At 33.4% G+C, this 57,671-nt stretch carries 58 protein-coding genes and 1 riboswitch (1 of these 59 running past the window's edge); of the genes, 43 read left to right on the forward strand and 15 right to left on the reverse strand.

Features of this window, described 5'->3' with window-relative positions:
• Positions 1–66: 66 nt before the first annotated feature.
• Positions 67–1,554, reverse strand: coding sequence for a phytoene desaturase family protein (locus tag RH915_RS08950; protein WP_310479447.1), 1,488 nt, complete (start codon positions 1,552–1,554; stop codon positions 67–69).
• Between the two features lie 110 nt (positions 1,555–1,664).
• The gene (locus RH915_RS08955; protein ID WP_310479450.1) at positions 1,665–1,862 is read right to left on the reverse strand and encodes a hypothetical protein; all 198 of its coding nucleotides are present in this window, start codon (positions 1,860–1,862) and stop codon (positions 1,665–1,667) included.
• Between the two features lie 260 nt (positions 1,863–2,122).
• Here RH915_RS08955 and RH915_RS08960 point away from each other — a divergent pair, with 260 nt between their 5' ends.
• The 8 genes from RH915_RS08960 (at position 2,123) to RH915_RS08995 (ending at position 8,833) form a co-directional block, all read left to right on the forward strand.
• Positions 2,123–2,737 (forward strand): ribonuclease H family protein, encoded by a 615-nt coding sequence (locus RH915_RS08960; RefSeq protein WP_310479453.1) that lies wholly within the window; start codon positions 2,123–2,125, stop codon positions 2,735–2,737.
• A 400-nt stretch (positions 2,738–3,137) separates the two neighbouring features.
• Positions 3,138–3,407 carry a hypothetical protein gene (locus RH915_RS08965; protein WP_310479455.1) on the forward strand — a complete coding sequence of 90 codons (270 nt, stop codon included), beginning with the start codon at positions 3,138–3,140 and terminating at the stop codon, positions 3,405–3,407.
• A gap of 81 nt (positions 3,408–3,488) precedes the next feature.
• A complete protein-coding gene (locus RH915_RS08970) occupies positions 3,489–4,214 on the forward strand; it encodes a hypothetical protein (protein WP_310479457.1) in 726 nt (241 codons plus the stop codon).
• Positions 4,215–4,452: 238 nt separating this feature from the next.
• The gene (gene cls / locus RH915_RS08975) at positions 4,453–6,042 is read left to right on the forward strand and encodes a cardiolipin synthase (protein WP_331618380.1); all 1,590 of its coding nucleotides are present in this window, start codon (positions 4,453–4,455) and stop codon (positions 6,040–6,042) included.
• Positions 6,043–6,072: 30 nt separating this feature from the next.
• A complete protein-coding gene (locus RH915_RS08980; protein ID WP_310479460.1) occupies positions 6,073–6,441 on the forward strand; it encodes a (deoxy)nucleoside triphosphate pyrophosphohydrolase in 369 nt (122 codons plus the stop codon).
• A 30-nt stretch (positions 6,442–6,471) separates the two neighbouring features.
• Positions 6,472–6,693 (forward strand): hypothetical protein, encoded by a 222-nt coding sequence (locus RH915_RS08985; RefSeq protein WP_310479461.1) that lies wholly within the window; start codon positions 6,472–6,474, stop codon positions 6,691–6,693.
• A gap of 501 nt (positions 6,694–7,194) precedes the next feature.
• A complete protein-coding gene (locus RH915_RS08990) occupies positions 7,195–7,818 on the forward strand; it encodes a metallophosphoesterase (protein ID WP_310479462.1) in 624 nt (207 codons plus the stop codon).
• Positions 7,819–7,831: 13 nt separating this feature from the next.
• Positions 7,832–8,833 (forward strand): hypothetical protein, encoded by a 1,002-nt coding sequence (locus RH915_RS08995; RefSeq protein ID WP_310479463.1) that lies wholly within the window; start codon positions 7,832–7,834, stop codon positions 8,831–8,833.
• A 39-nt stretch (positions 8,834–8,872) separates the two neighbouring features.
• Here RH915_RS08995 and RH915_RS09000 read toward each other — a convergent pair whose 3' ends face one another.
• From RH915_RS09000 to RH915_RS09010, 3 genes are all read right to left on the reverse strand, one after another.
• Complete coding sequence (locus RH915_RS09000; protein ID WP_310479465.1) at positions 8,873–10,138, reverse strand: ABC transporter permease; 1,266 nt, start codon at positions 10,136–10,138, stop codon at positions 8,873–8,875.
• Complete coding sequence (locus tag RH915_RS09005; RefSeq protein WP_310479467.1) at positions 10,135–11,052, reverse strand: ABC transporter ATP-binding protein; 918 nt, start codon at positions 11,050–11,052, stop codon at positions 10,135–10,137. Before RH915_RS09005 ends, RH915_RS09000 begins: the two co-directional genes overlap by 4 nt.
• Positions 11,053–11,181: 129 nt before the next feature.
• Positions 11,182–11,334, reverse strand: coding sequence for a helix-turn-helix transcriptional regulator (locus RH915_RS09010; RefSeq protein WP_310479468.1), 153 nt, complete (start codon positions 11,332–11,334; stop codon positions 11,182–11,184).
• Positions 11,335–11,600: 266 nt separating this feature from the next.
• Between RH915_RS09010 and RH915_RS09015 the strand changes: the two genes are divergently transcribed.
• From RH915_RS09015 to nhaC, 5 genes are all read left to right on the forward strand, one after another.
• Positions 11,601–11,813, forward strand: coding sequence for a CsbD family protein (locus tag RH915_RS09015; protein WP_310479472.1), 213 nt, complete (start codon positions 11,601–11,603; stop codon positions 11,811–11,813).
• Positions 11,814–11,878: 65 nt separating this feature from the next.
• The gene (locus RH915_RS09020) at positions 11,879–12,088 is read left to right on the forward strand and encodes a CsbD family protein (protein WP_310479474.1); all 210 of its coding nucleotides are present in this window, start codon (positions 11,879–11,881) and stop codon (positions 12,086–12,088) included.
• 315 nt (positions 12,089–12,403) lie between these two features.
• Positions 12,404–13,150 carry a ZIP family metal transporter gene (locus tag RH915_RS09025; protein ID WP_310479477.1) on the forward strand — a complete coding sequence of 249 codons (747 nt, stop codon included), beginning with the start codon at positions 12,404–12,406 and terminating at the stop codon, positions 13,148–13,150.
• Positions 13,151–13,356: 206 nt separating this feature from the next.
• The gene (locus RH915_RS09030; protein ID WP_310479480.1) at positions 13,357–14,463 is read left to right on the forward strand and encodes a GGDEF domain-containing protein; all 1,107 of its coding nucleotides are present in this window, start codon (positions 13,357–13,359) and stop codon (positions 14,461–14,463) included.
• A gap of 63 nt (positions 14,464–14,526) precedes the next feature.
• Positions 14,527–15,933 carry a Na+/H+ antiporter NhaC gene (nhaC, locus tag RH915_RS09035; RefSeq protein WP_310479483.1) on the forward strand — a complete coding sequence of 469 codons (1,407 nt, stop codon included), beginning with the start codon at positions 14,527–14,529 and terminating at the stop codon, positions 15,931–15,933.
• A 33-nt stretch (positions 15,934–15,966) separates the two neighbouring features.
• Here nhaC and RH915_RS09040 read toward each other — a convergent pair whose 3' ends face one another.
• Positions 15,967–16,383, reverse strand: coding sequence for a hypothetical protein (locus tag RH915_RS09040; RefSeq protein WP_310479485.1), 417 nt, complete (start codon positions 16,381–16,383; stop codon positions 15,967–15,969).
• 208 nt (positions 16,384–16,591) lie between these two features.
• On the opposite strand from RH915_RS09040, the gene RH915_RS09045 reads away from it, so the two are divergent.
• Entirely contained in the window at positions 16,592–17,512 is a 921-nt protein-coding gene (locus RH915_RS09045) for an AEC family transporter (protein ID WP_310479573.1), read from the forward strand.
• Positions 17,513–17,608: 96 nt separating this feature from the next.
• Here the strand turns inward: RH915_RS09045 and RH915_RS09050 are convergent, their stop codons facing one another.
• The gene (locus RH915_RS09050; RefSeq protein WP_310479487.1) at positions 17,609–18,445 is read right to left on the reverse strand and encodes a hypothetical protein; all 837 of its coding nucleotides are present in this window, start codon (positions 18,443–18,445) and stop codon (positions 17,609–17,611) included.
• A gap of 309 nt (positions 18,446–18,754) precedes the next feature.
• On the opposite strand from RH915_RS09050, the gene RH915_RS09055 reads away from it, so the two are divergent.
• The 4 genes from RH915_RS09055 to RH915_RS09070 are packed head-to-tail and all read left to right on the forward strand — an operon-like array spanning position 18,755 to position 21,036.
• On the forward strand, positions 18,755–19,321 hold the full coding sequence (locus tag RH915_RS09055; RefSeq protein ID WP_310479489.1) for an ion transporter: 567 nt from the start codon (positions 18,755–18,757) through the stop codon (positions 19,319–19,321).
• 9 nt (positions 19,322–19,330) lie between these two features.
• A complete protein-coding gene (locus tag RH915_RS09060; RefSeq protein WP_310479491.1) occupies positions 19,331–20,251 on the forward strand; it encodes a M23 family metallopeptidase in 921 nt (306 codons plus the stop codon).
• Positions 20,252–20,296: 45 nt separating this feature from the next.
• The gene (locus tag RH915_RS09065) at positions 20,297–20,704 is read left to right on the forward strand and encodes a bactofilin family protein (protein WP_310479493.1); all 408 of its coding nucleotides are present in this window, start codon (positions 20,297–20,299) and stop codon (positions 20,702–20,704) included.
• 23 nt (positions 20,705–20,727) lie between these two features.
• The gene (locus tag RH915_RS09070) at positions 20,728–21,036 is read left to right on the forward strand and encodes a hypothetical protein (protein ID WP_310479495.1); all 309 of its coding nucleotides are present in this window, start codon (positions 20,728–20,730) and stop codon (positions 21,034–21,036) included.
• 734 nt (positions 21,037–21,770) lie between these two features.
• Here the strand turns inward: RH915_RS09070 and RH915_RS09075 are convergent.
• Positions 21,771–22,619 (reverse strand): DMT family transporter, encoded by an 849-nt coding sequence (locus tag RH915_RS09075; RefSeq protein WP_310479496.1) that lies wholly within the window; start codon positions 22,617–22,619, stop codon positions 21,771–21,773.
• A gap of 196 nt (positions 22,620–22,815) precedes the next feature.
• Positions 22,816–22,917: riboswitch (purine riboswitch) on the forward strand.
• Positions 22,918–23,153: 236 nt separating this feature from the next.
• On the opposite strand from RH915_RS09075, the gene RH915_RS09080 reads away from it, so the two are divergent.
• Entirely contained in the window at positions 23,154–23,726 is a 573-nt protein-coding gene (locus RH915_RS09080) for a xanthine phosphoribosyltransferase (RefSeq protein ID WP_310479497.1), read from the forward strand.
• A gap of 36 nt (positions 23,727–23,762) precedes the next feature.
• On the forward strand, positions 23,763–25,265 hold the full coding sequence (locus tag RH915_RS09085; protein ID WP_310479499.1) for an NCS2 family permease: 1,503 nt from the start codon (positions 23,763–23,765) through the stop codon (positions 25,263–25,265).
• 231 nt (positions 25,266–25,496) lie between these two features.
• Here RH915_RS09085 and RH915_RS09090 read toward each other — a convergent pair whose 3' ends face one another.
• On the reverse strand, positions 25,497–25,880 hold the full coding sequence (locus RH915_RS09090; protein WP_310479500.1) for a helix-turn-helix domain-containing protein: 384 nt from the start codon (positions 25,878–25,880) through the stop codon (positions 25,497–25,499).
• 152 nt (positions 25,881–26,032) lie between these two features.
• On the opposite strand from RH915_RS09090, the gene RH915_RS09095 reads away from it, so the two are divergent.
• The 8 genes from RH915_RS09095 to RH915_RS09130 all read left to right on the forward strand — a co-directional run bounded on the left by RH915_RS09095 (position 26,033) and on the right by RH915_RS09130 (position 35,265).
• Complete coding sequence (locus RH915_RS09095; protein WP_310479501.1) at positions 26,033–26,191, forward strand: aspartyl-phosphate phosphatase Spo0E family protein; 159 nt, start codon at positions 26,033–26,035, stop codon at positions 26,189–26,191.
• Positions 26,192–26,227: 36 nt separating this feature from the next.
• A complete protein-coding gene (locus RH915_RS09100) occupies positions 26,228–26,650 on the forward strand; it encodes a GNAT family N-acetyltransferase (RefSeq protein ID WP_310479503.1) in 423 nt (140 codons plus the stop codon).
• 28 nt (positions 26,651–26,678) lie between these two features.
• Positions 26,679–27,200 carry a nitroreductase family protein gene (locus RH915_RS09105; protein WP_310479506.1) on the forward strand — a complete coding sequence of 174 codons (522 nt, stop codon included), beginning with the start codon at positions 26,679–26,681 and terminating at the stop codon, positions 27,198–27,200.
• A gap of 16 nt (positions 27,201–27,216) precedes the next feature.
• Positions 27,217–27,951, forward strand: coding sequence for an ABC transporter ATP-binding protein (locus RH915_RS09110; protein WP_310479507.1), 735 nt, complete (start codon positions 27,217–27,219; stop codon positions 27,949–27,951).
• Positions 27,948–29,201 (forward strand): ABC transporter permease, encoded by a 1,254-nt coding sequence (locus RH915_RS09115; protein ID WP_310479509.1) that lies wholly within the window; start codon positions 27,948–27,950, stop codon positions 29,199–29,201. The genes RH915_RS09110 and RH915_RS09115 overlap by 4 nt, the downstream gene beginning before the upstream one ends.
• A 339-nt stretch (positions 29,202–29,540) precedes the next feature.
• On the forward strand, positions 29,541–30,878 hold the full coding sequence (locus RH915_RS09120; protein ID WP_310479511.1) for a hypothetical protein: 1,338 nt from the start codon (positions 29,541–29,543) through the stop codon (positions 30,876–30,878).
• Positions 30,879–31,038: 160 nt separating this feature from the next.
• Complete coding sequence (locus tag RH915_RS09125; protein ID WP_310479513.1) at positions 31,039–33,069, forward strand: PAS domain S-box protein; 2,031 nt, start codon at positions 31,039–31,041, stop codon at positions 33,067–33,069.
• A gap of 144 nt (positions 33,070–33,213) precedes the next feature.
• Complete coding sequence (locus tag RH915_RS09130) at positions 33,214–35,265, forward strand: PAS domain-containing sensor histidine kinase (RefSeq protein ID WP_310479516.1); 2,052 nt, start codon at positions 33,214–33,216, stop codon at positions 35,263–35,265.
• 47 nt (positions 35,266–35,312) lie between these two features.
• Here the strand turns inward: RH915_RS09130 and RH915_RS09135 are convergent, their stop codons facing one another.
• The 5 genes from RH915_RS09135 to nirJ1 form a co-directional block, all read right to left on the reverse strand.
• The gene (locus tag RH915_RS09135; protein WP_310479520.1) at positions 35,313–35,543 is read right to left on the reverse strand and encodes a hypothetical protein; all 231 of its coding nucleotides are present in this window, start codon (positions 35,541–35,543) and stop codon (positions 35,313–35,315) included.
• 128 nt (positions 35,544–35,671) lie between these two features.
• Entirely contained in the window at positions 35,672–36,169 is a 498-nt protein-coding gene (ahbB, locus tag RH915_RS09140; protein WP_310479522.1) for a siroheme decarboxylase subunit beta, read from the reverse strand.
• Complete coding sequence (gene ahbA, locus RH915_RS09145) at positions 36,160–36,627, reverse strand: siroheme decarboxylase subunit alpha (protein ID WP_310479523.1); 468 nt, start codon at positions 36,625–36,627, stop codon at positions 36,160–36,162. Before ahbA ends, ahbB begins: the two co-directional genes overlap by 10 nt.
• Positions 36,620–37,627, reverse strand: coding sequence for a putative heme d1 biosynthesis radical SAM protein NirJ2 (gene nirJ2, locus RH915_RS09150; protein ID WP_310479525.1), 1,008 nt, complete (start codon positions 37,625–37,627; stop codon positions 36,620–36,622). The genes ahbA and nirJ2 overlap by 8 nt, the downstream gene beginning before the upstream one ends.
• Before the next feature lie 22 nt (positions 37,628–37,649).
• The gene (nirJ1, locus tag RH915_RS09155) at positions 37,650–38,846 is read right to left on the reverse strand and encodes a putative heme d1 biosynthesis radical SAM protein NirJ1 (RefSeq protein ID WP_310479528.1); all 1,197 of its coding nucleotides are present in this window, start codon (positions 38,844–38,846) and stop codon (positions 37,650–37,652) included.
• A gap of 420 nt (positions 38,847–39,266) precedes the next feature.
• Here nirJ1 and hemA point away from each other — a divergent pair, with 420 nt between their 5' ends.
• Genes hemA through hemL form a run of 6 tightly spaced genes read left to right on the forward strand, consistent with a single transcriptional unit; the run spans position 39,267 to position 45,928 of the window.
• A complete protein-coding gene (hemA, locus tag RH915_RS09160; RefSeq protein WP_310479530.1) occupies positions 39,267–40,535 on the forward strand; it encodes a glutamyl-tRNA reductase in 1,269 nt (422 codons plus the stop codon).
• A 12-nt stretch (positions 40,536–40,547) separates the two neighbouring features.
• The gene (locus RH915_RS09165; RefSeq protein ID WP_310479531.1) at positions 40,548–41,213 is read left to right on the forward strand and encodes a precorrin-2 dehydrogenase/sirohydrochlorin ferrochelatase family protein; all 666 of its coding nucleotides are present in this window, start codon (positions 40,548–40,550) and stop codon (positions 41,211–41,213) included.
• Positions 41,206–42,111, forward strand: a complete 906-nt coding sequence (gene hemC / locus RH915_RS09170) for a hydroxymethylbilane synthase (protein WP_310479532.1) — start codon at positions 41,206–41,208, stop codon at positions 42,109–42,111. Before RH915_RS09165 ends, hemC begins: the two co-directional genes overlap by 8 nt.
• Before the next feature lie 34 nt (positions 42,112–42,145).
• Positions 42,146–43,675: a uroporphyrinogen-III C-methyltransferase gene (gene cobA, locus RH915_RS09175; RefSeq protein WP_310479533.1), complete on the forward strand. Its 1,530-nt coding sequence runs from the start codon at positions 42,146–42,148 to the stop codon at positions 43,673–43,675.
• Positions 43,653–44,633 carry a porphobilinogen synthase gene (gene hemB, locus RH915_RS09180; RefSeq protein ID WP_310479534.1) on the forward strand — a complete coding sequence of 327 codons (981 nt, stop codon included), beginning with the start codon at positions 43,653–43,655 and terminating at the stop codon, positions 44,631–44,633. Before cobA ends, hemB begins: the two co-directional genes overlap by 23 nt.
• Positions 44,630–45,928, forward strand: a complete 1,299-nt coding sequence (gene hemL / locus RH915_RS09185) for a glutamate-1-semialdehyde 2,1-aminomutase (protein ID WP_310479536.1) — start codon at positions 44,630–44,632, stop codon at positions 45,926–45,928. Before hemB ends, hemL begins: the two co-directional genes overlap by 4 nt.
• A 67-nt stretch (positions 45,929–45,995) precedes the next feature.
• On the opposite strand, the gene RH915_RS09190 is transcribed toward hemL, so the two are convergent.
• Positions 45,996–46,937, reverse strand: a complete 942-nt coding sequence (locus RH915_RS09190; protein WP_310479538.1) for an N-acetylmuramoyl-L-alanine amidase — start codon at positions 46,935–46,937, stop codon at positions 45,996–45,998.
• 223 nt (positions 46,938–47,160) lie between these two features.
• Here RH915_RS09190 and RH915_RS09195 point away from each other — a divergent pair, with 223 nt between their 5' ends.
• From RH915_RS09195 to RH915_RS09235, 9 genes are all read left to right on the forward strand, one after another.
• Positions 47,161–47,760, forward strand: a complete 600-nt coding sequence (locus RH915_RS09195; RefSeq protein ID WP_310479540.1) for a nitroreductase family protein — start codon at positions 47,161–47,163, stop codon at positions 47,758–47,760.
• A gap of 126 nt (positions 47,761–47,886) precedes the next feature.
• Entirely contained in the window at positions 47,887–48,747 is an 861-nt protein-coding gene (locus tag RH915_RS09200) for an amidohydrolase family protein (RefSeq protein WP_310479542.1), read from the forward strand.
• Between the two features lie 17 nt (positions 48,748–48,764).
• Complete coding sequence (locus RH915_RS09205; RefSeq protein ID WP_310479545.1) at positions 48,765–50,057, forward strand: RelA/SpoT domain-containing protein; 1,293 nt, start codon at positions 48,765–48,767, stop codon at positions 50,055–50,057.
• A 113-nt stretch (positions 50,058–50,170) separates the two neighbouring features.
• Positions 50,171–50,803 carry a hypothetical protein gene (locus RH915_RS09210; RefSeq protein ID WP_310479547.1) on the forward strand — a complete coding sequence of 211 codons (633 nt, stop codon included), beginning with the start codon at positions 50,171–50,173 and terminating at the stop codon, positions 50,801–50,803.
• Positions 50,804–51,073: 270 nt separating this feature from the next.
• Complete coding sequence (locus RH915_RS09215; RefSeq protein ID WP_310479549.1) at positions 51,074–53,572, forward strand: sensor domain-containing protein; 2,499 nt, start codon at positions 51,074–51,076, stop codon at positions 53,570–53,572.
• A 161-nt stretch (positions 53,573–53,733) separates the two neighbouring features.
• A complete protein-coding gene (trhA, locus tag RH915_RS09220) occupies positions 53,734–54,390 on the forward strand; it encodes a PAQR family membrane homeostasis protein TrhA (RefSeq protein WP_310479575.1) in 657 nt (218 codons plus the stop codon).
• 106 nt (positions 54,391–54,496) lie between these two features.
• Positions 54,497–55,330: a DegV family protein gene (locus RH915_RS09225; RefSeq protein ID WP_310479550.1), complete on the forward strand. Its 834-nt coding sequence runs from the start codon at positions 54,497–54,499 to the stop codon at positions 55,328–55,330.
• A 232-nt stretch (positions 55,331–55,562) separates the two neighbouring features.
• Positions 55,563–56,219 carry a hypothetical protein gene (locus RH915_RS09230; protein ID WP_310479551.1) on the forward strand — a complete coding sequence of 219 codons (657 nt, stop codon included), beginning with the start codon at positions 55,563–55,565 and terminating at the stop codon, positions 56,217–56,219.
• A 267-nt stretch (positions 56,220–56,486) separates the two neighbouring features.
• Positions 56,487–57,671, forward strand: partial view of a carboxylate--amine ligase gene (locus RH915_RS09235; protein WP_310479552.1) — the 5' portion only. Its footprint extends 6 nt past the window's final position; only the first 1,185 of its 1,191 coding nucleotides appear in the window; the start codon lies at positions 56,487–56,489; the stop codon falls past the right edge of the window.

The raw sequence follows: 57,671 nt of genomic DNA on the forward strand, positions 1-57,671 counted from the left end.
GTATTTTCAATAAGTGCATTATTTTTTGAATAAAAAATGCTGGAGTGTTAACCACCCCAACATTTATTATAGAACCAAAATTTCTTGTGTAACAAGCTTACTTGAAAGAAGTACTATGGAAGCCCCTGGACCAGGATGGACGGAGTTTCCTACAAAATATAAATTTTTGATGGTGTCTGACTTTAAATGGGGTCTAAAGTAATTGGTTTGCGTTAATGTTGGGCTTAGACCAAAGGCGGCACCGGCATAAGCATTGAATCGATTCTTTAAATCCTTTGGTGTTAGATAATTTTCGTATTCTATATGTTGTTCAATATCTTCTAGACCTTTTATATGTTTAAGGGCAGAAAGCACACTATTTCTTAAAGGCTGAATCGTATCTTCATCCCACTTTATATGGTCAAACAATAGGTTTGGAACTCTGACGACGACACTCAGACAATCGCCATTTGTTTTAGTCATGCTGTCATCGATTTTCGTTGGACAATAAATATAAAAAGAAGGGGCTACGGGAAGTTGTCCTGTAAAAGCGTAATTTATATTCTCTTTAAAGTCATTATTAATATAGATATTATGTACTGAAAGTTGAGGGTATTTTTTATTTAATCCTAAATAAATGGTAAAAGTAGCGCAGGAGTACTTCATTTCTTTTAATTTACTTGGTGTATATTTTCCTCTTTCAGAATCACTTTTTATAAGATATTCCATAGTATATGGAAAGTCTGCATTACTAATAACGATGTCGGCGTGAACAACTTCTTGTTGTTTAGATTTAATTCCAACGGCCTTTCCGTTTGAAATGATAATTTCTTCAACGTCATAATCTGTGTGGATTTCACCACCTAAATTTTCTATAACTTTTTCAAGGGCTTTAACATATGCATACATGCCACCTTTTATATGCCACAGTCCATAAAGCTGAGATATGACAGGAACTAAGGGGTAAATACTAGGTCCTTCGTATGGAGAAATGCCTACGTATAAAGCTTGATAGGATAGAAAATTTTGAAGCTTTTCATTTTTAACATACTTTGATATTAATTGATGAGCCGTAGATAGGGACTGGGTCTTTAATGCATTAATTAAAGTGGATGGCTTGAAAAAATCAGCTAGATCCTCAAAAGTCCTTTGTAAAAAGTGCTCATCGGCAACAAGGTATCTTTCATAGACTTCTGATAAAAACTGCATATAGCCTACGGCATCTTCTGTGGAGATGGATTCTAAGTTTTTGACTAATGTGGGTAAATCTCTATCAAAATCGTAGGAGCTGCCATCGGCATAAAAACTACGGTAGGTAGGTTCAACTTTCATAAACCCTAAGTAGTCTTTGTAATTTAAATTTGCATCTGAAAAGACTTCCTCATAAATTTCACGATTCATTAAAATAGAAGCGGTTAAGTCAAAGGTAAAAGGTCCTTGTTTTAACTGATTTGTTTTCCCACCTATTGTGTTTTCTTTTTCATATATTTTAACATGGTATCCTTGACTAAGTAGTCTTACAGCTGTTGCTAACCCACCTAGGCCAGACCCAATAATTAAAGCTAATTTTTTCATCACTTCACCTCAAGTTTATATATTGGTTATTATTTGTTTGGATATTGAAAGTTATGCTAACTTAAGGTGTTAAGTGAAATAAAGTTATAAGTATTTTATCAATCTATAGACTAAAATAGCTTTGATTCGATTTGGTCATATAGTACTTGAAAGTCTTTTGGATCTTCTACCTTTACATTCTTTTCTTTTAAATATTTCAATAGTTCTATTGGTAGGTTTTCTTGGGTTGTATTCATTTGGTTTGTGGTGATAAATTCGTTTATTAGCATCTGTTTTTCTTCTGTATTTAAATCCTCAAATTTTTTCATAAGTCATCACTTCTCCTTAATATAAAAAGATTACAAAAATGTATATACCCATTTTTATTCGTTACTCTCTATGAAAAAGAAAAAATATTAATTGTTAGTAGCAAGATTATATTATTGGTAAAACAGGAATTTAAATAAAAGTGTAGAATCAAATAAGGTAAGTACATAAGGAAATTGCTTGATTATATTTATTATAATAAAACCTTTCTTAATGTAATTATCTAAATTCAACACATAAAGAAAAGATGAGGAGAAATAAAATGCCTAAGAAAAAATACTATAGTGTAAGAAAAGGAAATAAAGTAGGGATATTTGAAACATGGCCTGAATGTCAGGCGTCTGTTAAGGGATACTCTGGGGCTGAATATAAAAGCTTTACAACCCTTGAAGAGGCAAAGGCTTATATGGAAAATGTGACTCAAAAGGTAGCGGAAATTAACGTAGATCAAATAAATGAGGATGAAATGATTGCTTATGTAGATGGAAGCTATGAAAATAGTATTGGGTATTATAGTTATGGAGGGGTTACTTTCTTTAAAGGAGAAAAGACAACCTTTTCTGGAAGGGGAAATGATAAAGGGTTGTTAGATATGAGAAATGTAGCAGGAGAGCTTCTAGGTGCAAAGGCAGCCATGGATTATGCCTTGCAGGTTAATGCTAAGCGATTGTATCTTCATTATGACTATGAGGGCATTGAAAAATGGGCAACGAAATCATGGAAGGCGAATAAAGATGGCACTAAGGAATACCAAGCTTATTATGATGAAATATCAAAGGATTTAGAAGTGAAATTTATTAAAGTGAAGGCCCATTCAGGAGATAAATATAACGAAGAGGTAGATCAGTTAGCAAAAGATGCTTTGTTGGGCAAATAAGTTTAGTAAACCCGAGATCCTTGGCTTCATTTTGTCATTCCCCTCTGTGTAAGCGACTGACACGAAACTTCTCTTCGGTCATCTGCTTATGAGCGCTAGGGAAGAATCTCGGGTCTGAGAATATAATGAAAGTCAAAAACGAGATCCTTCGCCGGCTCAGGATGACACGAGAATTAGTTGGATAGGCGATAGGAGATAGGGGTTAGGAAAAGAAAATTCTTTTTGGTAATTTGCTTAAATTCGATATTCTTTCCTAGGCGCAGAATGATGCACAAATAAGTTTTAATTTGAATTAAGGAGAATATAGGTACCCAAACCTTTAGTATAAAAGCTAAAGGTTTTTCAATAGGAAAAGTTAATTAAGCTATTAGATCATCGTAACTTTTAAGGAGGGATTGTAGTGGGATATGAAATACTCATATTACCGGCATTATTAGGGCTTATACCTATAATCGGTTATTTAAGAAAAGAAAAAATTAGGGAGAAAATCGCATCCTTAGGAGGAGAAGTTATAAGTATTGAACGGAGAAATATTTTTACTGGAATAGGACCTTTTAAAATAGTTGGTAAAGGTAGGGTTGTGTACAGGATAGAGTATAGATTAAACGGCAGTACAGAAGAAGGCTGGGTGCGGTTTGGAGGGTTACTGGGACCAGATTGGCGACTTTAGGATGTTTAATTTAAAATATCTGTGGTATAACATCAGTAAGATGACTTTTATACCAAAATATTTTAAAAAGGAGTTGTTAATGTGTTTAAGAAGTATGGTGTAATCATTGGTTTGTGCCTGGCTTTAGTAATTTTTGCAACAGCATGCCAAGGTGATGAAGGAACAGATCAACCTTTGCCTGGTAATGGTCAAACAAATGGAGATACCGTAAATGGTGAAAATGGTGAAAATGGGGATGAAAGAGATAAAGAAGAGGAAATTGAACTTGAATATACTGAGGAAGGCATTATAAAGCCAGAGATTGCAGAAAAGATTATTGAAGAAAGAGCTACGGAAGTGATTGAGGCACTTAGAGATCAAGATGCCTATCTGCTATCCTATTTTGTTCACGAAGACAGAGGTGTACGATTTACCCCTTATACAAATGTTTCAGTAGAAGAGGACGTTGTCTTAAGTAAAGAAGAAATAGCTGAAATGTTTGAAAGTGAACAGGAATATATCTGGGGTCGTTATGATGGAAAGGGTAACGATATTGAGCTCACGCCATCAGAATACTATGAGGAGTTCATTTATACTGCTGACTTTGTCAACGCGGAGCAAATTGGTTATAACGAAATCTTAAGCAGTGGTAATATGTTAGAAAACCAATTCGAAGTTTATGATGATCCAATTATTGTAGAATATTACTTCCCAGGATTTGATGAAGACTATAAAGGAATGGATTGGTTAAGCTTAAGGTTAGTGTTCGAGCAAATGGATGATGAATGGTATTTAGTAGGAATCATTCACAATCAATGGACCATTTAAATAGATATTTATGAAAAACAAAATTAAAATTGAGTAAACTTTTGAGCTTCAGAGAAATCTGAAGCTCAATTTGTAATTGAAAAGTTTATAGTCATAGAATCAATTAGTAATAAAAATGGCTTTGGATTTCCTTTTATTATATAATAGTGGTATAGAACACATGAAAATATTAGTAAATTTTTAAAAATAATGAGAGTATCTTTATTAGAAAATAAAACCAGTTAAGGAGAAAAGACCGATGAGTGACTTGACCAATAAAACAGTAGGCTCTATACGTAAGTTTTTTAGTTTAAGAACCTTTTTTCTTTTAATTTCAATTTTAGCCCAGATGACTTTTATAATTGGGGTTATTTTGTGGTTCACAGAATACACTGCCTATTTTTATGGTTTTAGTTTGTTGTTAAGTTTAATTGCGTTTTTATGGGTAATGAATAGTAAAATTAATCCGGCTTACAAAATTGCATGGATCATACCCATTATGATGCTGCCTATTTTCGGTGGTCTTTTTTATCTATTTATAGGTAGAGGTAAAATTAAGCGTAAGACCGCAGCAAAAATGAAGGCCTACGAGTCCTTAACAGAAAAAGCATTGAGGGATGAGCGACTTAATACGGAAACCTATTTAGAAAATTTGGCATTATTAAATACGGATGCGTCTATACAGGCCCGTTACATTAATGACTATGCTGGTTATCCTATATATCCTGATCACGAAAGTGAGTATTTAGCCATTGGGGAGAAAAAATATGATCGTTTAATCGAAGCCTTGGAAAAGGCAGAAAAATATATCTTTATGGAATACTTTATTATAGAAGAAGGAATTATGTGGAATCGAATTCTAGAAATTTTACAGGAGAAAGCCCAAAACGGTGTAGATGTAAGGCTTATCTATGACGATGTGGGATGTCTTTTCACATTACCTAAAGGCTATGATAAAAAGCTTGAAGCTATGGGGATACAGTGCACTGTGTTTAATCCATTAAGAGGTATCATTTCTTTGCGATTAAATAATCGGGATCACAGAAAAATTACTGTAATTGATGGGCATACAGGCTTTACTGGAGGCATCAATCTAGCGGATGAATATATTAATGAGATCGTGAAGTTTGGACATTGGAAGGATACGGCAATCATGCTTAAAGGCCCTGCGGTTTGGAACTTAACCGTAATGTTTTTAACAATGTGGGATTATCTTCGAGGCGTAGAAGAGGATTTTAATCAATTTAAGCCAAACTTTGTTGATTTTACCAAAGATACTATAGCTAGTAAAGACTTAGGTAGAGGCTATGTTCAGCCTTTTGCTGACAGTCCTTTAGACAATGAATCTGTTGGAGAAACCGTATATCTAAATTTAATTTACAAAGCGAAAAAGTCGGTTTATATTACAACCCCTTATTTAATTATTGCAAATGAAATGGTAACAGCCCTTTGTGCTGCTGCAAAGGGAGGCGTAGACGTACGGATTATTACTCCACATAAATGGGATAAACGCTTAGTTCATACGGTTACAAGAACCTATTACAAAACCTTAGTGGAAAATGGCGTAAAAATATATGAATATACCCCTGGGTTTATGCACTCAAAAACCTTTGTTGTGGATGGGACTTATGGTGTTGTTGGTACAATAAATATGGACTATCGTAGTCTGTACTTACATTTTGAATGTGGGGTATGGATGGTGAATACACCAAGTGTACAGGAACTAAAATCTGACTTTTTGGAGACTTTAAAAGTATGTCAACAAATTACTAAAAAAGATTTTTCTAAAGAACGTTGGTATACAATAATTAAAGGATCGATACTTCGAGTGTTCTCACCGATTTTATAAGTGGTTGGTTCATATGAGAGGAGTTTTGTATTGAAAGAAGTAACTGCAGCGATTATACAGAAGGAAGATAAAACTTTAATAGCAAGAAGGGGAAAAGGTGAAAAATTAGCTGGTAAATGGGAGTTTCCCGGAGGTAAAATCGAAAAAGGGGAAACGCCACAGGCCTGTTTGAAACGGGAAATTAAAGAAGAGTTAAATGTGGAAATTAAAGTAGGAGATTATTTTGGTGAAAGTATTTATGAAGATATAAAGCTAATGGCATATTTGGCAAATGTGGAAAAAGGAGAAGTAAGTTTAACCGTACACGATGAGGTGAAGTGGGTAAGGAATAAAGAATTAACGAATTTTGATTTTGCACCGGCGGATATACCTTTTATAAAGAAGTTGATAGCCCAATGAATATATAGAAAAAACTAAGGGGGATAAACCATGGATCATGATGTAAAAAGATATTTACATTTCAACCTTAAAGTAGCAACATTTCTTTTAGCGAGCATGGTACTAATTGTGGTTTATAAGTCGGATATGGATTCGACATTTAGATTAATGCGGGAAGCAAACAGGGTATTGTTAAAAGCGTTCCCTGCTTTTATGCTATATGTGGTGCTTGTAACGATCTGTATTAAAATTAGAACAAGACGAGGGGATTAGAAGGCAGGGTTTAATACCTATGTCTTTTTTGTTTGTGTAATAAAAAGCGCAGGGTTATATTGTTTAAGAAACCTTCGAATGAATTCGAAGCTACGAAGAGAAAAAGATTGATGTAAGAAATCGTCGAATGAATTCGAAGCTACAGGGAGATAGAAAGAAAAGATAGTAACGAAAGTCAAAATCGAGATCCTTTGCAAGCCCAGGATGACAAAAGAATCAGTTGGAAAGTTAGACAGGTGACAGGGGTAGAGAAATCAAAAGAGTAATTACAAAGTTAAACCCGAGATCCTTCGTAAGCTCTGGATGACAGAAGAATCAGTTGGAAAGTTAGACAGGTGATAGGGGATAGAGAAATCAACAGAGTAATTACAAAGTCAAAATCGAGATCCTTCGCAAGTTCAGGATGATAATAAAAAATAAATTAATGAAGAAAAGGGTCACTTGTGGGGTATATAGAATATAAATATTAGCTTGATAAAGTATAGAATTGGGGTTTATGACATGAACATTATTGAAAAAGCGAAAGAGTGGCAGGGACTCATTTTAGAAAGACCCTACATATCACCGGAATTACAATCGCTAAAAGGACCAGTGCTCCTTCACATTAGCGACACGCCCAGAGAGATTCATCGTTATATTGTTCGGTTAGTAGAGATATTACAGCCGGATTATATTATACACACTGGGGATCTGGTAGATGACATAAAGTTAGAACAGTTGCCACATTACATAGATGAGTATAAAAAACTTGCAAGTATATTTATACAGCAGTTAGAGGCTGTAACAGATGCTAAAACTTATTATGCGATGGGAAACCATGATCGCTATCAAGTTATTAAATCTATTTCAAAAAAAGGCATACCAATAACAAATGGTCATATACAGATAGAGGGAATAAATTTTTATATCAATCACTATCACACGGATGAAAAGGAACATATTGATTACTATCTCTACGGCCACAGTTTTGAGCCTAAGAGTTATAGAAAAGAAGATCACACTGGGTTAAATGGATTAGATATGATACATGTTTTAGACTTATCTACAAGGGAAATTTACACTTTGCCTTATCCCTTTGATACAGATTACTATAGAAAAATGGCTCGTAGAAAAATAGGACTTTAAGGAGGGAGTAAAAATGCTTTTTTTAAGGATGGGACCTCGACTATTATTTATACGGACAGAAGCTTTGGAAGCAGTAAAGAAATTTTTTCTAGAAGAAATGCAAGGAAAAGAAACAGCGTTTATGAAAGGGATGGAAGATGCGACAGAAGAGAGTAGTCTGATTTTTTTAACGGATACTACCCCAGTTAAAACAGATATAGGGGATGCAAAGGCTATTATTATTGTAAATCAACCAGCATCAGTGTGTCTTGCAACTATTATTAACAGTCAAATTGCTGCTTTGGTAAAAAAGGTAGATATGGGACCATCATCAATCATAATGAGAACAGTAGGAAATAAAAGCAGTGTAGTAAAACAGATTGCTAACCGTTTTGATGGAAGAGATCTTTCTTTAGAAGCGGCGGTTAACCAAGGGGAGCAGGGAGATACGATTTTGTTTTTAACAACAAAGCAGTTATCCCGACGCTTATTAAGTAGTGATTTACTAGACACCCCCTTATTACTTCCTTATCCTGCTCAAAAAGTTTTTAGAAGTTTAGGCAGCGAAGGTATTTTATACATTACCCAAAGTCTTGAAGAACGAAAGTGGTATGAGTTAAGGATCAATATCTATGATACAAAAGAGAAGTACCAAGAGCATTATGATAGGTTAAATTATGTATTATCACAATTAGAGGTAGGAATGGTGCTTGAAGAAGGTTGGACTAGGGATCACGCCTTAGCAATGTTTTCTGTGCTAGCTTATCAAATTCGATTATTTACTTTTTATAAGCCGGAAGAGATAAAAAGAATATTACTTGGTTTAGAGTATGATCATGAAGGCAATAGGTTAGCAGATTTTGATTTATATTATAGAAATAAAAAGGTTTCTTGGGTAGATATAGATAAAAAAAGAGAGAAGCGCAATAAAGTGAAAGAAGGAATAAAGTATAGGAGAGAGCTTGTTGATAATTTATCTCCAGAGGATAGAGAAAAACTAATGGAACTAGAACAGGAACTTTATAGTGAATCATAAAAAGCAATCGGTTTTTTAGCCGATTGCTTTTTGTATAGATTATCTACTTAAAGATTTACCTTTTGAAAGTTTTAAAACGGTTCTAAGTTTTACAGGGTTTCCGTACATAAGGGTTCCCATACGATAGATTTTTGATGCAAGATAGCCAATTAAAGCTGTAGTGATCGCTAAAATGGATAACGAAGCAATAACCTCTAAAGTAGATACGGTTCCCATTGATACCCGTACAAACATGGCCATAAAAGAACTAAAAGGTACAAAGGATGCTATTTTTAGAACCATCCCTTCAGTATTTTGCATACCTGTCATAGAGACAATAAATACTGCGACAAAAATCAATGTAATAGGGGTGGAACTTGTATTAACGTCTTCAGTTCTAGAAACCAATGCACCAAGGGCACCAAAGATAAATAGATAGAATAAGTAACCAAGAATACCAAAGGCAGAGAACGACAATAGTGTACTACCAGGTATTTTAAATACAAAGTCTAAACTGTTATCCCAAGCCGCTGCATTTAGATTGTAAGCCGTGATTCCAGTTAAAATAACTAATCCAAACTGGCATATACCAGCAAGGGCACCAGCAATAACTTTACCGAAAATTAAATGGGTGCTGTCCGTACTTGTAATAAGGACTTCCATTGCACGATTACTTTTTTCACTAGCAACAGAGGTTGCAATAATTTGACCATATATAATAATTAAAAAGTATAATCCAAATACTAGAATGTAGGTGTACATATAATTACTTGCACTATCAGTACCTAATACAACTGTATCTTGTTGTTCAATATGAACAGATATAATACCTTCTACAGAGCTATATTCAATACCCATATCTTCAAATGCACTAATTCTATATGCTTCTGCTAGGGCAGATTCAAAGGCAAATGGATTCGTACCCATAAGTTCATTATTTTGAACAATGTGTTGATACTGAGTAGGTGATTCAATGATATAGCCCGCTTCGACTTCTCCAGAACGAATTTGTTCTTCTAGTTCTTCTTGGTTGTTAAATGCTACTAATTCTCCAGCAAAAAATCGTTGTTTTAAATCATCTACGTTAGTAATGCCACCTTTATTGATAAAACCGTAGGTTCTCCCAGAGGACGGAGGGTGTTCAGCTCCTTGGTCTTGGTCCATAGCAATTTCTTCATCCGACGAGCTGAAAAATGTATCTCTTATGGTAGGTGCGGACAGGCCTAGGGAAAGCAGTAAACATATAATTACCGTTGCGATAATAGCAGTTTTATTTTTAACTAAGTTTAAAAACTCAAATTTTGTTACAATTAAAAAATTTCTCATGAAGCGTCACCTACCTTTTTAACAAAAATGTCTTCTAGTGTTGGTTGATAAGTTGAAAACTTTTCGATGTCAATGTTAAGTTCTATTAAGGCTTTAAGAAGGTCTTGTTTCGTATTTTGACCCATCAGCTCTATAATAAGATAGTCTTTCTTTTCATCAACAACTGTAGCGATGTTACCTAATTTATTGTCAAATATCTCCTTTAGCTCATTACAGGATAAATTGACATCGCTTAAGGTTAGTCTGTTCATACCGTATTCTTTTTTAATTTCTTTTAAATCGCCTTTAAGAACAATTTCACCTTTATTTATAAGTGCAATATTTTCACAAAACTCTTCGATATAACCCATTTGGTGACTTGAGAAAATAAGTAATTTATTTTGCTGAATCAATTCTCTAATGATATCCTTTAAAATTTGTGAGTTTACAGGATCTAAACCACTGAATGGTTCGTCAAGAACAACAATATCCGGATTACAGATGAAGGTCTCTGCTAACTGAACTTTTTGCTGGTTTCCTTTTGACAGGGTTTCTAGTTTTTTGTTTTTATGTTCTTCTACCCCAAGTCGCTTTAACCAATATAATGCATTTTCTTTTGCTTCTTTACTAGTTAGACCTCTAAGTTGACCAAAATAAACTAATTGCTCAAGGACCTTTTGTTTAGGATATAGGCCACGTTCTTCAGGCAAATAGCCAATTTGGTGTTCTTTAGGTACAAATTTTTTACCATTAAGAAGAATTTCCCCGCTGTTACCACTAAACAAATCCATAAGAATTCTAATGGTTGTCGTCTTACCAGCACCATTTCTACCTAAAAAGCCTAGTGCCTTTCCACTTTCAATGGTAAAGGATATACCATGAAGTACTTCTGTGTCAGAAAAACTTTTACGAAGGTTTTTTACCTCAAGTTTCATAATGCACCTCTCATTCATAAATTTTACTATGCTGCATAAAGGAAGCTTGTCATAAAATTAACAATGACCCACTAAATTATACCATATTTTAAATATAATGCGTGTGTAAAAATAATAAATTTATCACTTTTAATCTTCCCAAAATAGATCATCCAAGGTTTTGGATAATGCCTTGCATATTGCCAAACAAAGCTTTAAAGTTGCGTTGTACTTTCCTAACTCAATCAAACCAATGGTTTGTCTTGTAACACCAACAATATTAGAAAGCTCTTCTTGGGACAAATCATTTTCTACGTTCTATATATAACGCATTTTGAATATTATTTTATGTTACCCATAAAGCGTGCTAGTGTAACGTGGTCATAGATCTTTTTCTATGGAAAATACTAATTGAGTTACCTGTACGTTTATAAGAATAACATTAGCAAATATTAATTAATATGTTAATTTTAACGATAGCTGGGTATGTAATTAATAAGATAGCTAAATACAACACGTATTTAGCTTTATTGATTAAATATCGGATAAATAAAAAAAGGAGGGCTATTATGAACAAAGAGATTTTAAAAGGAAAATGGAATCAGTTAAAAGGTAGTGCAAAGAAAAAATGGGGCGAGCTTACAGATGATGACTTGAACCAGATTGAAGGCAGTGGTGAAAAGTTAGTAGGAAAAATACAAGAAAAATACGGAAAAAATCTAGAAGAAGCCGAACAAGAAGTGGAACTTTGGTTATCAGAAAATGATGATAGAGGCGTATAAAACAATTTATATAACATAAGAATTTGTTTTATATGATGACGGAAATCTAAAGAAAGGATGATATGATGAATAAACAAGAGCTAAAGGGTAAATGGACACAGTTAAGAGGACGAGCTAAAGAAAAATGGGGTAAGTTAACTGAAAACGAGCTAGATCAAATAGAAGGTAGTGTAGATAGATTAGTTGGAAAAATCCAAGAGATCTATGGAAAAACGAAAAAAGAAGTTCAAGAAGAAGTGGATACATGGCTATCAGAGCAAGAGGATGAAAAATAAAATTAGTGCAATAAAGATTAATGCTAAATGCTAGCTTAGTGCATAAAGAGATGTGATATCCCTTAATGGAATGACAATCTAAGTATTGCACTAAGGCTAGTAAATCCAGCAGGTTCGTACAATATAATAACGAACTATGCTGGATTTTTGAATGACAGCATATAACATTTATACCAATTTATTTACATAGATTAAATAAAGCTGTTTAGATATAATTGAGAATGGGTATCAATTAGACAAGTAGTAAGATACTTTAATAAAAAATAAATTTTACCTAAGAATATAAATGAGTGATAATGAAAGAAGGGTGATGATATGCAAGGTTTGTTATATAGTTTTTTAGCAGGTGTTTCTACAACACTAGGGGTTATTGTACTTATCATTTTCGGTAAGCCAAATAACAAAGTATTATCGACGCTATTAGGTTTTGCAGGGGGGATTATGCTAGCAATTTCAGTTTTTGAGCTAATGCCTGAAGCAGTAGAATTTGGTTCCATGACCACCGCAATTATAGGATTTTTACTTGGTGCTGGCATGATGTTCATATTAGACAAGCTAGTTCCTCACTCTCATATGTCTGACAGTGATGAATTGGTTACTGAAAATGAAGAAAATCTAAAATCAGTAGACAGTCCAATGCTAAGGGTAGGATACCTAGTTTTATTTGGTATTGCCCTACACAACTTACCTGAGGGATTAGCAATTGGTGCGGGACTTGAAGCAAGTCCGGAATTAGGGTTATTTATTGCTGTGGCTATAGCACTGCATAATATACCAGAAGGATTAGCAATTGCAGGACCTTTAAAGGCTGGTGGGCTTTCTTCAGGAAAAATATTCTTATTTACCCTTATTGCAGGGTTAATGACACCGCTAGGAACAGCAATTGGATTGATATTCTTTAAAATTTCTCCAGTATTCGTAGGAGGTTCTTTAGCTTTTGCAGCAGGGGCAATGATTTATATTGTAAATGATGAGTTAATTCCTCAAGCCAATGCCATGAGTAGTCATTGGAGTAATACCGGATTAATTGTTGGTTTGCTTTTAGGTTTTGCATTATTGTAAGTTCAGAGAAAAGCTTGAAAATCCAGTCTATCGGTAGACTGGATTTTTTTTGTTAGATTTTTATATTGAGGCAGTCAATATTATTACTTAAATATAGGGTCCAGGACCTATAATCAAAAACAATTTTCTTACATATTATGTAATTACATTAATAAATATATTAGAGTATGTTTTATGATTGTAACTAAATATGTGAGGTTATGCCTATGAAATGTAAAAGTAATAGGGATTATATAAATTGTTTAGGTGAATTTTCCTGTCCTGGCTTAGAATCAACTTTTTTTCAACAAGATATGCAAAAGTCATTACGTTTTATAAAACCGATTATTTTAATCTTAGGAATTTTAAATACATTATTTTTAATACCTGATTACTTTCTTATTCAAAACAAGATGTCTTTTTTATGGATTGCTACTGTGCGTATATGCTTTGTTTTGTTGGTAATAGGATTGTTTTTAAGACTGAATAAAATAAATAATTTAAAAATATTATCCTACTTGATTACATCTTATGAAATTATATGTGCCTTTTTGTTTTTATTTGTATTTTATATGTATGAGTCACCTAATTTTCTAATACAGTCTTTTGGCGTAATGGTTATTATTATTGCGATATATATGGTGCCAAATAGATGGATTCACATGATTGGGGTGTCATCATTTATTACAGTATGTTTTTTAGTGACATCAAAGTATAGAGTCGATAATATCAAATTATCAGAGCTCTCAGCTGTTATCGTATATTTAGTAATTGTAATTTTGCTTAGCAGTATTATTGCCTTTAGAAATCAACATGCAAAAAGATCCCAATATTTACACAGTAAAGAGCTTGAAAGACTCTCTACAACGGATCACTTATCTGGGGCATACAACCGAGCTAAGTTAGACGAAGAGCTAAAAAAATGGGTTATGTACGCTAAGGTTTATAATACGCCATTATCTCTTATTATTTTTGACTTTGACAATTTTAAAAGAATAAATGATACTTATGGTCATCTATGTGGTGATGAAGTGATCGTAGAGACGGCAAAATTGGTTAGAAACAGCATTCGAGACATTGACATTTTTGCTAGGTGGGGTGGTGAGGAATTTATTATTTTACTACCTCATATGAAAAAAGAGCGTGGAAAAATTATGGCTGAACGATTGAGACAAAAAATAGCAGACTACGACTTTCCAAAAGTGGGGCATGCAACATGTAGTTTTGGCGTTGCAGAGCTTTGTCTTCAAGAGGATATTAATAGTTGGTTAAGACGAGCCGATGAGCAGCTGTATAAGGCAAAAAACACAGGCAAGAACATTGTTAAAGCCTAATTGGTGGAATTACCGTTTAAAATAATTTCTGACCGGGTATGTGAGTACTAAGGCGGTGATTCGATGACAACAAAAAATCAAACAACGATACCTTCTTTTTGGATATCACTTGTTCCTTTTATTGTAATGGGGCTCTCTTTGGGGGTATCTGTATTTTTATACGATACAGAACCCCACTCTTCTTTAATATTAGGAACAATAACTGTAGCCGCCATAGGATACTACTACAACCACTCATGGGATCAAATTGAAAAGAGCATCGTTTCAAGTATTTCAAGAGCAATATCTGCTATAATTATTTTATTAATTATTGGTATGCTCATTGGTACTTGGATTGCCAGTGGTGTTGTACCAGCTTTGATGTACTATGGGTTTTATGTATTTAGTGAAACATGGTTTTTACCTTCTATATTAGTACTTTGTAGTTTCATATCTGTGGTTACCGGGAGTTCCTGGACAACTGCTGGAACAATTGGTGTAGCAGCAATAGGGATAGGCCAAGGGCTGGGTATTCCTGCACATATAATTGCCGGTGCAGTTGTATCCGGTGCCTTCTTTGGAGACAAGCTATCCCCTTTATCTGATTCTACTAATTTAACTCCTTCTTTACTAAAAGTAGATTTATACGAACATATAAAGCATATGCTCTATACGACGGTACCTAGCTTTGTAATAGCACTAATTTTATATGCAATCATAGGCATATTTTTTATAGAAGGTGGGAATGGGATTGATGTAAGCGATTACCAAAGTGCCATTGCAGAAAACTTTAGGTTATCCTATTGGTTGATAATCCCTCCAGCAGCAGTGGTAACACTTATCTTATTTAAAGTGCCTGCAATTCCAAGTCTGGCTGTTGGTGTGCTACTTGGAAGTATGGTTCAAATCATCGCACAAGGAAGTAATCTAGGAGAGGTTTTTGAAACACTATATCATGGTGTAGAGATCTCTACAGGGTGGGATGAAATGGACGAGTTATTATCTCGTGGTGGCATGTCCAGTATGTACTCTGTTGTCGCTCTTGCAATAGTGGCCTTGCCCTTTGGTGGACTAATGAACGACACAGGAATGCTAAGTGCTATCGTTTCCAAAATGACGGCTTTTTTAAATACTCGTGGACCATTAGTTCTAACAACGGCTCTAACATCTATTTTTATTAATATTTTTGGAGCGAATCAATATCTAGCAGTTATTCTTCCAGGACAAATGTATGAAGAACATTATAAAAAACTAGATTTACATAATAAAAACTTAACTAGGGCATTAGAGGGTGGAGGAACTTTAACAGCGCCCCTTATTCCATGGAATAGTAGTGGTGCATTTATGCTATCTGTACTTGCGGTAGACCCACTAAAATATGCCCCCTATGCCTTTGTCTGTTGGTTAACTTTTATTGTTGCTACAGCATTTGCATACTTTAATGTAACCATGGAAAAACAATCACCAAAAACAGAAGAAAACACCACATAATTTAGGGTGGTGTTTTCAACATCTCAGTACAGTTTACCAAAATCCAGGTCTTCTGAATCTTGGACCCCTAAAAGGTCTACGCCATATGGCCGCTAGGGTTAAGAACCATAAAAGCAAACTACTACCACCAAATAAAAACTGTTTTTCAATCTTGGATTGTGGTGTTGTAGAAGAATCAGTATTTAGCACTTCTTTTACCAGTTCGATTCTTTGTCTTGTAAAATCGTTAACAAATCCATCCATTTGAGATAATGCATCTAAATTTTTAATATGCGATTGTAGTTCACTTTGAGATACTTCATTTTTTGTCACTAGTATTTCATTAAAAAGGTCATAGTCAGATAAGTCTCCGTATTGGGTCATGAAATCATTAAATTCTCCTATGTGCTCACTTGGAATCATAATGAAGTCTAAAGCGTAATCTCCTTTGTTATTAATAATTTCCGGCATATAATCACCCCATCAAATTTTTTCCTTTTGCAGTAATACACTATGTGTATACCTTGAAAATGTGACAAGGTGAAAAAAAGAATGCAAGCATGCAAACTTAAAAGCTAATTTAAATAGGTGGATTCTAAAAAAACAATTAGCATCAATCACAAAAAACTACGACAAGAATAAAATGAATAATGCTGAAGATGGGGTGATGTTTTTGGAAATGTCGACTATTATTAACAGCGTTATTTCATTATTTATGCTTATGTTGATTGGTGCATATGGTAAGGTAAGAAATATTATTACGGATCACGTCAATAAAGGGTTGATAGAGATATTACTAAATATAACCCTACCATTAATGATTGTTTCTTCCTTTGTGCTTACCTATGACGATAGTGTTAAAGACAATGTGGCAAAAATGTTTGCCTATAGTTTCTTAGCTTATATCATTATGGGTATTTTTTCGTTTCATTTTTTATTACCAGTAAAAAAGGATAAAAAAACGATACTGCAGTTTTCTAATGTGTTTCCTAATATCGGGTATGTAGGATTTCCAATATTAAATACACTGTTCGGTGCTGAAGCTGTACTCTATGGGTCTATTTTTAATATGTTTTTTTCTATATATTTATGGACATATGGAATCATAATTTTTAAGGGAGATTTTAAGTGGAAAGATGCGGGAAGTGAAATGCTCAAGCTTACTAGAAATCCATCTGTTTTAGCTGTGGTTTTTGGTGTCATATTAATGACAACGAATATTTCTTTGCCAGCCTTTTTAAATATAAGTATTGAAGCAGTAGGAAGTATGACAGGTCCTTTAGCAATGATGATTATTGGAGTAATTCTTACAAATGTAAAATTTGGGTCTTACATGAAAGATTGGACATTATACTATGGCATACTGCTTAAGTTAATAATAATGCCCTTAACACTATATCTGTTATTTAAGATCGTGGGGGATGATTCAATTGTTGCAAAAACAGTAATTCTTCTTTCTGCAATGCCATCGGCGATAATGACATCTATATTTGCGGAGCGTTTTAAAAAGGAAGAAGCATATGCAGCAGTTATGGTATTTTCGACAACACTACTATCTATTTTAACCTTGCCCTTAATTATAGCCTTAGTTATTAACTAAATATTGAATGGTAGATAAAGAGAGACTACTATGTATCATAGTAGTCTCTCTTAGTCTTTCACATATATATACTATCTTCTGGGGAGGAACGATAGATTAAATAAAGCTGTTTAATAAAACAATTAAATTTTCTATTGCGGTAATAACATCTTCTTCTGAGTCAAAAGTAGTCTGTATTGCTTCTTGGACTACTTCGCGAAGCTCTTGTAGATCCTCATTATTTTGCTCAGGGGTATCCTTTTCTTCATAGTCACTATTATCTTCAACTTTAAGTTCTTTGTCTATACCTTCTACATCGGATTGTTTTTCATCAACGATTTCATCTTCCGGTAGTTGCTCCTTACTGTCTTGTTCAACTATGTCTTGATCTTCCTTATCTTCCACTGATTCATCATCAACGATTTCAGTGTCATCAAGTTCAACGGTACCACCTCTAAGCTCAATTAACCTAGAGATAACATCAAAAGCAGGCGTATGTCTAACGTTATGAATTGCTCTTTGCAAACCATTTAAACCGTTGTTTGATTTAGCCTTTTTCGGCTGTCTATCCTGAAAATCTGGTTCGTTAATAGGAGTAGTTTCGTCGTCACCTTGAATCACGTCTTTTACTTCGTCTATTTCTTGGACTTCTTCGTTTGCTTCTTGAACTTCTTTATCTAATTCTGATATTATGTCTTCATCTAAAATTTCATCGTTTTCCTCTAACGCTAGGGTATTAACTTGTGCTGTAGTTTCAACATTGGCTACTTCATCAGGAGTTGTTTGAGTTCTTTGAAGGCCTACTGCTCTTGCATGACTTGGTGGGCCAGGTTGTTTTGCAGCGTTCCCTCTACCATTACCCCTACCATTATTGGCAAATGCACTAGAAGAAAGGATTAACGTAAAAATCAAGGTAAATATAAGTATCTTAGCTGACTGACTTCTGTTGTTCATTTATAACACCTACCTTTTAATATTTTTGTCTACATTGTATGTAGCATACCTTTATAATTATTATACACGAATTAGAATTCAAATTTAATGATAAATGGCATTTTTAAAACTACAGTCCTAGTAAATTAAGGACATATACCTATAAATAAAATACTACTAATGAGGAATTTTCATAATACTATTTATACACATAGAAATAAACTGTAATTTCATATTAAAAATGGTAAATTATTTATGTAGAAATCTGTAGAAAAATTTTAATGGTTATGATTAAATAAGAGAGTAAAGTCTTATAGGAGCGGTGTTATAATGGTTAAAAGTATTTTTACAAGCACGAAAAAGGCTTATTTAAGCTTACTTAATATTTTAAAATCAAATAGCACAGTGAAACAAAAAGTCGAAACCTTAATGGTCGTTTTAGCATTGTCAATTATGGCTTTAGCACTTGCAGATACTTTTTTAGTGGATAACTTGGCATTCACTAGGTTTGTAGAAGTTTTTGACTTGTTGGTATGTGGTGTGTTTTTAATAGATTTAATATATCGATATAAATATTGGGAAAAGTCGAAAAAAGATTTTATAAAAACTTCTTGGATTGAAATGATTGCAGTGATCCCTTTTGATATTGTTTTTAGATTTTTTAGGATAGCAAGACTTTTAAGGGTAGCAAAAATAAGTCGCGTTTCTAAATTAAATAGAATACCAAACATTCTTTTAAAGCTAACAAGAAGCTTAGAAGTATCTTTTCTATCTTTCTTAAAAAGTGGAAGTTATGCACGATTTAAAAGATTTAACAAACTAGTTTTTGGTTTTGGAAAAAATAAGAGCAAAGAACAAGAAGAAAAAAACACTAGCGATACGGTAAAAAGGAGTTAATGGTTAAAAATGATTAAAAAGTTTAAGCATATTAGAGAAAAAAATAAAAAATTAACTTTTATGATTGTTCCTAACTCAACAAAAGAAATAAAACAATTTACAATTTCATATAACTTTATTTTAAGTTTAATAACTGGTGGGGCTATGTTAACTTTAGCCTTAGTAGTACTTAGTGGAGGTTTTTTCTACTTAAATAACAATTATCAGGAGGCATCACAGCAAATAATTGTTTTACAAGAAGAAAATCAACAACAGAAAGAAACAATTGCCTTTTATAATGCAAGAGCAGAGGAAGTAGATGAACGAATTGAAAGACTTTCCCATTTAGAAAATAAAGTGCTTGATATGATTGGAACAGAACAGAAAGAAAAACCTAACAATCTTGTTGTTTCAAGATCGAATACAAGGATGCCTTTGTTAGCTCCAACAGTGGATGTAGATTTAGAAAATTTAGAGGATTTGAATGACTTAATAGAGACGCAAGAAAAACAAATGAATGTTCTAATTAATGATATTAATGAGCAATTAGATGTTTTGGAAGCCATTCCAAACCGAAAGCCTGCAACGGGCAGGATTTCTTCACCCTTTGGAGATCGAATACATCCCGTTACAAGAAGGCTAGAGTTTCATAACGGCGTAGATATTGCAAATAGTAGGAATACAAACATTTATGCAGCAGCTGGCGGTGTAGTTACTTTTTCTGGATACAACGGATCCTATGGACGAATGATTACAATATCCCATGGCAACGGATACACTTCTTTATATGCCCACAATAACAAAAATCTAGTAAGTGTTGGGGATAGAGTAAGTAAAGGAGACCTAATTGCTAAGATGGGAAGTACAGGCAGAAGTACTGGGCCCCATGTGCACTTTGAAATAAGGTTAAATGGAGAACCTATAGACCCTATGACTGCTATTGAAAACTAACAAACTACATATAAAAAGAAACCAATTATAATGAAGGAGGCTATTATGTTTACAAAAAAAGAAACGAAGGAAGAAGTTAGTTTTGAAAAATTTGATACCCTTATTGGAAAAAATAGTGCTTTCGAAGGAACACTAAAAGCAGAAGGAACCCTGCGTATTGATGGAGAAATAAAAGGACATCTTATTGTTAAAGGAGATGTTTTTATAGGAGAAAACTGCAAAATTTTGGGGGACATAACTACAACGAATGTAGTTATTGCAGGAGCAGTTGAAGGAAATGTAAAAGCGACAAATTTGCTTCGTGTTACATCAGGGGGTAAACTTTATGGAGACGTTGAAGTGAAATCTTTTGTGGTAGATGAAGAAGCTGTATTTGAAGGAAACTGTAAAATGAAAACCCAAGAAAACGGAAAAGAAGAAATGAAAAAAACCAAAGCTAAGGAAAATGCTTAAATTGTGACTTAGGAGGTTGTAAATTGAATATATTTATTTTTTTAATTGGTGCAGTACTGTCTCAAGTATGTTTTACTATGTTCTTTAATAGTTTGGATCAGTGGAATATTCATGTTTTTAAATCATTACAAAATTTTGTAAAAAAATATAAAACAAAGTGGATGTTTAATTTTTCAGTGTATGTAATCGTTGTTTTAGCCACATTAATGATTACATCCGTTTTTAGACTGGACGATCTAGGTTTTGGTATTACATTAGGATTTTTTATGAGTGTTAAACATGCAGCATATCAAACAGAAAACAAAGACGATAAAAATAAAAAGAAAAAATAATTTTAACCACAGCTTAACGAACTGTGGTTTTTTTTATTTTTGATCGGGTTTGCGTGTCAACCCAATTTTTTTAACTGTCATCCTAAGCTTGTGAAGGATCTGGTTTTGACTTTGTAATTACTCTTTTGTTTCTCTATCCCCTGTCTCATATCTAACTTTCCAACTGATTCTTTTGTCATCCTGAGCTTTGCGAAGGATCTCGCTTTTGACTTAATTATATTCTAAACCCGAGATTCTTCACTAGGGTTCAGAATGACAACCCGAGATTCTTCATTGTCGTTCATAAGCAGATGACCGAAGAGAAGTTTCGTGTCAGTCGTTTACGCAGAGTGCAAGCAGATGACCGAAGAGAAGTTTCGTGACAGTCGGTTACGCAGAGGGGAATGATAAAACTTTTTTTATCTGTCATCCTGAGTCTACGAAGGATCTGGTTTTGACTTTGTAATTACTCTTTTGTTTCTCTATCCCCTGTCTCATATCTAACTTTCCAACTGATTCTTTTGTCATCCTGAGCTTTGCGAAGGATCTCGCTTTTGACTTAATTATATTCTAAACCCGAGATTCTTCACTAGGGTTCAGAATGACAACCCGAGATTCTTCATTGTCGTTCAGAATGACAACCGAATTTCTTCACTAGCGTTCAGAATGACAGAATTTTTTTGATTGTTATCCTGAGTTTACGAAGGATCTCGGTGTTGACTTTTCTGAATCATCGTGTACTTTTATTTCAAAAATTATAAATGAGATGCTTTATACCTATAATTCATATACGCACCGAAAAGAATGAGGACAATCCCTAGCACGCTATAGATGTTTAACATTTCTCCTAGTAGGAATATACCGATTAAAGTTGAGAAGATAGTATTTCCATAGGAGTATATTGAAAGATCTCCTGCTTCTGCATAGCGATAAGCGTGGGTCATAAAAAACTGTGCTAGAGTTGCAAATACACCTACTAGTAAAAGTGCAACAACTTGAAATATACTTGGTCTAACAAATTCACCAAAAACTAAAAATGGAAAAGATACCAAGCTTGTAATGCCGGTGAAATAAAAAACAATTGTTTGAGGGGAGTCTGTTAAACGCAGGTGTCTAATTATTGTATAGGCACCTGCTGCGAAAATTGCTGATGAAAGGGCAGATAGTGCTGGTAAAACAGTATAGTTTAAACCTGGTCTAACAATGAATAAAACACCAGTTAGAGCAATTGTTATAGCTAAGACCTGAAACTTTTTTATTTGCTCATTTAAAAATAAAAAAGAAAATATAATTACAAAAAAAGGGTTCATTTGGTTAAGGACTACGGCGTTACCTAAAGGTAATCGGTCTATGGCAAAGAAGTATAGAAAAATCCCAGTCAACCCAAGCAAAGAACGCCATATTAAAAGGTTAGTATTATTCCCTTTAAAAGATGCCTTTGATCTAAAAATAATAAAGGCTGAAACAATAAAGCCTACTATATTTCTGAAAAAAACTTTTTGCATTGTTGGTAAATCTCCAGAAAGTCGTACAAAGGTTGCCATAATAGCAAAAAATAGTGAAGCGATAATCATAAAAATAATTCCTTTTGTTCTGTTTGTCAAAATTAAACCCTCCAGTTTTTAATTAAAGTGTCGTTATATTATTATGGATAGAAACCTTGGTAAAAAAGTCTTACCTACATAGTATAACAGATTAAAATTAAATTAATTTAAACTGAATTTTATAGAAATATTATAATTAGTTAATAATAATTACTCCTTGACCTTTTCGACAAAATAAGCTAAAATAAACTAATAATTTTAAAAGAATATTGATTCTCGTATAATTTTGGAGATATGGTCCATAAGTTTCTACTAGACTGCCGCAAATAGTCTAACTACGGGTGCTTGCTTATATTTAATTGGCTAGAAAATATAAATCAAAGGAATTTGATCTATACTTTTTATACTATTCGATTACCCAATTAAGCGGTTACCAACCCTGTAGAAGAAATCTACAGGGTTTTTTAATTTATCGTCTTTTTTATATACTAGGAAAGTTCTATTTTTCTACTATATAGGTGCTAGCCGCAGTTTTATAAGTTACCTCAAAAGCAATGTTAGTTATTATTTAGAACATAGAAGGAGGACTATTATATGGAGTTACTAAAGAAAAAAATAATTGAAGAAGGCAGAGTATTAAATGGTGAAATCTTAAAGGTTGACAGTTTTTTAAATCATCAACTAGATATAGATCTTTTAAACGAAGTAGGAAAAGAATTTTTAAGAAGGTTTGAAAAGGAAAAAATAACAAAGATATTAACAGCGGAGGTTTCTGGTATTGCAATAGCTACAATAGCAGCTCAGTATTTTAAAGTACCAGTTGTTTTTGCAAAGAAAACGGAGTCAAAAAACCTAGATAAAGAGACTTATGAAGGTAGTGTATATTCTTATACAAAAGACAAGCATTACAAAATAAGAGTATCGAAAAAATATTTAAGTAAAGAAGATCAAGTATTAATTATCGATGATTTTTTAGCAAATGGACAGGCTATTTTAGGTCTACAAGAAATAATTAAAGCATCAGGGTCAAATTTAGTTGGTGCAGGTATCGTCATAGAAAAAGGATTTCAACCTGGAGGCGGTATGCTTAGAAAAAATGGGCTTAGAATTGAGTCACTAGCAATTATAGCATCTATGGATGCAGGTCAGTTATCTTTTTCAGAATAAAAAATATACATTTAAATTTCACGAAGGAGGATTATTATGACAAAAGCACATTATCCATGGTTTAAAAGAGAAGATGTTGATGGTTTTTTTGCGCTTTTCCAAAACAATCTAGCTAACTTTGTACTTATTGCAGTTACAATGATTGGTATGGGATTTCCAGCAAGTATTGTGTATGGTAGAGTAATCCCAGGGGCAGCGATTTCGGTATTATTTGGTAACTTTTATTATGCCCATATGGCTAAAAAACTTGCAATAAAAGAAAATAGAACGGATGTTACCGCCTTATCCTATGGGATCAGTACACCGGTAATGTTTATCTATTTATTTGGGGTTTTAAGCCCAGCACTAAGTTTGACTGGTGATCCTGAAATGGCTTGGAAAATTGCTATGGCAGCCTGTTTACTAGGTGGTGTTATAGAAGCCCTTGGAAGTGTTATAGGAAAGTGGATTCATACACACTTACCAAGAGCATCAATGCTTGGAGCATTAGCAGGGGTAGCCTTTGCCTTTATTGGTGGAGAGTTATTCTTTAGAACCTATGAAATGCCCGTAGTAGGAATGCTAGTACTTGCAATTATATTAATTGGACTTGTAGCGAAAAAGGCGATGCCTTTTAAAATTCCAGCTTCTTTGTTTGCTATTGTAATTGGAACTGTTTTAGCGTATGTAACGAGACAAGCGGATGTAAATCAAATTACAGAAGGCTTTTCATCAGCAGGACTGTATTTGCCACTACCAACTCTAGGCTTTATAGAAGGATTTTCATATTTAATTGGACCAATGGCAAGTTTATTTGCGGTATTATTACCAATTTCTATATATAATTTTATTGAAACATTAAACAATGTTGAAGCTATGTCAGCAGCAGGAGACACTTATAATGTACAAGAAGCACAAATTGTTGATGGTGTTGGAACAGTAATTGGGTCATTATTTGGTGGGGTATTCCCAACAACTGTATACATTGCTTCTATAGGATCAAAGTGGATGAATGCAGGAAGAGGATATTCTGTTTTAAATGGTGTTGTTTTCTTATTAACTTCAACTTTTGGCGTAATAGCAGCAATGTCACAAATTATTCCTATAGCTGTAATTGCACCCATATTAGTATTTGTAGGTATATCCATGGTTTCGCAAACCTTTGGATCAGTAGAGAAAAAACATTTCCCAGCTGTTGTTCTGGCAATGTTCCCTTACTTTGCGAATTACATTATGACTAGGTTTAATAATGCAGCGGGTGAAGTTGTTGCTAATCTTTCCTCAGGAATTGTACCTTTAGGACAGGGTGCAATGTTTACCGGATTAATTTGGGGCGCTATTTTAGTATTTATCATTGATAATGAATTTGAAAAAGCAGCTTACGCTTCTTTAGCAGGGGCAGTGTTATCCGCTGTAGGCTTTATGCATGCACCGGAGCTAACCTTTTTATTCGATTATCAATATGTACTAGGCTATGTCATTATGGCAGTGTTATTCGTAGGCTTTAAATTTTATGCAAAAGCAGATGAAGGGACTCAGGCAATAGAAGAAGTAAAGTAAAAATACTTTTGTGTTATAAAAAAACCTCTAAATTGTTTAACTTGTGTTAAATGATTTAGAGGTTTTTATTATATAGAAAGTTATATACATTTAAAAATATAGCATAGGAATAGATGGTTACGAGTAGAATATAAACCTAATAAAGTACAAGTGGAATTTAGATTTTGTATATTCATGCCTTCAGTGATTTAATAAGTGTCATCATAGTTTTATTTCTCTGTGTGAGAAGTGTTATTTTATATGAGGGAGAATAGTACTAATTAGTTTTCTGAAAAGCAATAACTCATTAGGAGAACACTTCATGAGTAAATCGTAAATTTCTTGAAAATATTTATCAGTATTAGTTTTATAATTCTCATCAGATTCTTTAAACAAATCATTCTGATATTTTTCTGTTCCAAAAACAAGAAAGTCTAATGAAACGTGAAAACAATTTGTAATTTTAACAAGAACAGGAAGGCTCATTTGCCTTTCACCTCGTTCCAGCTGACCAACATAGTAATCGGACAGTCCTAAAATTTCAGCTAATTCTTCTCTAGAAAGGCGTAGTTGTTCTCTTTCTTTTCTTATTCTTTGACCTATTTTTTTATTATCTATTTCAAATTTTTCTATCACCCTTGTTCACTCCCTTGATTTTGAGTATATAGATATACTGTAACGAAAGTAAATATTTTTTGTAATCAGCTAATTGCACATATTATTTATTTGCAATTGGTAAACAGTTGATGTAAAATTATATTTATTTCCTAATTCTAGGAGGAACAGACGTGAATAATAGAGAAAAAATAAAAGTTACTAGAAATATTTTAGATAATGCAATAAATATGAATATAAGAGCGGATATTGTACTAAAAATAAGCCAAAAACTAGATAAATACATCGTAGAATACTATAATAAAGATGAAGTTGAAAAAGAAAACGAATAAGAGTAATCTTTATAAAGACTGAAAGGAATTGTCAAAATGAATATAAAGCGTATAAGTAACTTTGATCTTTTTGAAAAAGCTCATGAAATAAGAAAAATCGTTTTTGTAGAGGAACAAAATGTGGACCCAAAAGAAGAATTTGATGAATATGAAACAAGTAGTGATCATGTTCTGGTGTATGATGGAAAAGTACCAGTAGGTACCGGACGGTTAAGAATCCTGGATGATACGGCAAAATTAGAAAGAATTTGTGTGTTAGAAAAGTATCGAAAAAAAGGATTTGGTGAGGATATTGTAAAAGCTTTAGAGGAAATAGCAAAGGAACGGGGTATAAAAAAAGGAAAACTTAATGCACAAACCCATGCGGAAAATTTTTATGAAAAACTCGGATATAAACGGACTTCTAACGTGTTTATGGAAGCAGGAATACCTCATGTAACAATGACGAAGAAGTTATAATAATTATTTAATTCAAGGAGGCGATAATGTGCTTGATTTATTAATGAAGAGAAGAAGTATTAGAAAATACACAGAGCAAAAAGTGGAGCAAGAAAAAGTTGATCAAATTATGAAGGCTGCTTTGCTATCCCCGTCATCAAAAAGCAGACGTCCGTGGGAGTTTATTGTTGTAACTGATGAAGAAATTATTACACAGCTTTCTAAAGCCAAAGCCCATGGTTCAACATTCCTAAGTGGAGCACCCCTAGCGATTGTTGTTCTTGCAGATGAAGAAAAGTGCGATGTTTGGATTGAAGATACATCCATAGCGTCGACAATTATACAATTAATGGCAGAGCATTTGGGATTGGGCTCTTGCTGGATACAAATTAGAATGCGGGAACATAACCACGAGATATCTGCAGAACAATACACAAGAGAAATTTTTAGCTTGACAGAGAATATGCGTGTGGAGTCGATCATTGGGTTAGGTTATCCGAATGAAGAAAAAGCGGCCTATAAAGAGGAAGATTTAGATTTTACTAAAATACATGTAAATACATATTTTTAAAACACTGGAGGTAGAAATGGAAATATTAAAAGTCAATTCAGTAACTTCAGGGTATGATAAGGAAAGTATATTGAAAGAAGTATCTCTTAATATAGACAAAGGTAAGATTGTGGGACTCATAGGTTCAAATGGGGCTGGAAAAACTACTTTGATTAAAACAATTCTTGGGATATTACCTATTATGTCCGGGAGCATAGATCTCTTGGGTAAAAATGTTTTAGAGTTTCCTGAGAATTTAAAAAATGAAATGGCGTACATACCTGAAACACCACTATTATATGACGAGTTTACATTGTTTGAACATCTTCAATTTACAGCTATGGCCCACGATATAGAAAAAAGTGTATTTACTGAGCGCATGAATGAATTACTTGAACAATTTAATATGAAAGATAAGCTGCATCATTTTCCCAATACCTTTTCAAAGGGAATGAAACAGAAAGTAATGATTATGTGTGCATTTCTGTATAATCCTTCCCTTTTAATTGTAGATGAGCCCTTTATAGGATTAGATCCAACAGCTATTAGTCTTTTAATAAAGCAAATACAACAGAAAAGAGAAAAAGGTATGGGTATTTTATTATGTACCCATGTGTTAGATACAGCTGAAAAAATTTGTGATGAATTTGTCCTTATAAATGATGGAAAGGTTATAATATCTGGTGGATTAAAAGTGTTACAAGAGCAGTCAGGGTTAATTGAACAGTCTTTAACTGATATTTTTTGTAATGTAATGGGGGCAAAGACATGAATCCTGTTTATTTGCTTTGGAAAAAAAGAATGATATATCTAGTAAAAACCTATTATAAATTTATTAGATTTCAAATAGACTGGATAATTATGATTTATGTCCTACTACTTGTAGGGGGACTTGTGTATTTAAACATTGAGACAATACCAAAGTTAAGTGAAATCATACAGAATAATATTTTACTATATGCATTGTATCCCTTTTTAATTGTCTACATAGTACTTTCCGGCAAATTTATCGCATATTTAAAACCTGCAGATGAGTTTTTCTTGAGTCCCCTTAATGAGTTAGGAAAGAAGTTTGCAAAGTATTCCTTCCTTCTAAATATGGGTACACATGTGTTAAAGTGGACCGTGTTATCTAGTATAGCTATCTTATTATATAAAGGGATTTCGGATTTTTCAGTTAAGACTTATTTACCACTGTACTTATGGGGCCTGTTTATAAAATTAACTTTTATTAATACCCGATTTATCCTTCAGCAACAAAGAGGTAAGTGGGTACGCCGAGGGCTTAAACTATTATTTTTCTGGACTGCATGGACGCTAGCGCTCTATTTCACACCTATGTTTTTGATGGAAAGAATATCATTGTATTCAAGCTTAATTTTAATTTTTTGTGCGATAACTTTTTGGTTAATTACAACTTATTTTATAAATAAGATACAGCTAGATTGGGGACGTTGGATACAAGAGGAGTCGGATATGCGGTCAGATCAATTTTCTATTCTTTTAGGTAGACCACCAGAAAAGAAAAAGCAGTTTAGAAAGAAAACTTTTTCAATTTTCAGTGGTGTTCGATTGATCCCATTTACAAAAGAAGGGGCTTTATATTTATTATATTTTAGAAAATTAACACGCAATACAGGAAATTTAATGCTATTGCTTCAACTTACTGTAATTGCACTGGGTACGGTTTTCATATCTAATAATCAAATAATTTTTATAATTGTATTAATGTTTGTTATGTTTATTATGTCAGACTTTTTAGTAAGTATTTGGAGTGAGATAAAAGATCTTGTATGGTTTAACATTTATCCTTTTAGCAATAAACAAAAAGAGAAAGTTTTAACCCTAGGTCCATTCATTGTTTTGGGAACCTTAGTAGGAATAGTTAGTTTGATAAATATTTTATATAATGGATCAATTATCCATCCTGCAACGGACATTATTGCTATACTTCTTTGGAGTATACTTTGTATTGTAATACAAATAAATATCTTTTTATTTAAGAATAAAGGTAATATATAATCGTAATAAAAGCTCAAACCTTGTAGAACCATGCTGGTTCTACAAGGTTTTTTTATGGAAAATAAAAGCGTTGTCAATTACAGTATCCATATTTACTTCATTGTATAATTACTAGCGTGTATTTCAAGTTGATTAAACACAAAAAAATAAATATGAACTGGAAATATGGAGAATAATAAAAAGAAGATATAGGATTGAAGGTGATAAAATGACAAGATATATTATAATGCTCTTTAGTTCTGTGGCAATTGTAATTGGATTTGGTTACTTCTATATAAAAATAAAAGATATTGTTAAGGACAAGGATGGCAGTAAGGAAGAATGATAGGAGTGGTTACAGTGAAAAAAGGAAGCTGTTTTATCATAATTTTACTATTTATGATAGTCATATTAATTGGGTGCGGCAGGGAGGAAGATCCCCAGCAGCAGGAAGCAATTGAATCAGCCCTAGAAAGATTAGAAGAAGTAGAAGCAGTTGCAGATATAGGACGCATTACTGGTGTGCGAGTAGAAGAAGGTATATTTTATTTTACAGGGGTCGAAGAAAACTATTTTAATTTTTATGCTTTGGATCTAGCAGATTTTGAATTAACATTAATTCACGAAAGAATTGGTCGTTATGATTCATTTATTCCGATAAAAAAAAATGAGGCTTTACTTGTAGACAGCGAGGGACAATTACTTCACAGAAGCGGTGTAGAAGACAAGAAAATAGATGAGGAAATTACTTTTACTAGAAGTCCAAATGTTCGTATATCTCCTGATGAAAGCCTTGTTTTATATACAAAGGGACCCACTGAAAATGCACATTTATACTTATATAATATACAAGAGAACAATAGAATTTTAGTAAAGGATAGTATGAGTGAAGAAGAAGTTAAAACATTCTCTTACAAAACAAGATGGAGTCCATTAGGAAATTATTTTGTTGTCAACCATAATCAGATTTATGACATTGAGGGGAATCTATATTATGAAGTGGATGCAACAACGACAAATTGGGGACCAAATGATGAACATCTTGTATTTATAAAAATGCCTGACAATCCCATTGAAGAAGTAATTTTTACATCCCATTGGGAATCATACATTGGGTATGAAATGGTACTTCTTTCCCTAGAAAGTAAAGAAGAGAAAACGATCTTTACAAGACCGGAGGGAATGGTAGATGTTTTTGAAAATATACAATGGAGTCAGGAAGGGTCGAGGGTTGGTATATCCGTAGGGGAAATAATTCAAGGATCTGAAGGACAATTAGAGAAATTAAATTACGAAAAGGTTATGATTTACAATATTGAACAAAAAGAAGCAACGAATGTAAGAAATATGCCCTATAACTTCTTTGACTTTTTATCTGAGAAATATATTTATGGTAGTAATCTTGGCGTAAGGGATGTATTGGATATCATCGAACTTGAGACAAATGAACGTAAAACCTATAGCCATCCGGATATTTTAAATAATAGAGATATGTTTGCCATTGTGGAGGGTAGCATTGCTTATATAATAGAAGAAAATCAACTACTTAAAGTAAGTTTCGATGATTCAGAAGATATAATGTCAGAGGAAATTATCTATTTCCCCTGGGATGTGATGACTTTGTACAAAGATGAAAAAACAGCACGTTTTGTTGTCATTACAAATGAAAATAATGTTTTTGTCTTTGATGAGAATTAACTAGCATATTACAGATTTACGCTCTTGTCCAAGAGCGTATTTTTATTTAAAGAATTATGTAATTTTATAGCAAAATTTGCAGGAATTTTTGTATTTTTGGATAATAGTACTAAGATGTTATAACTACAATATTATTTAAATAATTTCTTGGGGGAACATCATGACGAATACTAATTTACAAGCGCTTGAAGCGGAACTAAAGCAACTTAGAGAAGAAAATAAAAAGTTAAAAATGGAGCTAAAAAGCTACGAAGATCTTAATGAAAGCCTTCATTCTAATATATTTGAGAACATAAGTGCTATTTTACTGTTGATAGATCAAGCGTCTGGAAATATTGTTGAAGTAAATGATGCAGCGCTTCAATTTTATGGTTATACAAAACAGGAAATAACCAAAATGAATATAAAAGAGATAGATGGTTTGACGAAAGAACAAAGAGACAGAAAAGTCGGTAAAAACAGAGAAGATAATCAGGGAAAATTCTACGTACAACATCGCATAAAAAGCGGAGAATTAAGAGATGTAGAAGCAATCGGTGGGGTTGTAAATATAAGTGGTAGGGATTATATTTATGGGATTATAGAAGACGTCACTGATAAAAATAAAAAATTACAACTACTAAATGAAAGTGAAAAAAAATTCAAAGAACTTTTTAATAATATAAATGACGCTATATACTTCTTAAAAATAGGTGAAGATGGTAAGATGGGTAATTTCTTAGAGGTCAATACTAAGGGTTACACTCGGCTAGGATATACATATGAAGAAATACTTCATATGTCGGCAAAGGATATTAGTGTTTTGGACGAGGAAACCCTACAAGAACTTGTTTATAAAGTGAGAAGAGAAGGGAAGGTTACCTTTGAATCAACACATATTACAAAATCAGGACAACATATCCCCGTTGATGTTATTACCAATGAATTTGATTTTTCAGGGGAAAAAGCAACCATTATTGTAGCCAGAGACATTACGGAACGGAAGCGCTTTGAAAAAAGCTTAAAAGAAAATGCAGAAAAACAAGAAAAGATTATATCATTTCTCCCGGATGCCGTATTTTTAGTAGATCAAGAAGAAAACGGCAAAATTCAATTTGTAAATGACTTTGGTGTAAAATTATTAGGTTATGAATCTCCCGATGAATTAATTGGTGAACAATATATAGATATTGTTCACCCGGACTTTAAAGCTATTGTTAAAGAGCGTTGCTCGAAGCTTAAGTATGAACAAAACCTAGTAGGGCTAAGTGAAATTAAATACGCAAATAAAAATGGAGAAGAAGTTAATGTAGAAACTACAGGCTTAAAAATCCCTTATGAGGAGGGACATGTTGTTTTAGTCGTTTCTAGAGATATTACCGAACGAAAAAATTTAGAGGAAAGGATTGCGATGGATAAGCTTAGAACAGAGTTCTTTGCAAATCTTTCCCATGAGTTAAGAACACCCCTAAATGTTATATTGGGTAGTTTACAATTAAATGACTTGTACATAGAAGATGATAAAGATAACCCGAATTATCCAAAATACAAAAAGACTGCGGAACGTATGAAAAGAAATTGTTTTAGATTGTTGCGTTTAGTAAATAATTTAATAGATATTACCAGGATTGATTCTGGTTTTTACAATGTAGAGCTCGAAAATTATGATATCGTAACCCTTATAAAAAATATTGTTACTTCAGTAGAAGATTATGTGCATAATCAAAATATAAAACTAAGGTTTCATTCGAGTTTAGAACATGGGGTAGTAGCATGTGATCCTGAGAAAATTGAACGTATTTTATTAAATCTTCTGTCGAATGCAATTAAATTTACTGATTCGGGAGGAAGTATAGAAGTAAGCATTGACAGCGATCATAAAGATATAGTGATAAAAGTTAAGGATTCGGGAAGAGGAATACCTGAAGAAAAGAAAGAATCCATTTTTGAACGATTTGTTCAAGTAGATAAATCTTTAACAAGAAACCATGAGGGTAGCGGCATAGGACTATCTCTTGTAAAAGCCTTAGTGGAGATGCATGGTGGTAGTGTAGAAGTAGAAAGCACTTTTAAAAAAGGTAGTGCATTTATCATTAGATTACCATTAAAGTATGTAGAAAATTGTAATTCTAATCAATGCAAAGTTAATAATTATGACAGCTTTAACATTGAAAGAATGTTTATTGAGTTTTCAGATATATATACTAAGTAATAAGAATAAGACAAAAAGAAATTGACTAGTGAAAATATAAATAATCTAGTCAATTTTTTAGAGATTACTATTTACAATATTTATCATAAAAGGGATATAATCATAAAATAAAAATTTTTAAATTTTATTATTCGGGGGACTGGGATGCAAAATAAGCTAAAGATCTTACAACAAGAGATTAATCAATTAAAAGAGGAAAATAACAAACTAAGATTAAATTTAAAAGAACGTGAAACAAACCTAAATATAATATCGAAAAATGAGATTCTAAATGACCTCAATATGATACAGCTAGTAGTAGACGTAGAGAATGGTGATATCGTTGATGCGAGCAGAGAAGCAATAGATTTTTACGGATATACAAGAGAAGAATTTAAAAGCATGAGCATAAAAAATATCAATCCTTTTGTCTCGCAATCTGATATAAATGAGATGAAGGAGGATATTAGGAAAAATAAAATAAAAACTTTATACTTGATTAATCGATTAAAGAGTGGTCGATTAAAAGACGTAAAAGTAGTGATGTGTCCGATAAAAATTAATGATAAGCAGTATCTATATGCCCTTATTAGTGATATGACAGATGAAATTAATTACTTTAATGAATTAAATCGAAGTAAAGAAAAATATAAAGCACTATTTCAAAATATAAATGATGCCCTTTACTTATTTTATATATATGAAGATGAAGGGGGAGATTTTTTAAAAGATGTTGCAGGTAATTTTGTTGATGTGAATACTGAAGGATACACCCGACTTGGATATACCTATGAAGAAATGTTGAATATGGCACCGAAAGATATCAGTCGTTTTAGCCCAATAGAACTATTACATCTTGCAGATAGTATTAATAAAAATCAAGTGAAAAACTTTGAGTCAGTACACATAGGAAAAGGTGGAACGAGAATTCCTGTAGATGTACTAACCCATGATTTTCACTTAGAAGGGAAAAGAGCGAGTTTAATCGTTGCCCGAGACATTACTGAAAGGAAAAGGTTAGAAGCAGACTTGAAGCTCTATGCAGAAAAACAAGAAAAGATTTTTTCTTTTCTTCCGGATGCGGTGCTTATAGTGGATATAGATAGTAAAAGATTTAAATTTGCAAATGATGCTGCACTAAATCTATTAGACTATAAGACTAGTGAAGAACTAACTGGTTTAACATATTATAATATCGTTCACCCAGATTATACAAATAAAGTAGAGGCTCGTTTTGAAAAATTAAAAGCGCAAAATGGCGTTGCACCTCTAAATAAGACTAGATATATTAAAAGGGATGGGGAGGAAGTTAATGTTGAAGTTACAGCCATAAAGATTCCCTTTGATGATGGAGAGGCAGCAGTGATTGTCGCAAAGGATATGACTGAGAAAGAGCTATTACTGGAACATCTTGGATTGGATCAACTAAGAACTGAATTTTTTTCCAATGTATCAAATGAACTAAGAACGCCCTTAAACGTATTATTAGGCAGTTTACAGCTACATGATTTATATATAGATTCTGATCGTGAAAATAAAAACCATCAAAAATATAAAAAGACTTCAGAAAGAATGAAGAAAAACTGCTATAGGTTGTTACGAATTGTAAATAACTTAATTGATATTACATGTATTGACTCTGGTTTTTATACACTTAACCTACAACAGTATGATATAGTTGAATTGATTAAAAGTATTGTAAACTCAGTGCAAGACTATGTAAAAAATCAAGGGTTAACACTAAAGTTTGAATCCGATTTAGAAGAAGGGATCGTTGTATGTGATCCTGAAAAAATTGAGCGAGTTATATTAAACCTATTATCAAATGCAGTTAAGTTCACGGATATAGGTGGAAAAATAATATTAAAGGTAACAAGGGAAAAAGACAATATACTTATTGTGGTAAAAGATTCTGGGAGAGGAATTCCCAAAGAAAAACTAGATTTTATATTTGATAGATTTGTTCAAGTAGATAAATCTATGACAAGAAGTCATGAAGGAAGTGGAATAGGACTTTCTCTGGTTAAGGCACTAGTTGAAATGCATGGTGGGAAAATCAATGTATTAAGTGGGTTGAATGAAGGCAGCGAGTTTCAGTTAAAATTACCAATTAAAATAGTTAAAGCAGAGGAACGTTATCAAGAACGTATTACAGATAAGCATACTTTTAACATAGAGAGAATGTACATAGAGTTTTCAGATATATATAATAAATAAAGGCTGGAGTACTTTCCAGCCTTTGTCAGTGAATTAGCTACTTTATGTTACCCTAATTTATTTACTTTTTTCACCCAAAAATCCCGATCTGTAATGTTACAGCTCGGGCATTTTTTTACGCCTAATTTTTTATCTTTTTGAAATATAACAGGCATAGAACAGTAAGGGCACCATAAATACTTTGTTTTTAACGTAACGCCCTCGGGGAGCACTTTATCCTTTACAACCTTTGATTTTGGAACGAGGTCAAATAAGCTAAACGAGTCTTTGTTGTCCATTATATGTCACAACCCTTCAAATCAAGATAAAACACATTACTTTAGCCTTTAGGAATTAAGTAATTATATTTATTTTACATCTTCTAAAGTATATCTTATTTAAATTAAATAAATAAGTCAATTTCTATTTAAAGGCTTGAATGTAAAAGTGACTCATTCCTAAAATATTGCATACTTGTCTTTTTGAGTTCTTGTGTACTAAAAAGTAACTTATACTCAAATACCTGTATATTGTTAGAAATTTCTTTTGATATAGCAATACACTCTTCTTTGGTTTGTCCATGAATCATTGTAAAAAGGTTATATGGCCAGTCTGGATAAGTGGGTCGTTGATAACAATGACTAACTGCTTTAAATGCTGCCATTTGCTTGCCTACCTTAGAAACTAAGTGGTCTGGTACAATCCACACCACCATAGCATTAGATTTAAACCCAATTTCTCTATGTTTTAAAGTTGCGCCAAAACGTCGGATAATACCTAGTTCAAGGTAGTTATTAATTTTCTTTAGCAGGTAATCCTCTGAAATACCAAGGTTTAATGCAATATCTTTATAAGGGGTAGGAGATAGGGGGAGGTCCTCCTGAAGCATACTAATAATTTTTTTATCCGTTTTTGTCAGCTGCATTTGTTGGCCTCCTTTAAGTCAAAGTGAACATTAATTTTAAACAAATTAGTTGCCGGCAAATTAATTAATCTATGTATAGTTGTTTTGTTTTTAATAAACGTTAGTAAATTATACAGTTCTTCCTGTGATGGAGCAATTAATGTGAACCATAAATTATAATCATGCTCCCGTAGGTAGTTATGAGTAACCTCAGGTAAGCTATTAATAATTTCAGCTACTTCTTCTATCTTATCTTCTGGTACCTTCATTGCACATAGGGTGCTAGTATAGCCTAGTGCCTTAGAATCAAAAACCCCTCCAATTCTTCTGATGAATCCTTTGCTTTTTAAATTAGCAATTCTTGATAAAACATTGTCCTCTGATATACATAGCTTATTTCCGAGAATCTTGTAAGGTTGAGGATCTATAGGAAAGCCTTTCTGAATAATTGTCAGTAAGTGTAGGTCGATTTCATCCATGGGCAATTGCTCCTTTACGATTATGATGTAAACACCAGGGTTCTTCTGCCATATAGTCCCCATCATGATAATATGCAGCTCTAGCACGACAGCCACCACATGACTCTTTATAGCCACATTTTCCGCATCCCCCACTATAGTCTTGACTTCGTAGCTTATTAAAAACATCATTGTTTTTCCATATATCGCTAAAAGGTATATTCCTAACATTTCCTATTTCCATATCTAAGTAAGCACAGGGTTGAACCCTGCCAGTGGGACTAATGATGCAATAGGAGGTTCCTGCTAAACAACCACGATTAAACCTAAGTTTCATATCCATCTCTTTTGCTATTCTCATAAACTGAGGGGCACAGGTTGGCTTTAATTCAATCCTTACTTGTTTTTGCTTATCCATTATTCTTTTTAGTGTAGCCTCATATTGTGCAGCATCTAAAGAACGACTTTCAATGTTCTTTCCTCTACCTGTAGGGACTAAAAAGAAAAAGTGATGGGCGATGGCACCTAAATCAATAGCAAGGTCTGTTATATTCTCTAACTCAGGGTTATTCCAATCTATAACTGTGGTATGAACTTGAAAAGGTAAATCCACAGACTTGCAGTTTTCCATCCCTTTTAATGCACCTTCCCAGGCCCCCTCATAACATCTTAGTTGATCGTGTAGTGCAGGGTTGGAACTGTCTAGGCTTATTCCCATCCCCATCGTCCCTGCTTTTTTTAACTCTTTTGCTACTTCTTTAGAAATTAAAGTACCGTTTGTACCAAAAACAGGCTTTAAACCTTTTGTATTTGCATAACCAACTAGCTCAAAAATATCTTTACGCATTAGGGGCTCGCCACCACTAAAAATCATAATTTTAAAGCCTGCTTTTACAATTTCATCGATGAGCTTACGGCCCTCTTTTGTGTCCAATTCTTTGTCAGCTTTTATACCAGCATCCCGATAACAATGGTCACAAAACATGTTACAGTCATTGGTGGTATTCCAAGAAATAATCAAATTAATACACTCCTTATTGAAACTAAGTATTATAGGCTAAGTTGCTGTTGAGTCCAATTTCTTCATCTGTTAAATAACAAGCCGGATCCGATTCCCAAAAGTCCCCTGTTACTGCTTCAGCTCTAGCTCTAAAGTTACCATTGCAAAGACTAAGCCACTGGCATTGGCTACATCTACCCTTTAATAAAGATTTTCGATCCTTGAGTCCGTATAGTATGGGATGGGAACGGTTTGTCCATATATCACTGAAAGAACGATCCCTAACATTTCCAAGACGATGATTTTGAGTAAATTGATCTGGATGTACATTGCCATAGCTATCTACATTGGCAAAGGCAATCCCAGACCTGTTCCCACCGTTAGTTTTTAACAGCTTGTAAACTTTTTCTGCCCGAGCTGGATCGATTTCTTTTATACGGTTATACAAATATATACCGTCAGCATGATTATCTACAGTAAGTATTTCTTTTTTTAGACCCCTACGATGAAAATCTAATGTTCGATTTATAATTAGGTCCATTCCTTGACGGGATTCCTCATGTGTAATGTCAGATTCTACGATTTCCGAGCCTCTACCAGTATAAACAAGATGATAAAAGCAAATACGGTCTATATTTAAGTCTTCAACTAAATCAAAAATAGCATCTAGCTGCTTAAAATTATGACGATTAATAGTAAAGCGCAATCCAACTTTTTGACCAACAGCTACGCAATTTTCTATTCCTTTAATTGCCGCATTAAAGGCACCAGAGGATCCACGAAAAGCGTCATTTGTTTCCTCCAGTCCATCTAAACTTATACCGACATAACCTACCCCTATATTTTTAATTTTTTTAGCTACTTGTCTTGTAATTAAAGTACCATTGGTTGATAAAGTAGGACGAATATCTAATTTTTTTGCATGGGCAGCTAAAGAGAAAATATCATCTCTCATCAGGGGTTCTCCTCCTGAAAATAGTAGAACCGGTACTTTGAATGCTGCTAAATCTTCAATAAAACTGATTGCTTCTTCGTGGCTTAATTCACCCTTATAGTTCTGTTTTTCTGAGTTCATGTAGCAATGAATACAACTAAGATTACAGGTTCGAGTGATATTCCAGGCTACAACAGGACCGTGTCCAGTTGAGGTGCCATGGGGGGTTTGTTGTTTTCGATGACGGTATCTAAGAGAGTCACCAAAATGTTCTGTACCAATTAATAGTTTAGTTATACTAATCATATAAATGCCATCCTTTTCCATAAGTTTATATTTCAGATTATCTCCTTATAATTTTCTTTTATTCTTATAGTTGAGTAAATTGCATAATTAGATTTATTCTATAAAACCTTCAACAATGTGATTATGCAGTTTCCTCATTTAAAAATCGAAGGTTCAGTAAACATAGAACAAAACAAGTTAAGATTTTTGGAATAAGGGAAGGTTGATTTATTACTTCTATTATTCTGTAAAAATAGTGCTTTACTAGTATTTATTGCTATAATATTTTCCATTTGATAATATAGTTTTTAACGAAGATCATTCCCCCTTTGAACATGGTGGATTTACATGGTTGATTTCTTAATATGTATAAAACAGTAAGAACAAGGTTTATAATCATTTAATATAAAAACATTCTCTTAAGACAAAGGGTGGTTAGGTATGGAAATTATTACGTTCGGCATTAATCATCAAAATTCAAGTATTGAATTACGGGAAAAGGTTGCCTTTACAAGCACTAAGAAAAGTGCTGCATATAGACTTTTAAAAGAAGATACATTTGTTAAAGAAGGGGTAATACTTGCTACTTGTAATCGCAGTGAAATAACTGCAGTAGTAGAAGATATTACGGTTGCAGAGCAGTGGTTTAAGGACTTTTATAACAAATTTTTCAATTTACAAAAAGATGAATTAGAGGGGTATTACGCTTTTAATAAGGGGGAGGATGCTATTAGACATTTGTTTCATGTATGTTGTGGTTTAAACTCCCTTGTAATTGGTGAGGATCAAATTCTAGGGCAGGTAAAAGAAGCCTATCATGATGCCCTTGAAGAGAGGGCAACGGGAAAAATCCTTAATAGATTGTTTTTAGATGCGGTTACCCTTGCAAAAGAAGTTAAAGCAGAAACACGTATTTCCGAAAATCCCTTATCAATCAGTTCCATTGCGGTTAAGCAGATTGAAAGGATTTTATTAGAATTAAATAATAAAAAGGTGCTGATCATTGGATTTGGAAAAATGAGTCGAATCGCTGTTGAAAATTTAATTGATAAAGGCGTTGAACAAATCTATATTTGCAATCGTTCAGAAGATAAAGTCCAAGATATTTTAAATGATAAAATAGTATTTTTACCTTATAACCAAAAATACAGAGTTATTAATGAAGTTGATGCGGTTATTAGCGCTACCGGGGCTCCCCACTTTATATTAGAAAAAACTGAATTTGATAGCACTTATACCCAAAACAAACCAATATGTTTAGTTGATATTGCGTTACCAAGGGATATTGATCCTGCTATTGGAGAGGTTGGAGAGATAAGTCTTTTTCATATAGATGATTTAAAAGAAATAGCTAGGGATAACTTGGCATATCGTTTAAATTGTATAGATCGCATTAAAGAATGCATCGAAGCCGGTGTGGAAAAATATGAAATGTGGTATCAATGTCTACCTATATATCCAAGAATAGAGGCGATTAAAGATTATAGCGAATCCTTAACGGATCAGGAATTAAAAAGACTATTTAATAAATTAGCCCATATGGAGGAAAAAGATCGTCAGACAATTGAACTCGTGGTAAAAAGTCTCGTTAAAAAGATGTGGAAAAAACCCATTTTACAGTTAAAAGATGCAGGAAATCAAGGCAAGGGAGAAGAATTTGCATCCTTTGTAGATGCATTTTTAGGGTTAGATGCATCCTGTAGCAAATGAAAGGGGAAAGAAATGACAAAATACTATCCTATAATGCTAAATATTGAAAATAAACCCTGTACAGTAGTGGGTGGAGGTGCAGTAGCTGAGCGAAAGGTTAAATCCTTATTAGAATATGGGGCTGTAGTAACGGTAATCAGCCCTGAAGTAACATCTGAATTAAAAAAGTTATCGGAAACAAGAAAAATAGTACATCTAAATAAAACTTACGCTTATGGAGATTTAAAGGGAAGTTATTTGGTCTATGTGGCGACGGATCGTTTGGAGGTTAGTGAAAGCTGTAGAGAAGAAGCGGTTAAAGAAGAAATTTTAATCAATGTCGTTGATGTTCCCCCGTTATGTGACTTTAATGTACCAGCTACTATTAGGCGAGGAGCCTTGACAATTGCCATAGGTACAGATGGAAAAAGTCCGATGTTATCAAGAAAAATAAGAGAAGAACTTGAACAAATTTTTGGGAGTCATTACGAAGCGGTGTTAAATATTCTTGGAGCACTTCGGGACAGGGCATTAAAAGAAATTGATCATATTGAAAATCGTAAGCAATTATTTCACGAGTTAATTTATAACTGTGAAATAGAGTCTCTTGGAAAACAAGGCATAGATAAGTTAGAACAAGAGGCTTGGGCATTTTACACAAAATTCAAGAGTCGGATAGAGGGTGACAGTAATGCGTAATATAAAAATTGGATCAAGGGCAAGTCGTTTAGCAGTAGTACAAGCAGAACTTATTATAAGCATGTTAAAGGAAAAATTCCCTAAGTATACCTATGAAATTGTTAAAATGAAAACCCTAGGGGATAAAATACTTGATAAAACCTTAGATAAAATTGGGGGTAAGGGTCTTTTTGTAAAGGAGATACAAAGCGCACTGATAAATGAAAAGGTTGACTTAGCAGTGCATAGCATGAAAGATATGCCTAGCGAAACCCTTGACGAGTTAGTATTGGCGTGTATTACAAAAAGAGAAGATCCAAGAGATGTTTTAGTAACAAAAGATCATTTGAGCCTAAAGGAGTTACCCTATGGTGCAAAGATTGGAAGCAGTAGTCTTAGACGACAAGCACAAATTTTAAAGCTGAGAGAAGATATAAAAGTGGTACCAATTAGAGGGAATGTAGAGACCAGATTAGGAAAAATAGAGACAGAAGAAATGGACGGCGTCATTTTAGCAGCGGCGGGATTAAACCGATTAGGCTTAAATAAAAGGATTTCAAATTATTTAGATACAGAGAATTTTATTCCAGCAGTAGGCCAAGGGGCGCTTGGTTGTGAAGCACGAAAAAATGATAGGGAAGTATTAAGCATGCTGGAGGCAATCAATGATGATGAAACCTACAAATGTGTTATGGCGGAAAGAGCATTTCTTAAATTACTTGAAGGGGGATGTCATGCCCCAATAGGTGCATATGGACATGTAGAAGGAAATCAAATCATATTAACAGGTATGGTAGCATCCCCAGATGGAAAAAAAGTTATTAAACATCATGTGCAGGGAGACCAAACAAGTTTTGGAGACTTAGGTATTCAACTGGGTAAAGGTATAATCCAACAGGGTGGAAAGTCCCTTGTATAAATACTTGGGATTATAATGGAAAGGGGTTGTTCTTTTGAAGGCTTATGTTTATTTAGTAGGCGCAGGTCCTGGAGATGAAGAACTAATAACAATCAAAGGATTACGTTGTATTCAGGAATCAGATGTTATTTTATATGATCGATTGGTTAACAAAAATATTCTTAGAGAAGCTAGACCAGATGCAGAATATATAGATGTTGGTAAATCACCTACTAACCATACTTACACGCAAGATGAAATTAACAACTTAATAGTAAAAAAGGCATTGGAAGGAAAGGTTGTTTCCCGCTTAAAGGGCGGGGATCCTTATGTTTTTGGTAGAGGAGGAGAAGAAGCTATTACGCTGAGAGAAAAGGGAATTCCTTTTGAGGTTATCCCGGGAATTACCTCGGCTATTGCTGTACCAAATTATGGGGGGATTCCAGTCACACATAGAAATGTAAGCACTTCTTTTCACGTAATTACCGGACATGAAGACCCTACTAAAGAAACATCTACTGTCAACTTCGAAGCCCTATCAAAACTAGAGGGTACATTAATTTTCCTGATGGGTGTGGGAAATTTAGAGAAAATTGTGAAGTCACTTTTATATTATGGAAAGTCCAGTGAAACCCCAATTGCCTTAGTGCATAGAGGAACGACCAGCAACCAAAAAACCGTCACGGGAACATTGCGTAATATTGTCACTTTAGTAAAAGAAAAGGGCATCACTTCTCCTTCTGTTATCGTAATTGGAGAGGTCGTAAAGTTCCAAAATAAATTAAACTGGTTTGAAAAATTGCCTTTACAGGGACAAAAAATTTTAGTCACACGGACCAGAGAGCAAGCTAGTGATCTTACTTTAAGGTTAAAAGCGCTGGGTGGAGAAGTGATAGAGTTTCCAACAATAGCAATTCGGCCTCCAAAAGATAGGGATATGGTATATAAAAGGTTAAAGAAAGTTAATCGAGCCCAATATGTGATATTTACTAGTGTAAACGGTGTAAAAGCGTTCTTCGAAGCAATAAAGCATATTGGAATGGACGTTAGGGATATGGGATCTGGAAAGATTATAGCCATAGGCCCGGCTACAGCAAAAGCACTAGAGGATAAAGGACTATTGGTGGATATTATACCTGAAAGTTACGTTGCAGAAGGGATCATAGAAAGTTTACAGGGGCTAATCAAAAAAGGTGACACGGTTTTTTTGCCAAGGGCTAACATTGCACGAAAGGCCTTAGCAGAGGGTTTAGATGCTCTGGGTGCACAAGTAGAAGAAGTAGACATATACGATACTGTAATACCAGAGGATAGACAGGGAGAATTAGCCGACATCCTTGAACAAGATATTGATTGGATTACCTTCACAAGTTCCTCCACTGTTAGAAACTTTATGGCAATGTTAGGCAGTGAAAATAAAAAACGATTAAAAAATATAAAATTTGCAGCAATTGGCCCAATTACTGGAACAACAGCTAAGGAATACGGGTTACAGTTAGATGCACAAGCAAAATCCTATACAATTGAAGGATTGGTAGATGTAATTTTGGAGGCGAGAACAAATGAAGTTAATACAAAGACCTAGAAGACTAAAGAAAAACCCTGCCTTGCGTCGGTTAGTAAGAGAAACAAATGTAAATATATCAGATTTAGTTTATCCAGTTTTTGTAGTGCATGGTAAAAATATAAAAGAAGAAATTACATCTTTACCAGGACAGTATCACTTTTCCGTAGATATGCTACAAAATGAACTAGCAGAAATAATAGACTTAGGAATTAGTAGCATTATCGTTTTCGGAATTCCTGATAAAAAAGACCCTGGTGCTTCTCAAGCTTATGATCCTAATGGTATTGTACAACAGGCGGTAAGAGAGATAAAAAAACTTTATCCAAATTTATTAGTTATTACCGATGTATGCTTATGCCAGTATACGGACCATGGACATTGTGGGTTAGTGCAGGATGGAACCATACTAAATGATGAGACTTTAGAAATTTTAGCAAAGGTAGCTTTATCCCACGCTGAAGCAGGGGCAGATATTGTAGCTCCCTCTGATATGATGGATGGTAGAGTAGGGAAGATACGAGATGTATTAGATGCAAATGGTTTTATTGATACAGCTATATTAAGTTATAGCGTAAAATTTGCTTCAGCATTTTATGGCCCTTTTCGTAGTGCTGCTGGTTCAAGTCCTCAGTTTGGGGATCGCAAAACCTATCAAATGGAGACCGGAAATCGCAAAGAAGCTTTTAGAGAAGTAACCTTAGACCTGCAAGAAGGGGCTGATATGGTGATGGTAAAACCTGCTTTAGCCTATTTAGATATCATAAGGGATATAAAAAATCAATTTAATGTTCCTTTAGCAGCATATCAAGTTAGTGGTGAATATGCCTTAATTAAAAATGCTGAAAAAACTGGCATTGGTAATGAGGAACTGTTAATGCTTGAAACTTTGACCAGTATTAAACGAGCCGGTGCGGATATCATTATTACCTACTTTGCAAAGGATATGGCACGTTGGATAAGGAGGAATCAACTTTGAAACAAGAAAGATCTTTAGAAATTTTTGAGGCATCTAAAAAAATTATTCCCGGAGGTGTTAATAGCCCTGCCCGGGCTTTCTCCTCTGTTAATATGACCCCTCCGGTCATTAAAAGAGGAAAAGGTGCGTATCTGTATGATGAAGACGGGAATACGTATATCGATTATGTTGGGTCTTGGGGACCATTAATTTTAGGGCATTGTCATCCAGAAGTGGTAGAAAACCTAGAAGGTGTTTTGCAAACTGGAACAAGCTTTGGTGCCCCTACGGAAATTGAACTAAAAATGGCACAACTGATTACTGAGGGTATGCCATCTATAGAAATGATCAGGATGGTTAATTCAGGTACTGAAGCTACAATGACAGCCCTTAGGTTAGCTAGAGGGTATACAAAGAGAAATAAAATTATTAAATTTAATGGTAATTATCACGGACACTCGGATTCCCTTTTAATTAAAGCGGGTTCAGGAGCCCTAACCCATGGAGTCCCTAATAGTCCTGGGGTAACACCAGAAGTTGCAAAAGATACCATTACTGCTACATATAATGACATAGATGACATTAAAAATATTTTCAATCAATATAGTGAAGAGATTGCAGCAGTAATTGTAGAACCAATAGCAGGGAATATGGGTGTTATTCCAATGACTCAAGCCTTTGCTCAGACCTTAAGAGACTTAACAGAGAAGTATGGTGCACTGTTAATATTTGATGAAGTTATGACAGGCTTTCGTGTAGCCTTTGGTGGTGCACAAAGTCTATATGGTATTAAACCAGACTTAACATGCTTTGGCAAAATTATAGGAGGAGGCCTGCCTGTAGGCGCCTTTGGTGGAAAGAAGGAAATTATGGAACACTTGTCACCGACGGGACCGGTGTATCAAGCGGGAACATTGTCTGGTAACCCGTTAGCAATGACGGCTGGATATACAACTCTAAAAATATTAAAAGAAAATCCTCAAATTTATGAAAAAATAGAGTCCCATGCTGCAGCGTTAGAGAGTGGATTTAAATCAATTGTAAAAGATTTAGAAGTATCAGCTTCCTTTAATAGAGTCGGATCAATGCTGTGTATGTTCTTTACTGATGAAACTGTTATTGATTTTGATACTGCTAATACCTCAAATACAAATCAATTTACCTTTTACTTTAAAGAGATGTTAAGCAGGGGGATTTATATTGCACCTTCTCAATTTGAAGCAATGTTTATTTCCAATGCCCACGGAAAAGAAGAAATAAATAAAACCATAGAAGCAGCCTACGAGAGTTTAAAATCCTTAAAAGAAAGTTTGTAATAGATTGCAAAAAAATAGGGTAGCAAATGACTACCCTATTTTTTATGTTTTTGAGCAAATACCATACTTAAACCCTTTGAATAGTAATCTCATTAGCATCTTTTATATGGTTTTCGATCTGTGCGATGATATTTGAAATCTCAGCATAAGCACCTATTTGTTCTCCATCAACAATAACCCTGAAAACTTCTTTAGAAGGAGTAGAAGGATTATCCAGTGCTTTCTGAACGGCTTCATAGGTAGCTGGTCCTGCAAATCCATCTACAGCAAGATCATGATCCTTTTGAAAGTTTCTTACGCCCCGCTCGGTTCCAGGACCAAACAATCCGTCGATGTCCATATCGTAATAACCCAGCTCTTGGAGCTGTCGTTGTAAGTCTTTAACCATTTCGCCGCGGTCACCTCTTTTTAAAGCCGGTGATCCAGTCCAATTAGTTTGTGTTTCCTTAGGGTCTAAATTGTAGTGCTGTACGATTGCTTCTGCAATAGCTTCTGCACAGGTCCTTCGATAGCTATCCGTTCTTAGTTTTTGCATATCCCGATAGTTGGTCATAAATCCACATTCAACTAAAACAGCAGACATGTCTGTTTCTCTTAAAACATGAAAATTAGCCCCTTTTAATCCTCTATTACGCATATTTGTTTTTTCAATAAGTTTTTTATGGATTTCATTGGCAATATCAAGTGTCCTTTGTGGTACAACGTTATGCACATAGGTTTCTAGTCCGTTAGCATTGTTCCACCCGCCAGTACCAAAGGCATTGGCATGAATACTGATAAAAAGGTCCGCCCCCCAATTATTTGCTTTATCTGTTCGCTCACGTAGAGGTACATCTCTACGACCTGTTGGATGATCATGAGAAAAAATGGTTTGAACATTTTTATAGTTTTGTAAGATTTCATCTAAATAACCTGCAACGACAACATTAAATTCAAATTCCTTCATACCATCAGGACTTTGTTTTCCCGGAGTATTAATACCATGACCAGCATCAATGCATATTTTCATATAATTCCCCCTTTAGTTTTTTAAAGTATTATTCTCCATATATAAATAACAAAGAGTTACTAATTATAGTATGTTAATTAGTCAAGAAAATTGCATAACTATACTGCTCATCTTTAAAAGCAAAACTGGTAGTATCACAACTTAGTTATATCGTTTATTTTTAAGAAAACAGGGTAATATTTAGATATAGATAAACTTATAAAAAATACAGGAGGTAGATATTATGTCAAAAGATTTTCATACAGCAGTTAAGGAAAGACGTTCAATATATGGAATATCAAAAGAATCACCAATATCAGATGAAAAAATCCAAGAAATTATTGATTTTAGTGTATTGTATACCCCTACAGCCTTTAACTCACAAAGTGGAAGAGTTGTACTTTTATTAGGAAAGCACCATGACAAACTTTGGGACTTTACAAAAGAGGCCCTAAGAAAGATTGTAGATGCTGAAAGTTTCCCTCAAACAGAAGAAAAAATCAATTCATTCCAAAGTGGTTATGGTACGGTTTTATTTTTCGAGGATCAAAATGTTGTTAAAGGGTTGCAGGAAAAATTCCCTTCATATAAAGAGAACTTCCCTCTATGGTCAGAACAAGCTTCGGGTATACTACAGTATATTGTATGGACTAGTTTGGAATTAGAAGGACTTGGGGCAACACTACAACACTACAATGGTCTAATTGATGACGATGTACAAAAAGAGTGGAAAACACCAGAAAATTGGAAATTAATTGCCCAGATGCCATTTGGTAAGCCTACAGGACCGGCGGGGGAAAAAGACTTCCAACCATTAGATGAAAGAATTAAGGTGTATAAATAAATAAGCTTGTACAGTTTGTTAATAGCATATAATTTAAGATGATAAAATGTATAGTAAATAGAAAATAAGAACAAAATCTTAATTGATTATGTTCTTATTTTTGTTAGTAGCGTGAGAGGAGTATGTATGCAAATAATTGATGCACACTTGCATTTTTCCGCCGTTAAACGATTTATAAACTGTGCAAGTAAAATAAGTAAAGAGAACTATTCTGTAGAGGGATTAGAGCAATTATTAGTGAATAACAATATTGTGTATGCTGTTGGAATGGGCATAGAAGAGACGAGCAATAAGGCTTTTCCAGACCACCTACAATCAAATCCAATGGGTTTAGACTTGAATGAACAACTTCCTTCAAAAATCCGATGTTGTATCGGTATTAATCCGATGTCATTGAAAAAGAATTTTAAAACAGAGATTAAAAAGATTATAGAATCACTAAAAAGCATTAAGGTTATTGGCATCAAGCTATACCCAGGGTATTATCCTGTATCTGTAACAGACCCTATATACGAACATATTTTTGAGTTAGCAAAGGAGTATCAAGTTCCGATTGTAATTCATTGTGGGAAAACCTATGCGATAAAAGGATATTTAAATGAATCTCATCCCTTAAATGTAAATCAAGTTGCCCTTAGAAATCCAAGTGTTAAATTTATTATTGCCCATTTAGGTGACCCTTGGGTTATGGATACAGCTGCAATTATTTCGAATAATGACAATGTGTATGCAGATTTGTCTGGGTTAATAGTAGGAGATGAAAAAGCGATTAACAAGCGGTCAACAAAATATTTTGTTGAGCATATACAAAGGGCCTTAGATTATGCAAATAGCTACGATAAAATTTTATATGGTTCAGACTGGCCTTTGGTAACGATGGAATATTATATTGATTGGATTAAACAATTAATTCCATCTGTATATCATAAAAAGGTTTTTTTTGATAATGCGTTGAATGTATATAGTGGGTTGAAAATTTACATTTAACACAAGGGGTGAAAAATGTGGAGTTTATAAATGCGTATTTAGAAAAGTATAGCCAGAAGCAAGATTATTATAAAAAATTAGGCGAGTATTGTGAAGCGCTATGTAAAAAACAATTGGATGAAAACGGTATAAGATCTATTGTGAGTAGTCGTGTTAAACCGCTAAAGAGTTTAAAAAATAAAGTTTATTATAGAAATGAAGTTGTGGGATTTAAAAGTATAGAGGATATAGAAGCGGATATCCGGGATAGGGTTGGTGTGAGGATCGCCTTATATTTTCCACCAGATAGTGGAGAAGTCGAAAAAATTATTCATGCATTGTTTGACATAGTTGAAGAACCTGCTCGCTTTGAAAACAGTTCTTTGGCGTATGATTCAAGATTTTCAGGATATAGAGCATGGCATTATAAAGTAAAATTAAAGACAGATACATTTTCCGAAACTGATCCCTATGATGGCGAAGTGATAGAGATCCAAATTGCCTCTATGTTAATGCATGCCTGGGCAGAAGTAGAGCACGATTTAGCGTATAAAGCTCCTGAAGGTGGCATATCAGATCTTGAATATGCTTTGTTATCTCAGCTTAATGGAATTGTCCATACGGGTGAGGTTATTTTAGAGCAATTGAAATATGCCATGGAAAAAAGAATAGAAGATAATAAAAGAAAATTCTTAAATCATTATGAGCTGGCTTCGTTTATTTATAAAAATCTTTCCCAAGCAAAGAAAGCATATATTAACGAACCGACATTAGGTCGTGTAGATGTATTGTTTAATTTGCTTAAGAAATTAGATAAACATTATCCAAAAGCGGTAATGGAATATTTAGATATTATTGAAACACAAATGAAGATGGATAATCATTCGATTAGTTACCAGTTAATAGAAATAATACTTTCTCAAAATGAAAACAACTATAACGTATACTATGATATTATTTCTTCCATAAGGGAACCTATGGTAGGGGCGTATAGTTCAGACTTTGAAACAAGATATATGCATAATGAAAATAAAATAAATGCTTTCTTATCCAAATGGGTAGAATTAGAAAGTTTTATAAGGCATTACGTAAGTGAAGAAAGTTTCGATATTAAACGAATTAATAATAGACTACAAGAATTGCTGGGTGAAAATATTGGAGATGTTATTTTAGACGCGTACAAAATAAGAAATGGTATCGTACATGGCATTCACGTGCCAGAAACCAAAAAAATAAATCAAGCAATCTATAATATTGATAAAATTTTAAAAACAATAAAAAAGTTAAATATGGCCATAAATAAACCAACGAAGGAAAGAAAAATTGTTTAGGAGAGATCAAAGGATCTCTCTTTTTTTATTTAGTTGTTCATCAGTGATATAAATCACTGATTTTTACAAGAGACTATTTTAAAATAAGGATATAAATTTAAGGAGGCGTAAGCATGAGTTTATTTCTAGGAAAAATACATTACTGGCTGTACAATAAAATATTAAAGTTTGAAGCAATTGAAAAAGATATCGTAGATTGGAGCAGGCAAGAAGGATTACCTGTTGATGAATGGTTAAAATCAGACTATAAAATTTATGAAAAACCATTAGAAGGGGAACCTCTAGAAAACATTATTAATACAGGAAACATTCATGGATGGTTGCAACAAAAGATTAGCCAATCAGAATTGAGGCAAGCAGATTTAATTACAAAAATACTTAATAAAGATAATAACTATGAGAGAAACTTAACAGATATATTTATTAAACATGGTCAACTTTCGGCAAAAGATTTTGATGGAGAATCGCCAGACTCACCTGAAATGATGTATAATATGCTTAATGACATTATGTTAGAAGGGATGCCTTGCGACAGACCAAGTACAGTTATAAAAAATGATGATAAAGCATTTACATGGGAAACAACAGTTTGTCTTCATAAGCGTTATTGGGATCAAGTGGGTGGAAATGTTGAAATGTTTTATAAACTAAGGGGTCATTGGGTAAAAGCTTTTATTGAAACCCTTAATCCGAATTATAAATATGAAAAAATCAAACCCTATGTTCAAAGTATAGTAGAAGTTTAATAATAAGCAAGGAATTTGCATAAATATATCTATAAAAATATTTTAAAATAGAATTTAATAATTTATTCAATCTAAATGAAAAGAAGAGAGCTATAGACATTGAAATAAAATGGCGAGCTCTTTTCTTTTATTCTTTTATTAATAGAATTAGTTCTAAAGTATTAGTTACAAAAGACATAGAAAAGGGTATAATTAGGTAGACAATAGGGTAATTATATGCTTTTTCGGGACGTACAAAAGCAATAGGTCTGAGTAGAAAGTTGGGATAGCTTGGAAGACTTAAAGAATAAAATAAAACAAGGTACAAATAAAGGATTTCTATTTAGAAACTTTAATAATAAATGTGATAATAAATGCTATGATATAGATCCTAAAAAGGAAGCGCTAAAGACAACGTTGATTTATGGAGCTTTAGGAGCCATGTGGATAATTATATTTGAATTAATTATAGCAATACTGCAGCAACGCTATAATACACTTACCTATATACTTACATATAGGGGTCTATTTCATTTTTTGGTTATGATAATATTTGTTTATTTTTTATTACAAAATAGAATGCACCTTTTAAAAAGTGCTTCTCAAAACATACAGAAGGCCTATTCTGAATTAAGTGCTACTTATGAAAAATTAACGGTTACAGAAGAAGAATTAAGAGAGCAATTTGAAGAATCGGAAAGAAAACAAAAAGCCCTTATTGCTAGTCATCAAAGACATGATTTAATTGTTGAAGGTTCTAATGACGGGATATGGGAGTGGGATGAAGAAAAGCAATCTTTTTACTTTACTTTAAAAACAAAAAAAGGTTTGGGTTATTCAGAAGGAGATATAGCAGATAGCTACGAAGCATGGTTAGAGCTACTTCATCCTGATGATAAGGACACTGCTGTTGGAAACTTAGATAGGTACTTTAAGTCGAAGGATGGTATTTATGAAAATACTTATCGACTTAAGGCTAAGGATGGGAGTTATAGGTGGATTCTTAGCCGAGGTAAAGCCCTTAGAGATAAAAAAGGAAAAATTGTAAGAATAGGAGGCTCGCATACAGATATAACAGAACAATTAGATTTAAGAGATAATTTAAAGAGAGAAATTATATTATCGGAAAATGTTATAAATAATGTATCGGTACTTATTGTTACTTGGGATCAAAATGGAAATATTAAAAAGTTTAACAAATTCGCTGAAAAAATATTTGGATACGCTGAAGCCGAGGTTTTAGGAGAAAATATAATTGATTTCTTTACTCCGGAAGCGGAAAAACCATCAATATATGATACATATAAACAAATTAAATCCGGTAAAGAAGTGAAAAACTTAGAAGGACAATTTTTAACAAAAACAGGAAAAAAAGTCGACATACTTTGGAACACAAGTATTTTATACCGTGACAATGAAAAAGTAGAAGAAGGTATATCTGTAGGGACAGATATTACTGAAAGAAAAAATATGGAACAAAAGCTACATACCCTAGCATATCAAGATGATCTTACAGGACTTCCAAACCGTGCCCAGTTTGAAGTGGATGTAAAAAGATTCATAGGGATGAAGGACTGTTTTGCAATTGTATATATGGATGTTGATAATTTTAAATATATAAATGATACATTGGGGCACTCTGCCGGTGATGCTTTACTAAAATATCTTGCAGGTACTTTTAAAAAGATTATTCATCAAGAGGATAAAATATTTAGATTAGGTGGCGATGAATTTGCCATCATATTTGGAAAATGTGTCAGTCGACAAGATGTTGAGGCAAGATTGGAAGAAATGATTGATGCCTTAAGAATTACATGGGTATTTCAAGGTAGAGAGTTTTTTATTTCCTTTAGTATGGGTACTGTGCTATTTCCGGAGCACGGACGGGATTACGATATATTATTGAAAAAAGCAGATACTGCTATGTATTACAGTAAGGAAGATGGAAAAGATAAGTTCACTTTTTATTCAGAAGAAATGCAAGAAAAAACAGTAGAATATATACAAATAGTTAATCAACTAAGATATGCAATTGAGAAGGAAGAATTTCAATTATACTATCAACCACAAATTGATCTAAACACTGGAAAAGTTACTGCTGTAGAAGCCTTAATTAGGTGGATGCACCCTGTTAGAGGGTTAGTTTCTCCTGGAGAGTTTATTGAACTTGCAGAGAACACTGGACAGATCCATGAAATTACAGAGTGGGTGTTGAAAACTGCTTGCAAACAAAAAAAGAAATGGGAAGAAAAAGGGTATCCTTCAATAAAAATGGCGATTAACTTCTCAGGGAAATCCTTTGATAAGATGAATTTAGCTAATGAAATTAATACATTGTTAAATTCAATGGAGATAGATCGTAAGGATATACAAATAGAAATAACCGAAACAGCGTTTATGTTAGATCTAGATGCAGCAGTAAATATGGTCAAACAAATAAGAGATATTGGTGTAAAAGTTGCACTAGACGACTTTGGTACAGGGTACTCCTCTCTAACTTATTTAAAACAGCTACCAATTGATACATTAAAATTAGATAGAGAATTTATAAGAAATGTCAAAAACGCCAATGAGGATGAAGTAATAGTGAAGACTGTTATTGAATTAGCCCATGCTTTAAATATGAGGGTGGTTGCAGAAGGAATAGAAACAGAAGAGCAACTTTGCTTTTTGAAAAAATACAACTGTGATGAACTTCAGGGTTATTATTTTAGTAAACCGCTACCAGGAGATGAAGTTGAAGCTTTATTAACAAATGAGTATCCCGTTAAACACTGCAAAATAATATAGTTACAAAAGGACATCAATGATCACTCAAATATTGGTGTTCTTTTGTTAGAAAAACTGTTCCTAACAATAATACAAACCTTAAGAAGTATTATATGATACAATAAAGTATATACTAATTTAATAAAGATTTTAGAAAATAGGAGGCAAACGCTGTGAAAGAAATGAAAGAAGTAACTAAAAAGTATTCTATAGGAGAGGAAATAGCAAATAGTATTACCCATGGTTTGGGCATTATTTTTAGCATAGTAAGCTTAACAATATTGCTAGTTTATGCTATTTGGAACCGGAGCCCACTGTCTATAGTTGCCTTTAGTATTTACGGACTTTGCTCCTTGTGCCTATATGTTTCATCAACTTTATACCATAGCTTTCAGAGCCCACATATTAAAAAATTATTTAGAGTATTTGATCACTCATCCATTTTTCTATTTATTGCCGGCACCTATACACCAGTAACCTTAATTGCTATGAAAGGGTACTGGCGAATCGGAATATTAACAGCAGTATGGGTCATTGCAACAGTAGGTATATTGTTTAAAATTGTAACTTACAATAAATTTGAAAAATATAAGTATGTATCCTTAGCCCTTTATATTTTAATGGGCTGGTTGGTTATTATTGCAATTAAACCAATGGTTGATATGGTACCAATCGGGTTCTTATGGTGGCTATTAGCTGGTGGTATTGTTTATACAGTTGGTACAATCTTTTATGCAATTAAAAAAATACCTTTTAATCACGCAATATGGCATGTTTTTGTTTTAGCAGGAAGCGTACTTCACTTCTTGGGTATATTTATTCATTTAAGTAACGTTTAAATTATATTCTTTACAATTTTATTTGCATTCTTCGACAAATTGAATATATAATGTATACTATATAACTAGAAAAGTGCATTAAAATTATTTCGAGGTGATTTAAATAATGAATTATAAAATTGTAGCAGATAGTAGCTGTGATCTGAGTTCATCATTGCAAGAAAAGATGGACGTTGGTTTAGTTCCACTAACAATCCAAATTGAAGAAAAAGAGTTTGTAGATGATGAAACAATGGATGTAGATGTGCTTTTAAAGGAAATGAAGAAAAGTAAGATGCCAATAAAAACAGCTTGTCCATCCCCAACGGATTTCTTAAAAGAGTATGAAAAAGCGGACAACATTTTCGTTGTTACATTGTCCTCTGGTGTAAGTGGCACATATAATAGTGCAGTAATGGCAAAGGATTTGATTTCCGAAAAGGTTGGTAATAAATTTGTTCATGTATTTGATTCTTTAAGTGCATCCGTAGGAGAGACCTTAGTAAGTATGAAGCTACATGAACTATTACAGAAAAACTATGATCGATTAGAGGTTGTTGACAAAGTAGAGAATTATATCAAAGAAATGAAAACATTTTTTATCCTCGAGTCTTTAGAAAACCTTATCAAAGCTGGTAGGATCAACAAATTTGTAGGTCAAGTAGCAACGGCATTATCAATTAAACCAATTATGGGCGCTGATAAGGGGACAATTAAACTAGTAGAAAAGGTTAGAGGAAGTAAAAGAGCCTTTAGACGACTTGTTGAAGTAATAGGGGAACAAGGTACTCGCATAGAAGATAAAGTTCTTGGTATTTCCCATTGTAACGCTCTTGAAAAAGCGGAGAATTTAAAAAAAGAAATAGAAGCTAAGTATAATTTTAAGGAAGTAATCATTGTAGAAATGGCTGGACTAAGCTCTGTTTATGCTTATGATGGCGGGATTATCGTAGCATTTTAATAGAATGATTATTCTCTTACTTAAATAAAGAATTAAAGGCAATCATGGATGACTGTTAAGTAAAACAAATACTTTTAGTCATCCATGATTTTTTATATAGGAGGAAGGGGCTTAGACAGCTTTGCTGTTGTAAGGAAACCTAGGGTTTCCTACTGAAAGTGGTGCTAGTCAATTTTTTATAAAATATTATTTACATAAATGGGTATATGATATATAAAGGGGGCGTTAGATTATGTCAAAAACATCGCGGGTTTCAAGTGTAGCAAGTAAGCGTATTCATAATAGTTATGTACATAGATCAAGAGTTGTTGAAAAGTCAGAAAAAATAGATCAAGTTAACCCAGTGTCAAAGGCTGATAATCAAACAGCCTACTCGTCAGGTAATTATCTATTTAGTTCAGACGTTTTTTACGAAAAAATTAATCAACTAAAAAAAGAATATAAAAATTTTTATCATGATCATAGAAAGTTAGAAGAGGCTATTGAAAATTTTGATCAAGAAAATGAAATGCTTACGCATATGAAAAACTTAATTGAGAAATATAATAACGCTTTAGTGTCGTTAAAGAAGTTTGATGCTGCCTTAGGAACGGATCATCTAAGTAAGATAAAAGATATATTAGAAGTGTTTGAAAATAACTTAGATGAAATTGGTATAACCGTTGATACAGAAACCAAAATGCACATAGACGAACAAAAATTTATTGATAGAGTAGAGCATTCAGAAAATCCTCTAAGTATGTTCTTTGATCCGATAAAAGGCTTGGTTATACGTCTTTACAAAGCTTTTAAGCAAATTAAATTACCCCAAACCAATACGAACAAGGAGTACTATGAAAGTACACAGGATAGAGGTATATCTGGGGCAATTATTGATGGATCATCATAGTTTTATAATTGTCACATAGTACTAAACAAGTTATAATAATATGGATGAAAAATTTCCGTTAAAATAAATAGATCACTTTAATAAGTTAAGATGAGATAATTGAATAATTAAATAGAGAGATAAAAATGTATTACCTGTTTTTAATTTGTTGGTTGTTTATTTAGATTGAATGATACAGACGAGTCCATAAATGAACAGGCCTTAGGTGAGCAATTATTTACAAAAATCTAATTACACAATTTCTTATAATTGTTAGGAGGACACTTTTTGAGTCATAAAGCAGTGGTTTTAGGATCGAATTATTATATTGGATTAAGCACAATAAGGTGTTTGGGAAAAGAAGGGGTAGAGGTAGTGGCTTTTGATTATTCAGAAGATGGTTCCTACGGACTAAAGTCTAAGTATTGCTCCGAGAAACTAATTGGGCCACACTATCGCAAAGAATCAGAGGCACTTGTAAAGTTTTTGAAGGATTTTGCAAGTAAACAAGATAAGCCACCGGTGTTAATACCTTGTGCAGATCCGTATGTAGAGTTTTTAGATAAACATATAGACGAGTTGAAAGAAAGCTTTTTAATCCCAAGTATAGAAAAGGGACTTTATACGAAACTTATGAACAAGGAAACCCTTCATACTGTAGCTTCTGAAAAAGGGGTAGCTGTTCCGGAGACTGTTCGAATAGACGAGGAAGACCTGTTTGAGAAAGTAGATAAAGTGCTTAAGTATCCTTGTATTGTTAAACCAGTAGATTCTCCTGCATTTGTAGCTAAGTTTAGAAAGAAAATGTTTACAGTGCATAATGAAAAAGAGCTACAAGAAGCGCTAGATCGATCAAAAGAAGCCGAATTAGAAGTAATTATACAACGAATTATTCCAGGATTTGATGATCATATGCATACATTTGATGCTTTTTTTAATGAAGAATCTAAATGTACCCATTGGATGACCTGTCAAAAATATCGTCAATACCCAATAAATTTCGGGGCTTCAGTATATACAGGACAAAAACATGTTCAAGAATTATATGATATTGGTGCTAAGTTTCTTGAAGAAGTGGGATATAAAGGTTTTGCAGAAATTGAGTTTAAAAAAGATGCAGATACAGGACGATATTATTTAATAGAGATTAATGTAAGAATAACTAATTTAAATAGTTTACTATATAAAGCAGGTTTAAATATGCCATATATAGCCTACCGAGAATTAATTGGACACCCTTTAGATCCAAAAAATATTAAGAAAAGTAACTATGTCTTTTGGTATGCTTATGAAGATCTGTTAGCAATTAAAGATTATGTAAAACGTGGACAACTTACTTTAAAAGAAATAATAAAATCATTAGCTAAACCAAAAGCCTATGCAATATGGGATATAAAAGACCCTATGCCTACAATGGCGTTTTTAAAAATTTTAGGTGGAAAACTATTGAGAAAAATAGGAATAAAAGGAACT

The organism is Serpentinicella sp. ANB-PHB4 (assembly GCF_031432315.1).
GTDB lineage: Bacteria > Bacillota > Clostridia > Peptostreptococcales > Natronincolaceae > Serpentinicella.

Bases quoted from the DNA above. Each gene is read 5' to 3' on its own strand.
- RH915_RS09045 (WP_310479573.1), top strand. From the start codon at position 16,592: ATGTCGACTATTATTAACAGCGTTATTTCATTATTTATGCTTATGTTG.
- RH915_RS09050 (WP_310479487.1), bottom strand. From the start codon at position 18,445: ATGAACAACAGAAGTCAGTCAGCTAAGATACTTATATTTACCTTGATT.
- hemC (WP_310479532.1), top strand. From the start codon at position 41,206: ATGCGTAATATAAAAATTGGATCAAGGGCAAGTCGTTTAGCAGTAGTA.
- RH915_RS09040 (WP_310479485.1), bottom strand. From the start codon at position 16,383: ATGCCGGAAATTATTAATAACAAAGGAGATTACGCTTTAGACTTCATT.
- RH915_RS08950 (WP_310479447.1), bottom strand. From the start codon at position 1,554: ATGAAAAAATTAGCTTTAATTATTGGGTCTGGCCTAGGTGGGTTAGCA.
- ahbA (WP_310479523.1), bottom strand. From the start codon at position 36,627: ATGGATGAAATCGACCTACACTTACTGACAATTATTCAGAAAGGCTTT.
- RH915_RS09080 (WP_310479497.1), top strand. From the start codon at position 23,154: ATGGAGTTACTAAAGAAAAAAATAATTGAAGAAGGCAGAGTATTAAAT.
- cls (WP_331618380.1), top strand. From the start codon at position 4,453: ATGAGTGACTTGACCAATAAAACAGTAGGCTCTATACGTAAGTTTTTT.
- RH915_RS09195 (WP_310479540.1), top strand. From the start codon at position 47,161: ATGTCAAAAGATTTTCATACAGCAGTTAAGGAAAGACGTTCAATATAT.
- RH915_RS09115 (WP_310479509.1), top strand. From the start codon at position 27,948: ATGAATCCTGTTTATTTGCTTTGGAAAAAAAGAATGATATATCTAGTA.
- ahbB (WP_310479522.1), bottom strand. From the start codon at position 36,169: ATGCAGCTGACAAAAACGGATAAAAAAATTATTAGTATGCTTCAGGAG.
- RH915_RS08985 (WP_310479461.1), top strand. From the start codon at position 6,472: ATGGATCATGATGTAAAAAGATATTTACATTTCAACCTTAAAGTAGCA.
- RH915_RS09190 (WP_310479538.1), bottom strand. From the start codon at position 46,937: ATGAAAATATGCATTGATGCTGGTCATGGTATTAATACTCCGGGAAAA.
- nirJ1 (WP_310479528.1), bottom strand. From the start codon at position 38,846: ATGATTAGTATAACTAAACTATTAATTGGTACAGAACATTTTGGTGAC.
- RH915_RS09210 (WP_310479547.1), top strand. From the start codon at position 50,171: ATGAGTTTATTTCTAGGAAAAATACATTACTGGCTGTACAATAAAATA.
- RH915_RS09130 (WP_310479516.1), top strand. From the start codon at position 33,214: ATGCAAAATAAGCTAAAGATCTTACAACAAGAGATTAATCAATTAAAA.
- RH915_RS09200 (WP_310479542.1), top strand. From the start codon at position 47,887: ATGCAAATAATTGATGCACACTTGCATTTTTCCGCCGTTAAACGATTT.
- hemB (WP_310479534.1), top strand. From the start codon at position 43,653: ATGAAGTTAATACAAAGACCTAGAAGACTAAAGAAAAACCCTGCCTTG.
- RH915_RS08990 (WP_310479462.1), top strand. From the start codon at position 7,195: ATGAACATTATTGAAAAAGCGAAAGAGTGGCAGGGACTCATTTTAGAA.
- RH915_RS09100 (WP_310479503.1), top strand. From the start codon at position 26,228: ATGAATATAAAGCGTATAAGTAACTTTGATCTTTTTGAAAAAGCTCAT.
- RH915_RS09110 (WP_310479507.1), top strand. From the start codon at position 27,217: ATGGAAATATTAAAAGTCAATTCAGTAACTTCAGGGTATGATAAGGAA.
- RH915_RS09025 (WP_310479477.1), top strand. From the start codon at position 12,404: ATGCAAGGTTTGTTATATAGTTTTTTAGCAGGTGTTTCTACAACACTA.
- RH915_RS09135 (WP_310479520.1), bottom strand. From the start codon at position 35,543: ATGGACAACAAAGACTCGTTTAGCTTATTTGACCTCGTTCCAAAATCA.
- RH915_RS08995 (WP_310479463.1), top strand. From the start codon at position 7,832: ATGCTTTTTTTAAGGATGGGACCTCGACTATTATTTATACGGACAGAA.
- RH915_RS09030 (WP_310479480.1), top strand. From the start codon at position 13,357: ATGAAATGTAAAAGTAATAGGGATTATATAAATTGTTTAGGTGAATTT.
- RH915_RS09165 (WP_310479531.1), top strand. From the start codon at position 40,548: ATGACAAAATACTATCCTATAATGCTAAATATTGAAAATAAACCCTGT.
- RH915_RS09020 (WP_310479474.1), top strand. From the start codon at position 11,879: ATGAATAAACAAGAGCTAAAGGGTAAATGGACACAGTTAAGAGGACGA.
- RH915_RS09230 (WP_310479551.1), top strand. From the start codon at position 55,563: ATGTCAAAAACATCGCGGGTTTCAAGTGTAGCAAGTAAGCGTATTCAT.
- RH915_RS09015 (WP_310479472.1), top strand. From the start codon at position 11,601: ATGAACAAAGAGATTTTAAAAGGAAAATGGAATCAGTTAAAAGGTAGT.
- RH915_RS09000 (WP_310479465.1), bottom strand. From the start codon at position 10,138: ATGAGAAATTTTTTAATTGTAACAAAATTTGAGTTTTTAAACTTAGTT.
- trhA (WP_310479575.1), top strand. From the start codon at position 53,734: ATGAAAGAAGTAACTAAAAAGTATTCTATAGGAGAGGAAATAGCAAAT.
- RH915_RS08955 (WP_310479450.1), bottom strand. From the start codon at position 1,862: ATGAAAAAATTTGAGGATTTAAATACAGAAGAAAAACAGATGCTAATA.
- RH915_RS09060 (WP_310479491.1), top strand. From the start codon at position 19,331: ATGATTAAAAAGTTTAAGCATATTAGAGAAAAAAATAAAAAATTAACT.
- RH915_RS08960 (WP_310479453.1), top strand. From the start codon at position 2,123: ATGCCTAAGAAAAAATACTATAGTGTAAGAAAAGGAAATAAAGTAGGG.
- RH915_RS09055 (WP_310479489.1), top strand. From the start codon at position 18,755: ATGGTTAAAAGTATTTTTACAAGCACGAAAAAGGCTTATTTAAGCTTA.
- RH915_RS09065 (WP_310479493.1), top strand. From the start codon at position 20,297: ATGTTTACAAAAAAAGAAACGAAGGAAGAAGTTAGTTTTGAAAAATTT.
- RH915_RS09225 (WP_310479550.1), top strand. From the start codon at position 54,497: ATGAATTATAAAATTGTAGCAGATAGTAGCTGTGATCTGAGTTCATCA.
- RH915_RS09005 (WP_310479467.1), bottom strand. From the start codon at position 11,052: ATGAAACTTGAGGTAAAAAACCTTCGTAAAAGTTTTTCTGACACAGAA.
- RH915_RS09125 (WP_310479513.1), top strand. From the start codon at position 31,039: ATGACGAATACTAATTTACAAGCGCTTGAAGCGGAACTAAAGCAACTT.
- nhaC (WP_310479483.1), top strand. From the start codon at position 14,527: ATGACAACAAAAAATCAAACAACGATACCTTCTTTTTGGATATCACTT.
- RH915_RS09085 (WP_310479499.1), top strand. From the start codon at position 23,763: ATGACAAAAGCACATTATCCATGGTTTAAAAGAGAAGATGTTGATGGT.
- hemA (WP_310479530.1), top strand. From the start codon at position 39,267: ATGGAAATTATTACGTTCGGCATTAATCATCAAAATTCAAGTATTGAA.